This window comes from Acidobacteriota bacterium (genome assembly GCA_016716715.1).
Classification (GTDB): domain Bacteria; phylum Acidobacteriota; class Thermoanaerobaculia; order UBA5066; family UBA5066; genus Fen-183.
Genome location: JADJVE010000009.1, coordinates 1 through 57,311 on the forward strand (window position 1 = coordinate 1; position 57,311 = coordinate 57,311).

The 57,311-nt window shown below is 70.5% G+C and carries 48 protein-coding genes and 3 pseudogenes (1 of these 51 running past the window's edge); 18 read left to right on the top strand and 33 right to left on the bottom strand.

The window, feature by feature from the left end; translation table 11 throughout:
- Nucleotides 1-96 precede the first annotated feature (96 nt).
- A complete protein-coding gene (locus IPL89_14655) occupies nt 97-768 on the top strand; it encodes a methyltransferase domain-containing protein (protein ID MBK9064413.1) in 672 nt (223 codons plus the stop codon).
- A gap of 1,118 nt (nt 769-1,886) precedes the next feature.
- On the opposite strand, the gene IPL89_14660 is transcribed toward IPL89_14655, so the two are convergent.
- From IPL89_14660 to moaA, 14 genes and pseudogenes are all read right to left on the bottom strand, one after another.
- The gene (locus IPL89_14660; protein MBK9064414.1) at nt 1,887-2,378 is read right to left on the bottom strand and encodes a cytochrome c; all 492 of its coding nucleotides are present in this window, start codon (nt 2,376-2,378) and stop codon (nt 1,887-1,889) included.
- Nucleotides 2,379-2,476: 98 nt separating this feature from the next.
- Nucleotides 2,477-3,049 (bottom strand): DUF3341 domain-containing protein, encoded by a 573-nt coding sequence (locus IPL89_14665; GenBank protein ID MBK9064415.1) that lies wholly within the window; start codon nt 3,047-3,049, stop codon nt 2,477-2,479.
- Nucleotides 3,036-4,403 (bottom strand): polysulfide reductase NrfD, encoded by a 1,368-nt coding sequence (gene nrfD / locus IPL89_14670; GenBank protein MBK9064416.1) that lies wholly within the window; start codon nt 4,401-4,403, stop codon nt 3,036-3,038. The genes IPL89_14665 and nrfD overlap by 14 nt, the downstream gene beginning before the upstream one ends.
- Before the next feature lie 700 nt (nt 4,404-5,103).
- Entirely contained in the window at nt 5,104-6,987 is a 1,884-nt protein-coding gene (locus IPL89_14675) for a hypothetical protein (GenBank protein MBK9064417.1), read from the bottom strand.
- 8 nt (nt 6,988-6,995) lie between these two features.
- Nucleotides 6,996-8,615 (bottom strand): cytochrome c3 family protein, encoded by a 1,620-nt coding sequence (locus IPL89_14680; protein ID MBK9064418.1) that lies wholly within the window; start codon nt 8,613-8,615, stop codon nt 6,996-6,998.
- Nucleotides 8,616-8,625: 10 nt separating this feature from the next.
- Nucleotides 8,626-9,309, bottom strand: a complete 684-nt coding sequence (narI, locus tag IPL89_14685) for a respiratory nitrate reductase subunit gamma (protein ID MBK9064419.1) — start codon at nt 9,307-9,309, stop codon at nt 8,626-8,628.
- Entirely contained in the window at nt 9,302-9,904 is a 603-nt protein-coding gene (locus IPL89_14690; GenBank protein MBK9064420.1) for a hypothetical protein, read from the bottom strand. The genes narI and IPL89_14690 overlap by 8 nt, the downstream gene beginning before the upstream one ends.
- Nucleotides 9,901-11,394: a nitrate reductase subunit beta gene (narH, locus tag IPL89_14695; protein ID MBK9064421.1), complete on the bottom strand. Its 1,494-nt coding sequence runs from the start codon at nt 11,392-11,394 to the stop codon at nt 9,901-9,903. The genes IPL89_14690 and narH overlap by 4 nt, the downstream gene beginning before the upstream one ends.
- A gap of 10 nt (nt 11,395-11,404) precedes the next feature.
- Nucleotides 11,405-13,006, bottom strand: a complete 1,602-nt coding sequence (locus tag IPL89_14700; protein ID MBK9064422.1) for a nitrate reductase subunit alpha — start codon at nt 13,004-13,006, stop codon at nt 11,405-11,407.
- A 52-nt stretch (nt 13,007-13,058) separates the two neighbouring features.
- A pseudogene (locus IPL89_14705) lies at nt 13,059-15,008 on the bottom strand (molybdopterin-dependent oxidoreductase).
- Nucleotide 15,009: 1 nt separating this feature from the next.
- Complete coding sequence (locus IPL89_14710; GenBank protein ID MBK9064423.1) at nt 15,010-15,903, bottom strand: cytochrome c; 894 nt, start codon at nt 15,901-15,903, stop codon at nt 15,010-15,012.
- Between the two features lie 173 nt (nt 15,904-16,076).
- Nucleotides 16,077-17,450 (bottom strand): sigma-54-dependent Fis family transcriptional regulator, encoded by a 1,374-nt coding sequence (locus IPL89_14715; GenBank protein MBK9064424.1) that lies wholly within the window; start codon nt 17,448-17,450, stop codon nt 16,077-16,079.
- Nucleotides 17,447-18,769 carry a PAS domain-containing protein gene (locus IPL89_14720; GenBank protein ID MBK9064425.1) on the bottom strand — a complete coding sequence of 441 codons (1,323 nt, stop codon included), beginning with the start codon at nt 18,767-18,769 and terminating at the stop codon, nt 17,447-17,449. Before IPL89_14720 ends, IPL89_14715 begins: the two co-directional genes overlap by 4 nt.
- Complete coding sequence (moaA, locus tag IPL89_14725; GenBank protein MBK9064426.1) at nt 18,766-19,896, bottom strand: GTP 3',8-cyclase MoaA; 1,131 nt, start codon at nt 19,894-19,896, stop codon at nt 18,766-18,768. The genes IPL89_14720 and moaA overlap by 4 nt, the downstream gene beginning before the upstream one ends.
- Before the next feature lie 34 nt (nt 19,897-19,930).
- On the opposite strand from moaA, the gene IPL89_14730 reads away from it, so the two are divergent.
- Nucleotides 19,931-20,629 (top strand): hemerythrin domain-containing protein, encoded by a 699-nt coding sequence (locus IPL89_14730; protein MBK9064427.1) that lies wholly within the window; start codon nt 19,931-19,933, stop codon nt 20,627-20,629.
- Nucleotides 20,630-20,675: 46 nt separating this feature from the next.
- On the opposite strand, the gene IPL89_14735 is transcribed toward IPL89_14730, so the two are convergent.
- The 11 genes and pseudogenes from IPL89_14735 to IPL89_14785 form a co-directional block, all read right to left on the bottom strand.
- A complete protein-coding gene (locus tag IPL89_14735) occupies nt 20,676-21,338 on the bottom strand; it encodes a hemolysin III family protein (protein MBK9064428.1) in 663 nt (220 codons plus the stop codon).
- The gene (locus tag IPL89_14740) at nt 21,335-21,568 is read right to left on the bottom strand and encodes a hypothetical protein (GenBank protein MBK9064429.1); all 234 of its coding nucleotides are present in this window, start codon (nt 21,566-21,568) and stop codon (nt 21,335-21,337) included. The genes IPL89_14735 and IPL89_14740 overlap by 4 nt, the downstream gene beginning before the upstream one ends.
- Nucleotides 21,569-21,804: 236 nt before the next feature.
- Entirely contained in the window at nt 21,805-22,050 is a 246-nt protein-coding gene (locus tag IPL89_14745; protein MBK9064430.1) for a hypothetical protein, read from the bottom strand.
- A gap of 39 nt (nt 22,051-22,089) precedes the next feature.
- Nucleotides 22,090-23,205, bottom strand: coding sequence for an ABC transporter permease (locus IPL89_14750; protein ID MBK9064431.1), 1,116 nt, complete (start codon nt 23,203-23,205; stop codon nt 22,090-22,092).
- Between the two features lie 10 nt (nt 23,206-23,215).
- A pseudogene (locus IPL89_14755) lies at nt 23,216-24,407 on the bottom strand (ABC transporter ATP-binding protein).
- 6 nt (nt 24,408-24,413) lie between these two features.
- A pseudogene (locus IPL89_14760) lies at nt 24,414-24,713 on the bottom strand (ATP-binding cassette domain-containing protein).
- Nucleotides 24,714-24,941: 228 nt separating this feature from the next.
- Nucleotides 24,942-28,997, bottom strand: a complete 4,056-nt coding sequence (locus IPL89_14765; protein MBK9064432.1) for an efflux RND transporter permease subunit — start codon at nt 28,995-28,997, stop codon at nt 24,942-24,944.
- Nucleotides 28,998-29,006: 9 nt separating this feature from the next.
- The gene (locus IPL89_14770; GenBank protein MBK9064433.1) at nt 29,007-30,053 is read right to left on the bottom strand and encodes an efflux RND transporter periplasmic adaptor subunit; all 1,047 of its coding nucleotides are present in this window, start codon (nt 30,051-30,053) and stop codon (nt 29,007-29,009) included.
- A gap of 4 nt (nt 30,054-30,057) precedes the next feature.
- On the bottom strand, nt 30,058-31,674 hold the full coding sequence (locus IPL89_14775; protein ID MBK9064434.1) for a TolC family protein: 1,617 nt from the start codon (nt 31,672-31,674) through the stop codon (nt 30,058-30,060).
- Nucleotides 31,671-31,943, bottom strand: a complete 273-nt coding sequence (locus IPL89_14780; protein ID MBK9064435.1) for a hypothetical protein — start codon at nt 31,941-31,943, stop codon at nt 31,671-31,673. Before IPL89_14780 ends, IPL89_14775 begins: the two co-directional genes overlap by 4 nt.
- 241 nt (nt 31,944-32,184) lie before the next feature.
- On the bottom strand, nt 32,185-32,478 hold the full coding sequence (locus IPL89_14785) for a 4a-hydroxytetrahydrobiopterin dehydratase (protein MBK9064436.1): 294 nt from the start codon (nt 32,476-32,478) through the stop codon (nt 32,185-32,187).
- A 597-nt stretch (nt 32,479-33,075) separates the two neighbouring features.
- On the opposite strand from IPL89_14785, the gene IPL89_14790 reads away from it, so the two are divergent.
- From IPL89_14790 to IPL89_14810, 5 genes are all read left to right on the top strand, one after another.
- Nucleotides 33,076-33,858, top strand: coding sequence for a hypothetical protein (locus IPL89_14790; protein ID MBK9064437.1), 783 nt, complete (start codon nt 33,076-33,078; stop codon nt 33,856-33,858).
- 1,356 nt (nt 33,859-35,214) lie between these two features.
- Nucleotides 35,215-35,850: a hypothetical protein gene (locus IPL89_14795; protein MBK9064438.1), complete on the top strand. Its 636-nt coding sequence runs from the start codon at nt 35,215-35,217 to the stop codon at nt 35,848-35,850.
- Between the two features lie 54 nt (nt 35,851-35,904).
- A complete protein-coding gene (gene mnmA, locus IPL89_14800; protein ID MBK9064439.1) occupies nt 35,905-37,020 on the top strand; it encodes a tRNA 2-thiouridine(34) synthase MnmA in 1,116 nt (371 codons plus the stop codon).
- 91 nt (nt 37,021-37,111) lie between these two features.
- On the top strand, nt 37,112-37,735 hold the full coding sequence (locus tag IPL89_14805) for a hypothetical protein (protein ID MBK9064440.1): 624 nt from the start codon (nt 37,112-37,114) through the stop codon (nt 37,733-37,735).
- A gap of 84 nt (nt 37,736-37,819) precedes the next feature.
- Complete coding sequence (locus tag IPL89_14810) at nt 37,820-38,614, top strand: DNA alkylation repair protein (GenBank protein ID MBK9064441.1); 795 nt, start codon at nt 37,820-37,822, stop codon at nt 38,612-38,614.
- A gap of 19 nt (nt 38,615-38,633) precedes the next feature.
- Here IPL89_14810 and IPL89_14815 read toward each other — a convergent pair whose 3' ends face one another.
- From IPL89_14815 to IPL89_14830, 4 genes are read right to left on the bottom strand one after another with little or no spacing between them, the layout of a single operon-like run.
- Nucleotides 38,634-39,602, bottom strand: a complete 969-nt coding sequence (locus tag IPL89_14815) for a hypothetical protein (protein MBK9064442.1) — start codon at nt 39,600-39,602, stop codon at nt 38,634-38,636.
- Nucleotides 39,599-40,198, bottom strand: coding sequence for a sigma-70 family RNA polymerase sigma factor (locus tag IPL89_14820; protein ID MBK9064443.1), 600 nt, complete (start codon nt 40,196-40,198; stop codon nt 39,599-39,601). The genes IPL89_14815 and IPL89_14820 overlap by 4 nt, the downstream gene beginning before the upstream one ends.
- A 25-nt stretch (nt 40,199-40,223) precedes the next feature.
- Nucleotides 40,224-40,748 (bottom strand): thioredoxin family protein, encoded by a 525-nt coding sequence (locus IPL89_14825; GenBank protein ID MBK9064444.1) that lies wholly within the window; start codon nt 40,746-40,748, stop codon nt 40,224-40,226.
- Nucleotides 40,749-40,781: 33 nt separating this feature from the next.
- Nucleotides 40,782-41,213 carry a DUF3467 domain-containing protein gene (locus tag IPL89_14830; GenBank protein ID MBK9064445.1) on the bottom strand — a complete coding sequence of 144 codons (432 nt, stop codon included), beginning with the start codon at nt 41,211-41,213 and terminating at the stop codon, nt 40,782-40,784.
- On the opposite strand from IPL89_14830, the gene IPL89_14835 reads away from it, so the two are divergent.
- From IPL89_14835 to IPL89_14845, 3 genes are read left to right on the top strand one after another with little or no spacing between them, the layout of a single operon-like run.
- Entirely contained in the window at nt 41,173-42,042 is an 870-nt protein-coding gene (locus IPL89_14835) for a hypothetical protein (protein ID MBK9064446.1), read from the top strand. The two genes, IPL89_14830 and IPL89_14835, sit on opposite strands and share 41 nt — an antisense overlap.
- A gap of 13 nt (nt 42,043-42,055) precedes the next feature.
- Nucleotides 42,056-42,964, top strand: a complete 909-nt coding sequence (locus tag IPL89_14840; protein ID MBK9064447.1) for a serine acetyltransferase — start codon at nt 42,056-42,058, stop codon at nt 42,962-42,964.
- Entirely contained in the window at nt 42,961-44,220 is a 1,260-nt protein-coding gene (locus IPL89_14845; protein ID MBK9064448.1) for a tryptophan 7-halogenase, read from the top strand. The genes IPL89_14840 and IPL89_14845 overlap by 4 nt, the downstream gene beginning before the upstream one ends.
- On the opposite strand, the gene folK is transcribed toward IPL89_14845, so the two are convergent.
- Nucleotides 44,144-44,725, bottom strand: a complete 582-nt coding sequence (folK, locus tag IPL89_14850; protein ID MBK9064449.1) for a 2-amino-4-hydroxy-6-hydroxymethyldihydropteridine diphosphokinase — start codon at nt 44,723-44,725, stop codon at nt 44,144-44,146. The genes IPL89_14845 and folK overlap by 77 nt on opposite strands.
- Nucleotide 44,726: 1 nt before the next feature.
- Nucleotides 44,727-45,056: a TIGR02300 family protein gene (locus IPL89_14855; protein MBK9064450.1), complete on the bottom strand. Its 330-nt coding sequence runs from the start codon at nt 45,054-45,056 to the stop codon at nt 44,727-44,729.
- Nucleotides 45,057-45,137: 81 nt separating this feature from the next.
- On the opposite strand from IPL89_14855, the gene traF reads away from it, so the two are divergent.
- The 7 genes from traF (at nt 45,138) to secF (ending at nt 54,939) form a co-directional block, all read left to right on the top strand.
- The gene (gene traF, locus IPL89_14860) at nt 45,138-46,343 is read left to right on the top strand and encodes a conjugal transfer protein TraF (protein MBK9064451.1); all 1,206 of its coding nucleotides are present in this window, start codon (nt 45,138-45,140) and stop codon (nt 46,341-46,343) included.
- Nucleotides 46,344-46,347: 4 nt separating this feature from the next.
- Nucleotides 46,348-47,481: a tRNA guanosine(34) transglycosylase Tgt gene (gene tgt / locus IPL89_14865; protein MBK9064452.1), complete on the top strand. Its 1,134-nt coding sequence runs from the start codon at nt 46,348-46,350 to the stop codon at nt 47,479-47,481.
- On the top strand, nt 47,481-47,804 hold the full coding sequence (gene yajC, locus IPL89_14870) for a preprotein translocase subunit YajC (GenBank protein ID MBK9064453.1): 324 nt from the start codon (nt 47,481-47,483) through the stop codon (nt 47,802-47,804). Before tgt ends, yajC begins: the two co-directional genes overlap by 1 nt.
- Before the next feature lie 28 nt (nt 47,805-47,832).
- Complete coding sequence (locus IPL89_14875; protein ID MBK9064454.1) at nt 47,833-49,041, top strand: metallophosphoesterase; 1,209 nt, start codon at nt 47,833-47,835, stop codon at nt 49,039-49,041.
- Nucleotides 49,038-51,941 (top strand): AAA family ATPase, encoded by a 2,904-nt coding sequence (locus IPL89_14880; GenBank protein ID MBK9064455.1) that lies wholly within the window; start codon nt 49,038-49,040, stop codon nt 51,939-51,941. The genes IPL89_14875 and IPL89_14880 overlap by 4 nt, the downstream gene beginning before the upstream one ends.
- A gap of 123 nt (nt 51,942-52,064) precedes the next feature.
- Entirely contained in the window at nt 52,065-53,696 is a 1,632-nt protein-coding gene (gene secD / locus IPL89_14885; protein MBK9064456.1) for a protein translocase subunit SecD, read from the top strand.
- A 13-nt stretch (nt 53,697-53,709) separates the two neighbouring features.
- Complete coding sequence (secF, locus tag IPL89_14890; GenBank protein ID MBK9064457.1) at nt 53,710-54,939, top strand: protein translocase subunit SecF; 1,230 nt, start codon at nt 53,710-53,712, stop codon at nt 54,937-54,939.
- A 3-nt stretch (nt 54,940-54,942) separates the two neighbouring features.
- On the opposite strand, the gene IPL89_14895 is transcribed toward secF, so the two are convergent.
- Together IPL89_14895 and IPL89_14900 are read right to left on the bottom strand one after the other, a co-directional pair.
- Nucleotides 54,943-56,226, bottom strand: a complete 1,284-nt coding sequence (locus IPL89_14895) for a cation:dicarboxylase symporter family transporter (protein ID MBK9064458.1) — start codon at nt 56,224-56,226, stop codon at nt 54,943-54,945.
- Nucleotides 56,184-56,834, bottom strand: a complete 651-nt coding sequence (locus tag IPL89_14900) for a DedA family protein (GenBank protein ID MBK9064459.1) — start codon at nt 56,832-56,834, stop codon at nt 56,184-56,186. The genes IPL89_14895 and IPL89_14900 overlap by 43 nt, the downstream gene beginning before the upstream one ends.
- A 53-nt stretch (nt 56,835-56,887) precedes the next feature.
- Here IPL89_14900 and IPL89_14905 point away from each other — a divergent pair, with 53 nt between their 5' ends.
- Nucleotides 56,888-57,311: the 5' portion of a bifunctional (p)ppGpp synthetase/guanosine-3',5'-bis(diphosphate) 3'-pyrophosphohydrolase gene (locus IPL89_14905; GenBank protein MBK9064460.1), read on the top strand. 1,760 nt of this gene lie beyond the right edge of the window; only the first 424 of its 2,184 coding nucleotides appear in the window; it begins with the start codon at nt 56,888-56,890; its stop codon lies off the right edge, out of view.

Below are 57,311 nucleotides of genomic sequence, written 5' to 3' on the forward strand. Positions count from 1 at the left end.
CGTCCACCTCGAGAACAACGTCCTCTTCCCGAGGGTCGTCAGTCTGGACGCGCGCGCCGCATCGGATCGGGCATCGGCGGCGCGGGTCCGCTGACCGTGTCCGGCCGCTGGGGGGACGCCGCGGTCGTCCAGGGATTCTCCACGGCCGCCGCGAACCAGGTTCTCCTCGCGTTCGCCCGGGCCGAGCTCGCCGGACGACCGGGGATGCGCATCCTCGACCTCGGCTGCGGCGCCGCTCGCAACGCGGTGCCCATGGCGGCGGAGGGGGCTGCCGTGGTCGGGACCGACATCGTGTGGCCCATGCTGGCGGCGGCGCATCGGCGAGCAGAGGCCGCGGGCGTGGGTCGCCGGACGGTCTTCGTCCGTGCGCCAATGGACCGGCTCCCTGTGCGTGACGCAAGCGTCGACTTCGTCGTCGCGCACGGGATCTGGAACCTCGCGCGGTCGGCCGCCGAGTTCCGCCGCGCGGTCGCGGAAGCGGCGCGCGTCGCCCACCCGGGCGCCGGACTCTTTCTCTTCACGTTCTCGCGGGAGACGCTCGACCCCGGCGCCCAGCCGGTCCCGGGCGAACCGTTCGTGTTCACCCAGTTCGCGGGCGAACCCCAGTGTTTCCTGACCGAGGCCGAGCTTCGGGACGAACTCCTTCGCCACGGGTTCGAGAAGGATCCGCCAGGCCCGCTTACCGAGTACAACCGTCCCGGCGCCGGCCCCGCGCCCGCGCGGGGCGGCGGCCCCGTCATCTATGAGGGAACGTTCCGCCGGAGATAGGCGGGGCGAGTGCTGGGTGCCGGGGGGGCGGTCGAAGGCGAGCGCCATCCCCGCGAGGACGAGGAGCGAGGCCGCGACGGCGTAGATCGGGATAGCGGGGAGGGGACCCGCCGAGGGCGCGACCATCACGAACGCGTCGAGCCACCGCCCGAGGATGACGACGAGCGCCGCGTGGCCCAGGGCCGCCGGCCGCTTCTTGGCGCTCGCGCCGAGCAGCACCACGAACGGCACGAGGAAGCTCACGACGGGGTTGAGCCAGAAGAGCGCCGTCCAGCCGCCCTGGAAGCGAAGCGCGTAGTACGGGGTCTCCTCGGGGATGTTGCTGTACCAGATCAGGAGGTACTGGCAGAACCAGATGTAGGCCCAGAACGTGGCGAAGCCGAACAGGAGCTTGCCGAGGTCGTGGCGCGTCGCGGCCGACAGCGGCTGAGGCAGCCCACCGCGGGCGTCGAGGAAGAGCGCGACCGCGGTGACGGTCGCGATCCCTCCGAGGAAGGTCCCCGCGAAACCGTAGACCGCGAACATCGTGCTGTACCACTCCGGCTCGAGAGACATCACCCAGTCCCAGAAGGCCACGGAGATCGTGGGGCCGAGGACGAGGAGGAAGGCGACCGACGTCCGGGTGAAGCGCCTGGCCGCGCCCTGCTCTCCCGATCCGAGGGCGCGCAGCCGGTCCCGCAGGAGGCCGATGACCCCGGCCCAGACGAGCAGGATCAGGAGGGCCCTCGCGAGGAAGAGGGGGCGGTTGAGCCAGACGGCCTTGGCCGCGAGGAGATGGCTTCGAGGCCGCCTCGGGCGCGCCCAGGCGTAGAGCGTCGGCATCCCGAAGAGGAGCGTAGGCCCGAGGAGGACGGCGGGGACGGCGAAGGTCCCGGCGACCGACGCCGTGACCATGCGGACGGGCGCCCACCAGCGTGCTCCGGAAACCCCCTGGATCGCGGCGAAGACGGCCGCGCCGAGCGCGAGCATGAGCCCGAAGAGCGCGGCGGTCAGGAGGCCCGCGAACGCCTGCCGCGGATCCAGGACCGCTCCGGCCACGAGGAGCCCGGCGGCGACGACGCCGAGGGCGCCCGCCTCGAGCGGCCGGGTCCGGAGCAGCCGGGAGAGGGTCCGTTCGGTCATGGCGCCACCTCCGGCGGGACCGCCGGGACCCCCTGGAGCTGCCGCACGTACAGCACCGCCTTCCAACGGTCCTCGAGGAGGACCTGGGCGGCGTGGGACGGCATGATCCCCTGGCCCCGGGTGATGACGTGGACGATCTGCCCGTCCGGGAGCCCCTGCGCGTGCGGCGCCAGGAGGCTCGGCGGGTTCGGGAACCGGCCGATGATCGGACCGTCCCCCTCGCCCTTCGGACCGTGACAGACGGTGCAGACCGTGTCGTAGACCTGCTTGCCGCGCGCCAGCGACTCCGGCCCCGCGACGAACGGGTTGCGAAGCTCCGCCCCCGCCCGCCGCGCCTCCTCGGGCCCCGGGCCGTACTCGAACGGGAGCCGCTCGACGGGCACGGTCCCCGCGGGCGGGAGGAAGAGCGACGGGACGCTCTCTCTCATCGGGTTCCGGTCGTACGCGTGGACCACGCCCGAGTCGACCATCTCAGGAAGGAACGTCATCCCGGGCCGATCCCCCTCGGCGGAGCAGCCGGCCAGGCTGCCGACGGCGGCCAGGACGGCCAGGATCGGCGCGGGCGCGCCGCGGCTCTTCGAGCGGGTCACATCACCCTCCAGCCCTCGACGGTCTCGACCGGCCCCAGCTCCCGAGCCAGCTCGCGGAGGCGCGCCGGGCGGAAGCCGGCGTCGCGCTCGACGACGAGGACGACGAACCTGTCGTCGGTGACGCCCGGACCCGGCTGCGACGGCGGCGTCACGGCGATCCGCGGGAAGAGCCGGCGCCGCGCCAGGAACGTCCCCACCGTCGCGAACGCGGCGAACAGGATCGTCAGCTCGAAGCTGACCGGGACCTGGGCCGGCAGCGCGAGCGGCGACTTCCCGCCGATGACGAGCGGCCAGTCGACCGCGTGCGTCCAGAACTGGAAGCCGAAGGCGACGCCCGCACCGAGGAGCCCTCCGGCGAGCGTCGCCAGCCCCAGCCGCGTCTCGGGCAGCCCGAGCGCCTCGTCCATCCCGTGCACCGCGTACGGCGTGTGGACGTCGTCCACCTCGAACCCGTCGGCCCGCAGCGCCCGGACGGCGGCGAGGGCCCGCGAGGGGTCGTCGAAGGCCAGCGTGTGGATCCGCCTCCGGGAGCCCGGAGGCGAGGCGACGGCGCGGTCAGCGGACGGCATGGGGGGTCTCCCGTTGCTCGGCGAGCGTCAGCTTCACCTCGTGAAACGCCACGACCGGCGCGAAGCGCACGAAGAGGAGGAAGCAGGTGAAGAAGAGCCCGAAGCTCCCGAGGAGGATCCCCATCTCGACGAGCGTCGGCGTGTAGTAGCTCCACGAGGAGGGGAGGTAGTCGCGGTGAAGCGACGTCACGATGATGTTGAACCGCTCGAACCACATCCCGACGTTCACGAGGCACGCGGCGACGAAGAGGACGAGCGCCGAGCGCCGGGCGCGCGCCCACCAGAAGACCTGGGGCACGAGGACGTTGCAGGCGACCATCGTCCAGTAGGCCCACGCGTAGGGGCCGAACGCCCGGTTCTCGAAGGTGAAGCGCTCGTAGCGGTTGCCGCTGTAGAGGGCGATGCACAGCTCCGTGGCATAGGCGAAACCGACGATCATCCCGGTCGTCAGGAGCACCCTGGCCATCTTCTCGAAGTGGCTCGCCGTGATGTAGCGCTCGAGGCCGAGCACCTTCCGCGTGACGAGGAGGAGCGTGATCACCATCGCGAAGCCGCTGAAGACGGCGCCGGCGACGAAGTACGGCGGGAAGATCGTGGTGTGCCAGCCCGGGATGACGCTCGTCGCGAAGTCGAACGAGACGATCGTGTGGACCGAGACGACGAGCGGCGTGGCGAGCCCCGCGAGGAGGACGCAGGCCTTCTCGTAGCGCTGCCAGGTCCGCGTCCCCCCGTCCCAGCCGAGGGCCAGGAAGGCGTAGATCCGGCGCCTCCAGCCGGTGCTCCGGTCCCGCATCGTCGCGAGGTCGGGGATGAGGCCGACGTACCAGAAGAGGAGCGAGACGGTGAAGTACGTCGAGATCGCGAAGACGTCCCAGAGGAGCGGCGAGCGGAAGTTCACCGAGATCGGCCCGCGCGTGTTGGGATACGGGAAGACCCAGAACGCGAGCCAGGGACGGCCCATGTGGATGAGCGGGAAGATCGCCGCGCAGAGGACCGCGAAGATCGTCATCCCCTCGGCCGCGCGGGCGATCGAGGTGCGCCAGCGCTGCCGGAAGAGGAGGAGGATCGCGGAGATGAGGGTCCCGGCGTGCCCGATCCCGACCCAGAAGACGAAGTTGGTGATGTCGTAGCCCCAGCCCACGGTCCGGTTGAGACCCCAGACCCCGATGCCGGTCGACATGGTGTAGCCGATCAGGACCACCCCCAGCGTGAGGACCGAGGCCGCCGTCAGGAAGGCGCCCCACCAGGCGGGCCCCGGACGGCGCTCCATCGGGCTCGCGATCTCGTTCGTCACCTGCGAGAAGGTGGGGTTGCCGAGGATGAGCTCCTCGACACGCTCGGCGCCGGCGCTCATGCGGTCTCCTTCCCCGCCGCCGCGCCCTCTTTCGTCCTCACCTTCGCGAGGTACGTGACGGCGGGCCGCACGCCGAGCTCCGCCAGCACCTGGAAGGCGCGGGGGCTCTTCTTCATCGCCGCCACCTCGCCGCGCGGGTCGGTGGCGTCCCCGAACGTGATCGCCTTCGCGGGGCAGCTCTCCTGGCAGGCCGTCTTCCCGCCGAGACCGCGCCAGTCCTCGTGGCCGTCCCGCCGGGCCGCGATCCGGGTCGCCTGGATCCGCTGCACGCAGAACGTGCACTTCTCCATCACGCCGCGCGAGCGCACGACGACGTTCGGGTTCAGGACGAGCTTCTCCACCGGTGCGGCGACCGGGTAATCGAACCAGTTGAAGCGCCGCACCTTGTACGGGCAGTTGTTCGCGCAGTAGCGGGTCCCGACGCAGCGGTTGTAGACCTGCTGGTTCAGCCCGTCCTCGCTGTGGACTGTGGCCGCCACCGGGCAGACGGTCTCGCACGGCGCGTTCTCGCACTGCGAGCAGAGCATCGGCTCGAAGAGGACGTCCGGGCTCTCGGCGTCTCCCACGAAGTACCGGTCGATCCGCAGCCAGTACATGTCCCGGTTCTGACGCATCTCGTCCGGGCCGACGACCGGCAGGTTGTTCTCGGCCTGGCACGCGACGACGCACCCGCTGCACCCGGTGCAGGCGTCGAGGTCGATCACCATCTCCCACTTCGGGACGGTGGGCGGCCGGCCGGGCCAGAGGCTCTCGGCCTTGTGGTGCTCGTCGCTCTCGATCGCCTCGTCGAACCGGGAGAGCTGGTAGACGACCGGTCTCCCCTCCGTCGTCCCGTGAGGCTGCATGAGCGGCAGCGCTTCGCGCCCACCGGCCCTTCGCGCCGTGGCGGCGAGCCCCGCGTTCGACAGCCGCCCCTCGAGCCCGGCGAGGCGGTAGCCGGCGTTCCGCCCGACGCCGCCGTCGCCGTCCTTGCGCCCGAAGCCGACCGGCACGCCCAGGACCCGCGGGTCCTGGCCGGGGAGGATCCGCGCGGGAGAGTCACCGAGCGTCCCGCCACCTCCACCCTCACGTGATCGCCGTCCGCCACGCCGAGCGCCTCGGCACGCGACGGAGCGAGGCGCACGCAACCGGTCCAGGAGACGCGTGTGAGCGGGTCGGGCAGCTCGCGGAGCCACGGCACGTGCGCGCTCCGCCCGGCGCCGAGGCCGACCTGCGCCACGAGCTCCACCTCGAGCGCGGGGCGCCGCAGGCGGCCGCGGTGGCTGTCGGCCGGTCGGTGATCGCCACCGACAGCGGGAGGCCGGCGAGCGCCCGGCGAACCCTCGCCGCCGGGGAGCTGGTCGACCGGGTCAAGGTCCAGGATCACGACGGCCCCGGCGGCGCCCGAGTCGACGTCGGCGAGGAGCGCCGCGAGGTCCCGGTCGACGCCGCGTCTCACGAGTGACGGCCGGAGGACGTCCAGCGTCCTTTCCTCGTTTCCGAGGAGCCGGTTTGCGAGCGCGACCGCAAGCTGCTCGCCGAGGTCGTCGGAGGCGCTCAGGAGGAGTCCGCGCCCGCGGTGCGCGAGGAGCTCGGCCGCGAGCGCGGCGGCGCGGGCCGGCGCGGGGGGAGGCGGGACGGCGCGGAGCGCGGAGGCGACGGCCGTGGCGTCCGTCGCCTCGGCGACGCGCGAGGCGATCCAGAGCGCGAGTCGGCGCCGCTCGGCGGCGGTCGCGCTCCATCTCTCGTCGGCCGCCGCGCCCGTCAGGGACAGAGATCCCTCGACCTGGAAGAGACGCGGGGCGCCGCGCGTCCCGCTCTCTCGCCGGCGGGCCGCCCACGCGCTCGTCGCCGCGACAGGCTCCGGACCCGTCGCGAGGAAGTCGGCCCCGAGGGAGACGACGAGATCGGCCGCGAAGAAGTCCGGGGCGGGAATGAGCGCCCGGCCGGTCAAGAGCTCGTACGCCTCGAGCGCCGCCGAGGCCGGCGCCGCGCCGGCGTCGTGCTCGACGAGCGTGCCGCCGTGCGGCGCGAGGAAGGCCGCGACGGTCTCTCGCGCGGTCGGGCTGGCGAGCGTTGGCGAGAGAACGTACAGTTTCCGCCCCGCCTTCCGAATGGCGCCGAGACGTTCGGCCACACGGGTGTCGAGCGCGGCGAAGGTGACCGGCTTGCCTTCGAGCGTCGGTTCGCGGAGGCGCCCGGCGTCATAGAGGGCGCGCACGTCCGCCTGGCCGATCGCGCAGAGTCCGCCTTTCGAAAGCGGGTGGGACGCGTGGCCCTCCAGCTTCACGGGCCGGCCGTCGAGCACGGTCACCATGAGCCCGCACGCGGCCGGGCACGCGAGGCACGTCGACGCGTAGTGGACGGGGACCCCGGGGGTGACGTCTTCCGGCGGGACGAGGTAGGGGAGCGCGTGCCGCACGGGCGAGCGCTGGCAGGCGGACAGCGACGCGGCGGCCCCGATGCCGAGACCCTTCAGGAACGTGCGGCGGCTCGCCGCGGTGGCGGGCGGGCCGAGGGTCTCGCCGCGGTCGGGCGCGGCGCCGGCGGGGAGCGCGCGCCGGGGCTCGATCCAGGGGGCTGGATGCTGTTTCTGTCGGCTCATGGCTGCTTTCAGTGGTGGCACACGTCGCAGTCGGTCAGACGGTTGGCCCGCGTCATCGGGGCGGTCCCCGGCGGGAACGCCTCTTCGTGCGGCAGGTTCAGGGCGGCGACGGCGGCGCTCTCGGCGGCCTTCGGCCAGCTTCGCCTGTGGCACTCGATGCACCAGCCCATCGTGAGCGAGCTCTCCTGGGTCACCCGGCCCATCGTCTCGACGGGTCCGTGGCAGGTCTGGCAGGCGACGCCCTTTCTCACGTGGATCGAGTGGTTGAAGTACGCGAAATCGGGCAGGCGGTGGATCCTCACCCACTCGATCGGACGCCCCTCGGCGAGCGCCAGTTTCACCTTCAGGATCTCGGGGTGGTCCTTCCGCACCTGCGCGTGGCAGTTCATGCAGATCGACGCCGGCGGGATCCCGGCATAGCGGCCGCGCTCCGCTCCGAAATGGCAGTAGAGGCAGGGGATCCGCAGAGCGCCCGCGTGGACCGCGTGCGAGTAGACGATGGGCTGGTTCGGGGAGTAACCGCGATTCGTCGGCTCGCAGGCGGCGAGGAGGAGGAGCGAAGCCGCCGCCGCGAGACCGCGGCCGCGCGCGGCGTCACGCGGCCGCATGGGCCCCGGGCCTCGCCGCGCGCGAGAGGTGCCGCAGAAGACCGAAAAACGTGGCGCCCATGCGGCGAGCGCGACGAACAGGAAAATGCGCGGCAGGGAGAGGAGGAACGGCGCGTCCAGCACCTGCGCGAGGCGGAGCGTGCTGACGGCGTACATGCCCAGGGGAAAGACCGCGCCCCAGTAGAGCGGGTCGTACGTCATCTCGAACTTCCGGTACACGTGTCGCCAGAGGGCGAGGATGACGAGCATCGGGATCCACCAGGTCGCGGTCGCCCAGAAGAAAACCGTGAAGCCGAGGAGGAACGGGAGCATCCGCGAAAGGAGGGCGGATTGCTCGGCATTCGCGATCAGGGTCGTTCCCGCGAGGGTGGAGATCGCCATCGCACCCATGTTGATCCAGTACGGGGGCGTCAGCTCCGACGGCGAGAACTTGAAGAAGGTGTAGCGGTAGAAGATGAGCGAGATCGTCCAGATGTAGAGCATCCCGCCGAACAGCCAGAAGACGAGCGTGAAGAAGTGGAGGGCCTCCTGAGGCCCGGGCAGGCTGCGGGCGAGAAGCGCTCCGAGGTTGGAGACCGACTGCGTCGCCACGACCGCGACGAGCCAGCCCCCGTTGATCCCCTCGGCGAGAGTCGGTTTCGTCTCCTTCACGGTGTACGCCGTAAAGACGGCGTAGGTCAGGACGATCCACAGGGCGATTGCGAGGACGAAGAGCCCCATGGCCGCCGCGGGCATGCGGCGCACGAGAAGGCACTGCGCGCCGAGGACGCCCGTCCCCGCCACGATCGTGAAGAAACCGACCCCGCGCTGGTGGTCGACGAGGTCCTCGAGGACGCGCTTCGGGAAGCGGGCGACCCGAGCCCCCGTGAGCACCCAGAGGACGACGTACGTCACGACGTTGACGGCGAGGAGCGCGTCCGCCATGCGGGCGAGGCCGAGGAGCTCGCACGCCACCGAGACGATCCCGGTCGCCATCACCATCGCGAAGTACGCCGGGTGGAGACCCATGACGCCCTTCATGCCGCTCCCGTCAACGCTTCACGGCGCCACGCGCGCGATTCCAGATCACGAGCTGGTTCGGACGCCAGAGATACGGGACTGGCGCGACGAGCGCGTGGACGAGGCGCGTGAAGCTGAAGGCCGCGATGAGGACGAAGGCCCCGACGACGTGCATCTGCGCGGGCAGCTTCAGGTCGACCATCCGCTGGATGTCGGGCTGGAACCTCGCGAGGGACCAGAGATACGGGACGACCGTCTGCGTGTACCAGGCGCTGCCCCACCGGAGGGCGATCGCCACCCAGAGCCCCGTCACGATCTCGAAGAGGAGAAGGGTGTAGACGAGGACGTCCGTGGGAGAGGTCACGACGTGCAGGCGCGACGTGGCGGCGCGCCGCAGGATCAGCCCCGCGAGGCCGAAGAGCGTGAGGAGCGCGGCCGCGAGCGCCGTCGACTCGAGGACGAAGAGCCGGAGAGGGACGAGGTTCCAGAGCGTCATCCCGCGCGGGAAGAGGAAGCCCACGAGGTGCCCGAAGAAAAGAGTGAGGATCCCGAGGTGGAACGGCACGGAGCCCCAGAACAGCTCCTTCGACTCGAGGAACTGCGAGGAGAGGCTCGAGAAGGTGAACGGGTCGCGCCGGTAGCGCTGGATCGAGACGACGAGGAAGAGGACGACCGACACGTACGGGAACGCCGCGAAGAGGAGGACGTTAAGCATGGGTGTCGGCCTCCAGATCCACGTCGGTGACGCGCTCGGGCGGAGGGAGCGCGGCCCCGCCGCCGTGCGGCGCGAGGAGGGCCGGGAGCGCGCGCAGGATGTCGGCCCACGGGCTGTCGACGTCTTTCACCGCGTCCGTCATCCGCGTGAGCGCGGGCAGGAGAAGCGCGTCGACGAGCGTCTCGCGGTCCTCCCCGGGCGGCAGCGCCGCGAGGAGGCGCAGGACGGCCGGGAGGCAGTCCGGGAGATCGCCTTCCTGCGGGACGCCGGCCTTCCGCATCTCGGCAGCGAGCCCCGCGAGGAGCGCGCCGCGCTGGTACGCCTCGCCGAAGAGGTGGTAGCCGACGTGCAGCGTGCAGACCGGGCTCAGGTCGAAGAGGCCGGAGTAGCGTTCCTCGGCGGCGCCCGCGGGCGCCTGCGAGAGCCAGCCCGCCAGCCGCCCGAGGGCCGCGGCCATGTCCGGATCGACGCGGTCCATCTCCGCGGCGGCTTCGAGCGCGCGCCCCGCGGAAGAAGGGCCCGGGTACGCGAGCGCCGCCGCGACGTGCCCGAGCGTGCGGGGGACGTCGACCGTCTCGGCGGCGGCGGGACTCATGAGCCCCTCTCCGGCTTCTGGCGCATGCCCATCCCGGCGAAGCCCTTCGCCGCGAGCGGCTCGTCGAGCATCTCGATCGCCTCCTCGCGGTGCATCGGCGGGATCACGAAGCGGTCGTCCGCGGGCGCGATCGACGTCAGGTAGTAGATCGCCTCGGCCTGCTCGACGGTCGTGTCGGCTTCGGCGAGGAGCCGCTTCGCGTCCTCGAGCGGGATGTCGCCGACCGTGACGGCGCGGCGATAGTTGCGGACCGCGAGCTGCTTGCGGAGCGCGTACCGCACGACGCCCTCGTTTCCGGCCCCGAAGAGGCTCGCCATGTACGTCAGCGGCAGGCGGTACTTCTCGATCGCCCCGAAGAAGCCGCCCTCGATCCTCGTGTCGTAGCCCTGCTCGCCGTTCGCGGCCATCACGGGGAGGAGCGGCGGCACGTAGAAGAGCATCGGGAGCGTCCGGTGCTCGGCGTGGAGCGGCAGGGCCAGCCCCCAGTCGACGACCCACTTGTAGACGGGGGACTTCTGAGCGGAGGCGATCACGTCGTCGCCGATCCCGTTCTTCTTCGCGCCGGCGATCACCTCGGGGTCGTTCGGGTCGAGGATCATCCGGCGCTGCGCCGCGACGAGGTCCTCGTCGGCCGCCTGGAGCGTCGACTCGATCTTCTCCGCGTCGTAGAGGACGATCCCGAAGTAGCGGATCCGTCCGACGCACGAGTGGAAGCACGCGGGCGCCTGCCCCGTCTCGAGCCGCGGGTAGCAGAGGATGCACTTCTCGCTCTTGCCGGTCCCCCAGTTGAAGTACGTCTTCTTGTACGGGCACGCCGTGACGCAGAAACGCCACGCGCGGCACCGCTCCTGGCTCAGGAGGACGATCCCGTCCTCACCCCGCTTGTAGAGCGCGCCCGACGGGCAGGCCGCGACGCACGTGGGGTTGACGCAGTGGTTGCAGATCCGGGGGAGGTAGAAGAAGACGAGCTTCTCGACCTCGAAGAGCGCCGCGCGCTCCTCCGGCGAGACGTGCGCGAGGTTCGGGTCGTGCGCCGCGTAGACGGGCGATCCGCCGAGGTCGTCGTCCCAGTTCGGGCCGGCCTCGATCTCCATTTCCTTTCCCGTGATCATCGAGACGGGTTTCGCGATCGGCTGGTCCGCGCCCTCCTTGGCGTCGAAGAGGTCCTGGTAGCTGTACGTGAACGGCTCGTAGTAGTCGTCGATCGTCGGGAGGTTCGGGTTGTGGAAGACCGTCATCGCGCCCCGCACCTTCCCGACGGCGCGGACCTCGAGCTTGTCCCCGTGCTTCTCCCAGCCCCCCTTGTACTTCTCCTGGTCTTCCCACGCCGTCGGGTAGCCGGTCCCCGGCTTCGTCTCGACGTTGTTCCACCACATGTACTCGGCACCCTTGCGGTCCGTCCAGATGTTCTTGCAGGCGATCGAGCAGGTGTGGCAGCCGATGCACTTGTCGAGGTGGAAGACCATGGAGACCTGTACGCGCACGTCCATCGTCTTCTCCTTACAGCTCGACCCGGGACATCTTGCGGACACGGACGGCGGTGTCCCGGTTCACGCCGGTCGGGCCCCAGTAGTTGAAGTGGTACGTGAACTGTCCGTAGCCACCCACCATCAGGACCGGCTTCAGCCGGATCCGGGTCAGGCTGTTGTGGCCGCCCGCGCGCCGCCCGCCGCGGAGCGGCGACTTCGGGACGCCGATCGTCCGCTCCGGCGCGTGGTACTGGATGCAGATCCCGGGGGGAATGCGGGCCGAGACGATCGCACGCGTGCAGACGACGCCGTGGTCGTTGTGGATCTCGACCCAGTCGTTGTCGACGATCCCGATCTTCTCGGCGTCCCGGTCGCTGACCCAGAGCGGCTCGGTCCCGCGCGAGAGCGTCAGCATCCGGTGGTTCTCCGAGTACGTCGAGTGGATGTGCCACTTCCCGTGCGGCGTCAGGTAGTTCAGAAGGAGACCGTCGTCGACGCTCTCGCGGAGGTCGCCGTATTGCGCCATGCGCGGGACGGGCTTGTACGTCGGGAGGTGCTCGCCGAAGTCGAGGTAGCCGGGGTGATCGAGGTAGAGGTGCTGGCGCCCCGTGAGCGTCCGCCACGGGACGAGACGCTCGACCTGCGTCGTGAAGGCCGAGTACGGGCGGCCATCCGTGACGAGCCCCGACCAGCACGGGCTGTTCAGGATCCGCCGCGGCTGCGCCTGGAGCTCCTTGAACGTCGTCCGCGAGTCCCGCGCCCCCTCGGCGAGGTCCGTCAGCTTCAGACCCGTCCTCTTCTCGAGGTAACGGTAGCCGTCGTACGCGACCTCGCCGTTCGTCTCGGGCGCAAGGTGGAGGATCGCGTCCGCGGCCTGGCGGGCGTCGCGGATCGACGGCAGAGCCTGCCCGTCGACCGTCTCCGTAGCCCGCGTCTTCACGAGCTCGTCGTACTGGTCGGCCACGTTCAGCTTCACGCCGTGGGCCCCGATCCCGTCCCTCATCGCCGGCCCGAGCGCGGTGAAGCGCTCGTGGAGGCGCCGGTAGTCGCGCGTCACGATCTTCATCGGCGCCATGGAGCGGCCCGGCACGGGCTCGCACTCGCCCTTCGCCCAGTCCCTCACCTCCACCTGCGAGATCTCGGCGTTCGTGTCGTGCTGGAGCGACGTCATGACGAGGTCCTCGACGGGCTCCGGAAAGTGCCGCAGGGAGAGCTCGGACGTCTTGGCCGCGATTTCGCGGAAGAGGTCCCAGTCCGAGCGCGACTCCCACGCGGGCGGGACCGCCGCCGAGAGCGGGTGAATGAAGGAGTGCATGTCCGTGGAGTTGAGGTCGTCCTTTTCGTACCAGGTCGCGGCCGGCAGGACGATGTCCGAGTAGAGCGCCGAGGTGTCCATCCGGAAGTTGATGTCCACGACGAGGTCGAGCTTCCCCTCGGGCGCGTCGCGCCACACGACGTCGTTCACCTTCCCCTGCGCCTTCTCCTTCGCGATCAGGTTCGTGTGCGTGCCGAGGTAGTGCTTCAGAAAGTACTCGTGCCCCTTCGCGCTCGCCATGAGCGCATTGCCCCGCCAGATGAACCAGACGCGCGGCCAGTTCTCGGGCGCGTCCGGATCCTCCACGGCGAACTTCATTCGCCCGTCTTGAGCCGCTCGACGGTGTGGCGGATGACCTCGGCTTCCGTCTTCGCCCCGCGGACCGCGCCTTCTTCACGACCTCGAGCGAGCTCTCGTTCCACTGCGGGAAGAACGGGAGCCAGCCGTTCTTGACGGCCTTGACCTGCAGGTCCGCCGTGTGGCCCTTCGCGAGCGTCGTCGCCGACGGCTCGTCGGGGACCGGCTGGTACTCGGTGAACTCCGCCTCGTAGCGCCACTGGTCGCAATGCATGTAGTGCCACGACGGGGCGTTCTGGAGGCGCGGCGGGCTCGCCCAGTCACGCGCGAAGGCGAGGTACGACCACGGGGCGACGGGCGCGAGCTTCTCCTGCCCGACGTAGTGGTTCAGCCCGCCGCCGTTCTTGCCGACGCAGCCGGTCAGGATGAGCGCCGCGATCCCGGAGCGGTACATCAGGTTGTTGTGGTACCAGTGGTTGACGCCGGCGCCGATGATGATCGAGCACTTTCCGCCCGTCTTCTCCGCGGTGCTCGCCCACTCCCGCGCGAAGCTCGCGACGGTCTTCCGGTCGATCCCGGTCAGCTTCTCCTGCCACGCGGGCGTGTACGTGAGATCGGCATCGTCGTAGTCCCGCGGGTACTCGCCCGGCAGGCCGCGGCCCACGCCGTACCGGGCCATCAGGAGGTCGAAGATCGTCGTGACGCGGACTTTCCCGCCCTTCGTCTCGAGCGTGACGGAGGGCACCCCGCGCAGGACGACGTTCGAGGCTTCGTACTGTTCGAACTCCACCTGCAGGACCTCGCCCTTGCGGTCGAGGAGGGACAGGACCGGGTCGATCGCCTCGCCCGTCTTCGCGTCCTCGAGCTTCAGGTTCCACTTCCCGTCGGCCTCGCCCCAGCGGTGGCCGACCGCGCCGCCCGGCATCTTCGGGAGGCCCGTGTTCGCGTCGAGGACCACGTATTTCCAGTCGCCGTTCTCCTCGTCCGCATAGGCGCCGAGATCCTTCGCGTGGACGAGCCGTCCCGCGCGGTGGCCGCGGACCGTGGGCGTCAGCTCCACGAGGAAGGGACAGTCGCTGTACTGCTTCAGGTACGCCTGGAAGGCGGGAGTGTCGCGGTCGACGTAGAACTCCTTCAGGATGACGTGGGTGACGGCCATCCAGAACGCGCCGTCCTGTCCCGCGTGGAGCGGGATCCACTGGTCCGCGTACTTCGAGACCTGTGAGAAGTCCGGCGAGAGGACGACGAGCTTCGTCCCGTTGTGCCGCGCCTCGGGAGGAAATGGCAGTCCGGGGTCCGCGTCATGTTGGGGTTGGACCCCATCACCGCGATCATCTTTGAGTTGAACCAGTCCGCGCTCTCGGCGACGTCCGTCTGCTCGCCCCAGGTCTCCGGCGAAGCGGGCGGCAGGTCGCAGTACCAGTCGTAGAAGGAGAGGTTCACGCCCCCGAAGAGCTGGAGAAACCGCGAGCCGGCCGCGTAGGAGAGCTGGGACATCGCCGGGATCGGGGAGAAACCGACGACGCGGTCGGGCCCGTACGTCCGGGCCGTGTGAACGTTGGCGGCCGCGATGATTTCCATCGCCTCGTCGAGCGTGGCGCGCCGGAAGCCGCCCTTGCCGCGCGCGCGCTGGTAGCGGCTTCTCGTCTCGGGGTCCGACTGGAGCGACGCCCACGCGTCGACCGGGTCCTGGTGCTTCTTCCGCGCCTCGGCCCACAGGTCCAGGAGCGCGCCGCGGATGTACGGGTACTTCACGCGGATCGGCGAGTAGAGGTACCAGGAGTACGAGATCCCGCGCTGGCAGCCGCGCGGCTCGTACGGCGGGAGCGAGCGGTCGAGGAGGGGGTAGTCGAGCGCCTGCATCTCCCAGGTGACGATCCCTTCCTTGACGTAGATGTTCCAGGAGCAGCCGCCGGTGCAGTTCACGCCGTGCGTCGAGCGGACGACCTTGTCGTGCTGCCAGCGGTTCCGGTAGAACTCTTCCCACGAGCGGGTCTTCGGGCTGACGAGGTCCTTGATCCACTTCACGGCCGGTGTTCCTTTCCGTCCTCGCGGGGGTGTGTGAGCGGCTCCCTCACGCCGCGCAGCCGGCGGCCCCACGCGGCGTTGAGCCCGACGAGGACGCCGAAAGCCCCGAGGCTGCCGGCGAGGAAGACGCTCCACGCGTCGTCCCGCGCCGGCTCGCCGCCGAGGTTCGCCTTGTAGAGAAACGCCCGCAGCGTGAACGCTTCGCCGGCGTCGATCGGGTGGTCGGCGAAGACCTTGTTCATGAGCGGAAACGCGGGGCTCTTGAGGGCGTTGTCGAGCCCTTCGTCCCCGAGCCGCGCAAAGACGTTCGTGAGGTCCTTTGCGAGGCGTCCTCCGCCGAGCAGGCTCTTCGCTCCCCGCACCGTGTGGCAGGACACGCACGGCGCGCCGCCTGCCTTCATTGGCGTCAATCCGAGGAAGACCTCGCGGCCCAGGGCCATGTCGCGCTCGGTGGCGCTCGTCGCGGGGACGAACTTGCCCGCCAGGTTGCAGGGCTCCACCGAGCAGCGGATCACGAGGTCGACGAGCGCCTTGACGTCGCCGTCGTTCAGTCCGAGATCGGGCATCCTCACGCCTTTGAACTCGGCGAGGAGGTTCCGCGCGTCGGCGTCGCTATCGAGGAATGTGCTCGGCGTTTTCACGAACGAGTCGAGCCACGCCCGGCCCCGCCTCTTCGCGACGTCCTTGAGGTCGGGTCCGACGCGGACGCCCTTTCCTACCGTGTGGCAGGAACCGCACTTGCGGGCGAAGAGGTCCTCGGCCGGGGACTGCGCCGTTGCCGTTGCCGGCGCCTGCGCCGGGACCTGTACCGCCGCCCCGGCCGGCGCCTGCGCGGCGAGCGGGGTCGAGAGAAGAAGCGGAGGAAAGATCCAGAGGACCGCTCGTCTCACGCGTTTCCCTTCCTCTCGGCCCCGGCGTTTCTCGCCGGGCCGAGGCCAAGGAGAGCGCAAGCTGCGTACCACGGCCGAACCTCGCGCGGGGCTCGCTCAGCGGGCACGGGCGCTCTCATTCCTGAGAAAATGGGACCCCGGGACGCTCAGGACTGAGAGTCGTGAGGTCCGGCTCAGCCGCGAGAGCGGCCCGGCTCCGTACCCTTGAGGCCGAGCCGCTCGAGGCGCCGGTACAGCGTCGCCGGCGAGATGCCGAGGTCTTCGGCGGCCTTCTCGCGGTTTCCCCCCGACAGGCGCAGCGCCATCGCGATGTAGCCGCGCTCGAAGCGGTCGATCGCCGCGGTGAGGTCGAGGTCGGGCCCGCCCGCGTTGCGCACGTCGGCCGGAATCTGCTCGGCGTCGATCCGGCCCTCGTCCGCGAGGATGAGCGCGCGGTCGAGGACGTTTGCGAGCTCGCGGACGTTCCCCCGCCACGGGAACCGGCAGAGAGCGCGCATCGCGTCCGCGGTCACGACGGGGACGGGGACCCCGCCCCGCTCGGCGTGTCGCGCGAGGAGCTTCTGGACGAGGCCGGGGACGTCCTCGGGTCTTTCTCTCAGGGGCGGGACGTGGATCTGGAGCACCGCGAGCCGGTAGTAGAGGTCTTCCCGGAACGAGCCCGCTTCGACGAGGTCGGTGAGGCGTCTGTGGGTCGCCGCGACGAGGCGCGCCTCGAACGGGAACGTGCGGTCGCTCCCGAGCGGCTGCACCTCCCGCGCCTCGATGGCGCGCAGGAGCTTGGCCTGCCCGGAGGGGGAGAGCTCCGCGATCTCGTCGAGGAAGACGGTTCCCTTTCCCGCCGCGCGGAGAAGCCCCTCGCGCCGGCGCTCGGCCCCCGTGAACGCGCCCCGCTCGTATCCGAAGAGCTCGCTCTCGACGAGCGTGTCGGGGACCGCCGCGAGGTTGATCGCGAGGAACGGCTCTGCGTGCGAGGCGCTCGCCTCGTGGATGGCGCGCGCGACGATCTCCTTGCCCGTTCCGGTCTCGCCGCTCACGAGAACCGTCGAGCGCGAGGTTGCAGCCCGGCGCACCCAGGCGAGGACGTCCTGCATGGCCGCCGAGGTGGCGACGATCTCCGTCCCGGGACGCTGCTCCTGGAGCATCCGCCTGAGACGCGCGTTCTCCCGGACGAGCCTGCGCTGCGCGAGCAGGTTCGCCGCCTTCCGGGCGACCTCTTCGAAGATGAGGGGCTTCAGGAGGTAGTCGTGCGCGCCGAGGCGCAGCGCCTCGACCGCCGACTCGACCGACGCGAAGGCGGTGATCAGGAGGACGCCCATCTCCTCGTCGAGCTCCACGGCGCGCCGGACGACGGCGAGGCCGTCGATCCCGGGGAGACGGAGGTCCGTGACGAGAAGCGCGAAACTCTCCTTCGCGAGGCGCTCGAGGGCTTCCTCGCCCGTCGCGACGCTTTCGACGGAGTGTCCGTGCCGGGCGAGGTACTGCACGAGGGCGTCGCGCTGGGCGCGCTCGTCCTCGACGATCAGGACGCGCCCGGTCGGCGCGCTCACGACGCGGCACCCGGCGCGCGCACCGCCGCCTCGAGGCGCGCGGCTGGAAGCGAGACGACGGCCGTCGTGCCCTGGCCGGCCGTGCTGTGAAGCTCGAGCTCGCCACCGGCCTCGTGGACGATGTCACGGGAAATGCTGAGGCCGAGTCCCGTCCCCTTGCCCGGCGCCTTCGTCGTGAAGAGCGGCTCGAAGCAGCGCCCGAGAGTCGTCCGGTCCATGCCGGATCCGGTGTCGTGAACCCGCAGCGCGACGCCGTGCCCCGCCGGCCGCACCTCGATGCGGAGCGCTCCGCCGCCCGGCATCGCATCGAAGGCGTTCAACAGGAGATTCAGGACGACCTGCATGAGGTGATCCTCGACCATGAGCACGGGCGGGGTCTCGAGGTCGAAGTCGGTCGCGACGCGGACGTCCCGCGCGCGGGGGTCATGCCGGAGGAGGCGCAGGGCATCCTCGGTCACGGACTGGACGGAGACGAGGCTCGCCTCGTCCCGGCGGCGGCGGGCGAAGTCGACGAGCTCGCGGAGGATCCGCCCGAGGCGCCCGACCTCCTGCCGCACGGCCGTCATGATCGCCGCCGGCTCCTCTTCGAGGCGCGTGCCGCCGAGGAGTTGCATCTGCGATTCGATCGACGCGATCGGGTTGCCGAGGTCGTGCGCGATGCCGGCGGCCAGGAGACCGAACGCCGCCATCTTCTCCTGGTGAATGAGTCGGGCCTGGAGCTTGCGTTGCTCGGTGACGACCCGCTCGACGAGGAGGACGTGGCGGCGGCCGCCCGGGAGTTCGAGCGCATGGCTTTCCACCGCGAGAACCTCGCCCGTCCGCGGGTCGGTGTGAGGGCGCATGCACGTCTCCGCGGCGCCCGTGGCGAAACTCACGGCCGCGGGGCACTCGTCGCAGTGCGTCGCACAGGCCGCGAGGGCTTCATGGCAGGGGCGCCCCTCGAGGCCGGCGCCATGGACTCTCTCGGCGACACGGTTGGCGCGCACGACGCGGTACTCCGGGTCGAGGACGACGAGCGCGGCGGGCGTCGCGTCCGCGATGAAGCCGAGGAGCGCCCGCGCGTCGCGGGACTCGGCGGCGCGCGCCGCGGCCTCCTCGCGGAGGACGCGGGCTCTCGCCCGGTGCTGGCGATAGCCGAGGAGGCCCACGACGGCCGCCGTCAGGAGGCTCGCCGAGATGCCGCGGGCGTAGTGCACGGCGCGCCGCGCCCCCTCCGTCCTGACGAAGGACTGTTCGATCCCTTCGAAGGCGAGGAAAAGGAAAAGGACGGTGGCGGCTGCCGCGCCCGCGGAGAGCCGCAGGTCCCGTGTGGCGCTCATCCCCCCACCGCCCACATCGGAGTCGCGCTCGGGGGAGCTGCGTCGCTCGCGCTCTCGAATGGATGCCGCTCCGCCTTTCCGCAAAGGGCCTGCCGGACGAGCGCCGCGAGCTCCTCGTCGGAGGCGCCCCGGCGAATGGGTCCGAGAAGGTCCGCCTCGCCCCCGCCGAGAAGGCACAGGCGGAGCGCTCCCCGGGCCGTGACCCGAAGCCGGTTGCAATCGCTGCAGAAACGCACCGAGAACGGGGAGATGAGGCCGATTCGGCCGCGGAACCCGCCGACGGAAAACGTGCGTGCCGGGCCCGCGTCCGCTTCTTTCAGGATCTCCTCGAGCGCGAAGTGGAGCTTGAGGCGGCGCTCGATCTCGTCCGCCGCGAGCGTCCTCCCGGGTCGCTCCGGGCCGCCGGGCATCGGCATGTACTCGATGAAGCGCACGTCGACGGGGAGGTCGCGGGCCAGGAGCGCGAGGGGCAGGATCTCGCTCTCGTTCAGGCCTCCGAGGATCACGGCATTGATCTTCACACGCGCGATGCCGCTCGCGAGGGCCGCGTCGATCCCGGCTCTCACGGCGTCGAGCCGGTCCCGCCCCGTGAGGGCACGGAACGTCTCTCGGTTCGTCGCGTCGAGGCTCACGTTCACCTGGGCGACGCCTGCCTCCGCGAGGGGGCGGGCGAGGCGCGGCAGCAGCACGCCGTTCGTCGTGAGGGCGACGAGCGGCGGATGAGGAGCGAGCGCAGCGAGCGCGCGGACGATCGGCACGAGGCCGGGATGGAGCGTCGGCTCGCCCCCGGTGAGCCGGACCTTTCGCACGCCGAGCGAGACGAACAGCGCCGCGAGGCGGACGATCTCCTTCGTCTCCATCCTGGGTGCGAGCGCGGCGACTCCGGCCTCTCCTGCGGGCCGGCAGTAGGTGCAGCGGAGATTGCAGCTCTCGAGGATCGAGAGCCTGAGATACGTGATGCGCCGGCCGATGGGATCCGTGAGCCCGGCGGCCAGGGTCGGACCGAGTCGTTCGGTCCGCCGTTCCCCGGGGCGGGAACAGCCGGCTGCGGCCGGAAGCGGCGCCGCGGAGGGCTCCATCCCCGAACGGTAGGGTCCCGAGGTGCGGTCTCCTATGACGGCCGTCATAGCGGGATGCTGGGTCCGGGATCAGAGTTCGCCCATGACGAGTCCCCTCGCCCCTCCCGCGCACGACCCGACCGGCACGACGCCCCGCCCGGCCGATGTTCTGGCCCTCGTGGACGCCCTCGCAACGGGCGAGACGCTCACGCTGCGCCTGAGCCCTGCATCGGCGCGCGCGTTCCTCGCGACGCTCACCGCCGAGCGAAAGGGCCTGTTCGAGTGGAGCCCCGAAGCGGACGGCGACGCCTTGCGGGTCGACGTCGCGAGACGGGATGCCGCCCCGGGGTCGAGGCGAGGCGTCTTCGAGGCGCTGAGCTGGGACCACGACCGGATCGACGCGTTCGAGCAGGGCGCGTTCGCCGCGAGGGCGGCGGGCGACTTCGAGAGCGCGCGTGTGCTTTTCGAGCGGTTTGCCCGAGGACTCTTCCGGCACATAGGGTTCGAGGAAGACATCCTCTTCCCGGCCGTCGAATCGGCCGCCGGCTTCCCGCGCCACGCAGGGCCGACGGCGGTCATGCGCGCTGAGCACCTCGAGATCCGAGCGGCCGTCCAGCTGCTGCGCGACTCCATCGGTGATCCGTCGGCTGACGCCGCGTCCCTGCGCGGGCGTCTCCACGCCGCTCTCGGGCCCCACAACGAAAAGGAAGAAGGAATCCTGTATCCGATGGCCGACCGGGCTCTCTCCGGTGCGGGCTCGGACGAGCTGGTGGCCGCCATCCAGGCGTACGAGGAGCGATAGAGGGAAGCCCGGCCCCGTCCGCGGGACGGACGTGTAGGCCCGGACTTCAGGCCGACAGCGCCACGACCGCCCGCGCGACGACCGCGAAGTGGCAGACGGCCGCTGCGATCACGAGCGCGTGGAAGATCTCGTGGTAGCCGAAGACCTGCGGGAACGGGTCGGGCCGCTTGATCGCGTAGACGACCGCGCCGAGGCTGTAGACGACGCCGCCCGCGGCGAGGAGCACGACGGCGCCGGTCCCGAGCGCGGCCTTGAGCGCCGGCAGGAGCGGCACGGCGGCCCAGCCGAGGAGGACGCAGACGACGGCGACGAGCGCCTTCGGCGCCTTCACCCACGCGACGGACATCACGATTCCGAGGAGCGCCCCTCCCCAGACGATGCCGAGGAAGATCCAGCCGAGGCGGCTGCCGAGGAGAAAGCTGAGGGGCGTGTACGTCCCTGCGATCAGGAGAAAGATCGCGGAGTGGTCCAGCCGCCGCCAGATCGCGCGGGCCTTCTCCGGCCAGTTCCGGCGGTGGTACGCCGCGCTGACGGACAGCAGGGTGACGAGGGAAAACACGTAGACGAGCGCGCCCGCGCGGGCGCGCGCCCCGGAGGCGCGGAAAAAGAGAATCGCCCCCGCGACGGCCGCGACGAACGCGGCGACTTCGTGGAGAACGCCGCGGAGGAGGGGCTTGGCGGTGGGGCGGTCCGGAGAAGTCGAGGTCATAAAGCGAAGGAGATGGAGCCAGCCGGGCCGTTGAAAAAGACGGTGCAGTGCTGGAGTACGTCCCGGCCCAGCAGGGCGATGAGGCCTTGCGCAGCGAGAGGGGCGCCGATCGAGTTCAGTGCGTTGATCGCGATCGGAAGACCGATCACTTCGATCTGTGCCGGGTAGACGTTCCCCTGCGCCGCCGAATGTGAAGCGGATGCGACCGTCACGACGTTCGTAACGGGCAAGCCAAGGTTCCTCGGCCTCCTCGTCGATACAAGTCGTGCTGGCCCCGGTGTCTATGAGGGCGAGGCCCGAGACCGGTTGCGGCAGCGTCTTACCCTGTTGGAGAAGCTGGCGTGCGATCGGTTGCGCGACTCCGAGAAGAACCTGAACACATGGTCCGCGCTGCGCAAGCGCGAAGGCAGGGGGTAGGTCGAGGGCGAAACCATCCACCCTCTTCCCCTGGCCTCCGAACTGAATGTTAAGAACCGGCACGGAGGAGGCCCAGCGTCAAGGCCGGGACGTAGGCGGCAACCGGCGTTTCCTCGACGCGACGAACGAGGAAGGACTCGAGCCCGAAGGCGCGAGCGCCCGCTTCGAGAGCTTCTTCCTGCGTGTCAAAGGTCCCGACGAGGCGGGAACCCTTCACGACGGCGAACTTTCCCATGGACCTCGCAAGGAGATCCTTCAAGTGTTCCTCGAAGTAGCGGACCTCTTCGTCGAGCACGAGGGAAACGTTAGTCCTCTCGCCGAAGGAAATCCAGCCCTACGCCGTCGTCTTGTGGAAGCGCGAGACGGCGAGGCCGATGATCGCGAGCGTGTAGAAGGTCAGCCAGGCGACGGGCTCCCACAGCTCCGTCAGGCCCGCGCCGCGCAGGACGATGCCGCGGACGACCTGGATGAAGTACTTCGCCGGGATCGCGTACGTGACGTACTGGAAGAACTTCGGCATGCCGTCGATCGGGAAGACGTAGCCCGACAGGAAGACGAACGGCAGGAGGAAGAAGAACGACATCTGCATCGCCTGCATCTGCGTCTTCGCGAGCGTCGAGAGAAGCATCCCGAGCCCGAGGACCGCCGCGATGAACATGAGCCCGACGAGGTAGAGCTCGAAGACGCTGCCCGCGATCGGCACCTGGAACAGGAAGCGCATCAGGACGATGATGAGCGTGAGCTGGAAGACGCCGATCACGACGAACGGCGCGATCTTCCCGAGGATGAGCTCGACGCGCGTCACGGGCGTCACCTGCAGCTGCTCGAGCGTCCCGCGCTCGCGCTCGCGGACGATCGCCATCGCCGTGAACTGGATGAGCGTGAACGTGAGCAGGATCGCGATGAGGCCCGGGATGATGAACGTGGCCGTGCGGAGGTCGGGGTTGTACCAGGGCCTCACGCGCAGGTCGATGGGCGGCCCGGACTCCTTCCAGCCGGCCCTTGCCGCCAGAGTCCGGATGGACATCTGGTTCGAGATGCCGCCCGCGATCGCCATGGCCTGGCTCGCGGTCGTCGTGTCCGAGGCGTTCACGACGAGGAGGGCCTTCGCGGAAGCACCGCGGCGCCGGTCCTTGCCGAAGTCGTGGTCGATCACGAGGCCGACCGAGGCGTGGCCGGCGTCGATCTCGTGGCGCAGCGCGGCCTCGGAGCCGACGTATTTCACGACGTCGAAGTACTCGCTCGCCGTCATCTTGGCGACGAGCTCGCGGCTGTCGTAGGACCGGTCCTCGTCGAGGACGACCGTCTTCAGGTGCTTGACGTCGTAATTGATCGCGTAGCCGAAGATCATCGTCTGGAGGATCGGCACCATCACGATCATGCGCAGCGTGATCGTGTCCCGGCGCAGCTGGAGGAACTCCTTGCGGACGAGGGCGAGAAGGCGCTGCATCGTTCCTCCGTCAGGCCGCCACCGCGGCGCCCGGCCGGGCGGCGCTCCGGGCCAGCGACACGAACACGTCTTCGAGGGACGGCGCGGCGGCGGCCGGCGTCCCGTACCGGGAGAGGAGCCGCCCGGCGGCGTCGGCGGCGCCCGCGTGCGCGACGGCTCTCAGGCGCAGGCCGAAGAGGTAGGCGTCCTCGAGGCTCGGGTCGCCCTGCACGGACGCGAGCGCCGCGAACGGCTCGGAGGCGAGCGGCACCTCGAGGAGGCGGCCGCCGAGGGACGCCTTCAGCTCGGCCGGGCTGCCCGACGCGATGATCCTGCCGTCGAGGATGAAGGCGAGCCCGTCGCACTGCTCGGCCTCGTCCATGTAGTGCGTCGTGACGAGCACCGTCATCCCGCGCGCTGCCGCGAGCTCGTAGATCAGGTCCCAGAAGAGACGCCGGCCCTTCGGGTCGACGCCCCCCGGTCGGCTCGTCGAGGAACAGGAGCTCGGGCTCGTGGAGGAGCGCCGCGGCGAGCGCGACGCGCTGCCGCTGGCCCGTCGAGAGGTTCTCGGTCAGCTCGCCGAGGATCGACTCGAAGCGCAGGCGCGCGGCGAGCGCGCCGATGCGCTCGGCGAGCCGGGAGCGGGAGAGGCCGTAGATCGTGCCGAAGAACTCGAGGTTTTCCTTCACCGTGAGGTCGAGGTAGAGCGAGAACTTCTGGCTCATGTAGCCGAGGCGCTTCTTCCACTCCTCGGTGTCTTTCACGACGTCGAGGCCGCCGAAGGCCGTCGCCCTGCCGGACGTCGGGTGGAGGAGTCCCGTGAGCATCCGGATCGTCGTGGACTTGCCGGAGCCGTTCGGGCCGAGGAATCCGAACACTTTCCCGCGCGGGATCTCGAGCGACACGTCGTCCACCGCCGTGAACTTCCCGAACCTTCGCGTGAGGTTGTTGCAGCGGAGGAGAATCTCGGGAAAAGAGGAAGAAAGAAGAGAAGATTTCTTAGAAAGTGAAGAACCCTCGCCCTCTTTACCTTCTAAGAAGTCCCTGGTTTCCTTCGTCTCTTTCTCTTCGCTGAAGAAGACGAAGGCGTCGTCGAGCGTCGGCCCTCCGGTGCGGCTGCCGTCGGTCGGACAGGCCGCGAGGATCTCTTCGCGCGTCCCGGTGGCCACGATGCGCCCCTCGTCGAGAAACGCGAGGCGGGTGGCGTACTCGGCCTCGTCCATGTAGGGCGTCGAGACGACGATCGTGAGGCCCTCGTGGTGGAGCGCGTTCAGGACGTGCCAGAACTCGCGGCGCGAGACGGGGTCGACGCCGGTCGTCGGTTCGTCGAGGAGGAGGAGCGCCGGGCGCGTCAGCAGCGCCGCGACGAGCGCGAGCTTCTGCTTCATGCCGCCCGAGAGCGCGCCCGCGAGGCGCGAGCCGAAGCGGTCGAGTCCGACGCGGGCGAGGAGGTCCCGCGCGCGCGCGGGCCTCGGCGGGCGGCACGGAGTAGAGCCGGGCGCGCAGGTCGAGGTTCTCGTCGACGGTGAGGTCCTCGTAGAGCGAGAAGCGCTGCGGGACGAGGCCGAACGGGACGTCGTCGCGGACGGCGCGGCCCGACGTCGGCTCGAGGAGACCCGCGACGATCCGGAAGAACGTCGTCTTGCCCGCGCCGTCCGGTCCGATGAGCGCGAACATCTCGCCGCGCGCGATCGAGAGGTCGATCCCGCGGAGGGCCGGGCGGGCCCCGAAGCTCCGGACGAGCTTCTCGGCGCGAATCACTTCGGGGCGCTCTCGGCGGTCTTCACGCGCACGTCGGCGGGCTGGCCAGGGACGAGCGGCGCGTTCCAGCCCGCGTCGAGGTCCACCTTCGCGGCGTAGACCGTGTTCACGCGCTCGCGGGGGGTGTCGACCGGCTTCGGCGTGAACTCGGCGTCCGGCGAGATCTCCGTGACCTTCGCCGGGAACGTCCGCCCCTTGAACGCGTCGACGCTGACCTCGGCGGGACTCCCGATGCGCACGCGGCCGAGCTGCGTCTCGGGGATGTACGTGCGCACGTAGAGGCGGTCGAGGAACGCCATCGTCACGGCGGGCTGGCCGGCTCCGAGGAGGAGGCCCGGCTCGGCCATGCGGTGGAGGATGACGCCGTCGGCCGGCGCGCGGATCTCTGCTTCCCGGGCGACGGACTCGGCCTGCTTGAGCACGGTCTGCGCGCGGCCGACGTCCGCGCGCGCCTGCTCGGTCTGGTAGCGACGGAAGCCTTCGCGGGCCAGACGGAGTCGCTCCTCGCTCATCTTCAGGTTCGCGGCTGCGCGATCGACGTTTGTACGTGCAACGTCCACGTCGCGAGGAGTTCCGACTTTCTTAGAAAGTAATATCTGCTGGCGCTCGAGCTCCGGCTTCGCAAGGTCGACTGCGGCGCGGCGATCTGCCACCTCCTGCTCGGCTCCCTTGATCTCGGCCGCACGACTTCCGACTTTCAGGTCGTTGAAGCGCGCCTGGCTGGATTCGACCCCTCGCCGGTCCCGCTCGGGCGCCAGCGCCGTTTCCCCGAGGTCGAGACTCGCGATGAGGTCGCCTGCCTTCACGCGGTCACCCTCCTTCACCTTCACCTCGACGACGCGGCCCGCGACTTTCGGCGCGAGGTCGACCATGGGCGCCTCGAGCCGGCCGCTCAGGACGACGACGTTCGGATCGCCGCCGTTCCGGCAGGCGGAGACCAGGAACGCGACGACGAGGACCGCGACCCGGGGCGCGACGCGCCTCAGGCGCTTCGCGAGCCGCCCGGCGGCCTGCTGGGCGTCGTCGAAGAGCGAGTAGGCGACCGGCGTCGCGAGGAGCGTGAGGAGGAGGGCGAGCGTCTGGCCGCCCGCGATCACGGAGCCGATCGCGCGGTTCGTTCCGGCGCCGGGGCCCGACGAGACGAGGAGCGGCAGCATTCCCGCGACGAACGCCATCGTCGTCATCAGGATCGGGCGGAGGCGCTCGCGGCATGCGAGGACGACGGCGGCGTCGCGCTCCATCCCGCGCTCGCGCAGCTGGTTCGCGAATTCGACCTGGAGGATCCCGTTCTTCTTGACGACGCCGAAGAGGACGAGGATGCCGAGAGACGTGAAGATGTTGACGCTCTGCCCGAAGATGAGGATCGAAAGCAGCGCGAACGGGACGGTGAGTGGAAGGGCGAGGAGGATCGTCACGGGGTGGAGCCAGCTCTCGAACTGCGCCGCGAGGATGAGGTACATGAAGACTCCCGAGAGTGCGAACGCGAGCAGGAAGTTCTGCGCGGACCGGCCCTGCTCCTTCGAGCGCCCGACGAACCGGTAGGTGTAGGACGCGTCGAGATTGAGCGCCTTCGTTTCCTTCGTGAGGAGGTCGAGGGCGGTCTGCGAGGAGGATCCGGGCGTCATGTTCGCGAGGATCGTGACCTGCCGGCGCCGGTTCAGGCGGCGGATCTCCGACGGGCCGACGCCCCGGCGGAAGGACGTGACGTCCTCGAGCGGGACGGCGCCGAGACGGTAGGACGGGACGTTGAAGCGCTTGAGGCTCGCCTCGTCGGCGCGATCCTCCGGACGCGCGCGGAGATAGACGTCGTACTGCTCGCCGCCGTCGTCGAACGCCGAGACCTTCTCGCCGCCGACGAGGACGCGCAGCGTGTCGGCGACGTCCGCCACGGAGACGCCGAGGTCCGACGCCTTCGAGCGCGCGACCGTGACGCCGAGCTCGGGCTTGCCGAAGATCAGCGACGAATCGACGTCTACGATGCCGGGCACGGTTCGGAGCTTCGCCATGAGCGTGTCGGAGATTTTCGCGAGCTGGTCGAGGTCCGGGCCGTTGATGACGTACATGATCTCGGCGTTCTTCTGGCCGCTGGAGAACGCGTTGACGTAGGAGACGTCCGTCCGGAGCTTCGCGTCCGCGTAGCGGGGCAGGATCTCCTTTCGGACGCGGGCCATGACGTCCGTCTGCGAGTCTTTCCGCTTCCGGGCGTCGACGAGCTTCGCGTAGACGCTCGCGACGTTCGGAGTCTTCGCGTCGTCTGCGCCGACGGTCAGGAGCGCGTACTCGACTCCGGGGAGGGTCTTGACGTCCCTGCTGATCCGGTTTCCGATGAGGGCGGTCGCCTCGAGCGACGTCCCTTCCGGCGCCCGAAAGTTCACCTCGAACTGCGACTCGTCGTCGTAGGGGAGGAAGTTCTTCGGGACGAGCTTGAAGAGGATCGGGACCGTGAGGAGGACGAGGACGCAGATCAGGACGACGGCCCAGCGATGGCCGATCGACCAGTTCAGCATCGCCGTGTACGTCCGGTCGATGACCGCGTAGAAGCCGCGGGACTTGGACGCTTCCTTCTTCTCCTCTTTCCTCTTCAGGAAGCGCGCCGAGAGCATCGGCGTCAGGGAGAAGGAGACGAGGAGCGAGACGAGGATCGCGAACGCCATCGTGAGACCGAAGGAGTTCATGAACCGGCCGACGATGCCTCCCATGAAGGCGACGGGCAGGAAGACGGCCACGAGCGAGAGCGTCGTCGCGAGAACCGCGAGGCCGATCTCCTTCGTCGCGTCGATCGCCGCCTGGAACGGCATGACCTTCTTCTCCTCGATGAACCGGAAAATGTTCTCGAGGACGACGATGGCGTCGTCGATGACGATGCCGACGGCGAGCGTGAGCGCGAGGAGCGTCAGGACGTTCAGCGTGAAGCCCATCGCGTACATGAGGGCGTACGTCGAGATGATGGACGCCGGGATCGCGACCGCCGCGATGAGCGTGGAGCGGATATTGCCGAGAAAGAGGAGGACGACCATGGCCGCGAGGAAGCCGCCGAGGAGGAGGTGCTCCTGCACGGTGTCGACGGCAGCCTTGATGAATTGGGACTGGTCGCGGACGATTTCCGTCGAGTATCCCGGCGGGAGCTGCGGCGCGATCTCCGCGAGGCGCCCCTTGAGCGCGTCGATGACGGCGATCGTGTTCGTGCCGGACTGCTTGCGCACGGAGAGGACGACGGTCGGAACACCGTCCTTAGAGGCCGCGCGCTCGGCGTCCTCCTCGCTGTCCTCGACCTTCGCGACGTCGCCGACGCGCACGGGGAGCCCGTTGCGCTGCGTGATGAAGATCTGCTCGAACTCCTTCGCGTTCGCGACGCGTCCGTAGACGCGGACCGTCGCCTCGTTCGAGCCGGCCTTCAGGGTGCCGCCCGGGATCTTGACGTTCTGTGTCTGGAGGGCGCGCCGCACGTCCACGGCCGAGAGCCCGTAGGCCTTCATGCGCTCCGTGTCGAGGCGCACGTTGATGCGGCGGGAGCGGCCGCCGAGAATCGTGACCTGGCCGACGCCGTTCACGGATTCGATCTGCCGGCGGAGAACCTTGTCCGCGTACTCCGTGGTTTCACGAAGCGTTCTCTTGCCCGAGAGCGCGACCGAGAGAATCGGCGTCGCGTCCGGGTCGAGCTTCTCGACGACGGGCTGGTCGATGTCGCGCGGCAGCTCCGCGAGGACGCGGTTGACCTTGTCGCGCACCTCCTGCGCGCCGACGTCGGCGTTCTTTTCGAGGATGAACGTCACAAAGACCTGCGAGATGCCCTCGGCCGACACGGACTGCAGGTCGTCGATGCCCGCGATCGTGTTGATGGACTCCTCGATCTTGTCCGTGACCTCGGTCTCGACCTCCTCCGGCGCGGCGCCCGGGAGCCGCGTGATGACGGCCACGGTCGGGAAGTCGATGCGCGGGTACCGGTCGACGCCGAGCCGGGAGTACCCGACCCCGCCGACGACGACGAGGGCGATGATGAGGACCGACGCGAAGACGGGGCGGCGAACGCAGAGGCGCGCGAGTGCCTGCACGGCGATGCCTCAGCGGGCCGCGGCGTGGGCGACTTCGAGTCCGTCCACGAGCCTGCGGTCGGGGTTCACGACGACGCGCTCGCCGGCCACGACGCCGGTGCGGATCTCGACGGAGTCGCCGTAGCGGTCGCCGAGCGCGACGATCCGCTCGATCACGCGGTCCTTGCCGAGGACGAACACGTGCGACACGCCCGAGTCCGTCACGACGGCCGCGGACGGGACGAGGAGCGTCGGTTCCCTTTTCGGGAGCTCGACGCGGGCGGTCACGAAGAGGCCGGGTTTCAGGAGGCGCTCGGGATTCGGCACGACCGCCTCGACGACGAGCGTGCGCGCCTCGCTGCGGAGCGACGGGCCGATGTAACGGACGATGCCCTCGAACGCCCGGTCCGGGAAGGACTGGACGTTCAGCCTGGCTTTCTGGCCGACCTTGATCGCGGGCGTCGCGATCTCGGGAATCGCGAGCTCGGCGCGGAGCGGGTCGATCTTCACGAGACCGCAGATCGCCTGGCCGCGGCGCACGAACGCTCCGGCGGAGATCTTCTTCTCGGTCACGACGCCGGAGAACGGCGCGCGGATCGTGCAGTCCGAATAGCCCTTCTCGGCGAGCGCGAGCGCCGCCTTCGCGAGATCGAGGTCGGTGCCCTTGCGCTGGTCCTCGGCTTTCGCCACGACCTGCTTCTTGCGCAGCTCGGCGTAGCGCTCCACTTCGGACGTCGTCCACGCGACGTTCGCGCGGGCCTGGTCGAGCTGGGCCTTCGCCTCGCGCTCGTCGAGCGTCGCGAGGACGGCGCCCTTCTCGACGTAGGTGCCGCGTTCCACGCGAAGGCTCGCGACGTTTCCGTCCCGCTCGGAGGCGACGTCGGCGGACTCGTCGGCCGCGAGCGCGCCCGTGACCTCGAGGATGCGCGGCAGGACGCGGTTCTCGACGGGCGCCGCCACCGCGGCGATCGGGGGCGGAGCCGTGGACGCGGCGGCCTTCGACGCCGCGTTCGGCCGCGAGCAGGCCGCGAGGAGGAGCGTTCCGCACAGGAGGAGAGCGGCGTTCTTCGGGTTCATGAGGTCAGCGTCCTTCCGCGGCCCTGAGGGCCGGTGCGTCGCCCGCGATCTCGATCCGCCGCTCGTCGAGGAGCGTGCCGGCGGCGCGTGCGTAGTCGGTCAGGGCCTTGCGGTAGTCGGTCAGCGCCGCGATCTCCGTGAGGACCGCGGTCGCGAGTTCGTTCTGGCGGGTCAGGACGAAGAAGTTCGTCGAGAGGCCGACGTTGTAGCGCTCCTTCTCGGCGGCGAGCTGCGTCTCGGCGGCCGAGCGTCCGGCCTTCGCGGCGTCGATGCGCTGCGCGGCGGTGTCGAGCGTCAGGATCGCGTTCCGGACCTCCACGGCGACGCGCTGCCTCTGCCGCCCGAGGAGGATCTCGGCCTGGCTCTTCTGAGCCTTCGCGATCGCGGCGTCGCCCTGCGCCGTGCGGTTGAACACGGGCACCGTGAGCGCGAGGCCGATCGAGGCGTCGGGAAAGCGGCCCTCGCCGATCGTGCCGAGCGAGCGGCCGAAGCCGCCTTCGAGCGCGTCGGGCACGACGACGGGCTGGCCCGTGAACCCGATCGCGGGGGCGTTCGGGTTCAGCGTGCCCGCGAGCCCGCGCCGGGCGTAGCCCGCGACGAGGTCGAGCTGGGGCTTGAGGCGGTCGTTGAAGAATCCGACGTCGACGTCGCGCTGCGCGACGCGCGCGCGCGCCTCCGCGACCTCGGGGCGCTTCTCGTCGGCCACCTTGAGGGCGGTCGCGAGGTCGAACCGGACGACGGGAATCTCCGGCTTGTCGACGGGGTCGAGCGTCTGGTTCCAGAGCGCGTCGGATTCGTCGTTGAGGATCAGCAGCTTGAGGAGGAGCTCGGCGCGCCGCATGTTCTCCTGCGACGCGTAGAGGTCTCCGCGGCGGCGCTCGTACTCGGCGATCGGCTGCGCGATGTCGGACTCGGGCAGCGTCCCGACGTCGATTCTCGATTTCGTGTCTTCGCGCTGCTCGGCGGCGAGCCGCATGCTCGCCTCGCGGACGAGAACGTCGCGGCGTGCGGAAACGAGGTTCCAATACGCGCGCTCCACGGCCGCGACGACGTCCGAAACGGTCGACCGGAGGGAGGCCGTGCCGGCTTCCTTGCCGAGGGACGCGATCCGGATCGCGCGCCGTGCCGGGTCGATCGAGAGGTTCTGCAGGAGCGGCTGCCGGAGGTCGATTCCGAGGGAAGTCGAATACGCGGGCGAGAGGAGCGCGAAGAAGTTGTTCGAGAGGTCGCGCGACCCGTAGGCGGACACGCTGACGGTGCCGCCCGTCGGGAGCAGCGCGCCGATGCCGGCCGAGCCCGCGACGCCTTCGGCGGACGGCACGATCTCGCCGTAGGGCGCGCCCGAGAGGAGCGAGTTCGCGGGGTCCGTGTGGTTGCGGTAGCGGGCGTCGAGCCGGAACGTCGGGTCGTACGAGCCGTCGGCCCTGAGGAGAGAGGCATCCGCGATGCGGAACGACTCGCGCTCGAGGGCGATCTCGTTGTTGCGCGCGAGGGCGCGCACGGTCGCGTCGGTCAGCGTGAGAGGGACGCCCGCCGGCGCCGCGGACGGCGGCGCGGGGGCGGTCTGGGCCGCGAGCGTCGCCGTGCCGAGGAGCAGGGCGGCGAGAGCCGTACGGATCACGAGGGTCTCCTTTCTCCGGCGGACGGAGCGGGAACGGGCGGGTCCGGACGCAGGCTGGCCTTCTGGAGCCGCGGGTCGATCGCCTCGGAGAGGCGCGTGAACAGGTCGGATCTCGTGGCCGCGAGCGCCTCGCATTCGGCGCGCGTCAGCTCGAACCCGTGCTCGGCCAGCTGGCCGAGGGTTCCGAGGGGGTCCGCCTGGAAGCGGCGCCTGAGCTCCTCGTCCGTTGCGAGCTTCCCGAAAATCACCTCGACGCACTTTTGCGACATGGCGGCAGTATCTCCCGCACTGTCGCTTTACATACGCCGTGCCAGCCTCTTCGGGTTTGGTTCGAAGAGCACCCAAGATTCTCTTAGAAGGTAATTTAGACGGGGGAAAGGGCGGCGCGCAGCGAGTCGCGCCTGACCAGGCGGGCTGCTGAAAAATCGGCACATTGAGCCGGGCCCGTCGAATGAACTGCGGCTCGCCCCTCTTAACCTTCTAAGAAGTATCTTCCCCGGGTCTTCGTCTTCAGCTCCCGGCGATCCGATCCATCTCCGTCGCGAGGCGGAAGTCGAGGTCGGTGACGCCGCCGGAGTCGTGCGTCTGCAGGGTCACCGTCACGCGGTTCCAGACGTTCGACCAGTCGGGATGGTGGTCGAGCTTTTCGGCGGCGAGCGCGGCTCGCGTCATGAATCCGAACGCTTCCGAGAATCCCGCGAATTTGAACGTGCGATGGAGCTTCCCGCCTTTGTGCGTCCACGCGGGATGCGCCTTCAGCCTGGCCTTGACGTCTTTTGCGCCGAGAAGGGGAGGTCTTGACATGGATTGATTCTGGATCATCCCGGATGCTCTCAAGGACCTTTATCATCGGCGGTTCGGAGGCCCCATGAAAGTCTTGAAAGCCCTCGCGTTGACCGCACTCCTCGCCGCCGGCGCCGGCCTCGTCTGGTTCGCCGGAACTGCGGCCTGGGCGGCGCGGCGCGAGTCGCAGGCGCTCGGCGCGTGGAAGGCGCTGGGCTTCACGCTGAACGAGGCGGCGCCGTTCCCGAAGAAGGAAACGAACGCCGCGGCCCTCGCGCTCGAGAAGGCCGCCGAGCCGCTCGGGATCCACCTCAAGCCCGGCGGCGGGCCGGCGGAGGTCGAGCCGGAGCCGGTGGGAATGGTCCGGGAAGAGAAGTCGGAGTGGGGCCGCACGCGCGGCGCCCTCACGAAATGGGCGACGAACGAGGCGGAGCGCCCCGAGGCGAACGTCCAGGCGCCTCCGCCCGAAGTGGCGGCCTGGCTGACGGGCCACGCCGCCGAGCTCGGCGCCATCGAGAACACGCTCGTCGCCGGCCCCGCACCCGAGTGGGCCGCGGATTCCAGCCTCCTCTTCGCCGCGCCCGTGCCGGCATGTCCGGGCACCTCCAGCTCCACATCGTGCTTCTCGGGCGCGCCCTCGCGCGCGCCGGCGGCGATGCGGCGGGCGCGGAGCGCAGCCTCCTGGCTTCGTGGAACTTCGCGGCGCCCCAGCGCCTGCGCGCCGACGTGCCGAGCCGTTCGATCGCGGCTCTCGCGACGCATCTCGAGCTCGGCGTCCTGCGCAAGCTGGCCGTGAATCCCGAGCCCTGGCGAGCGCGGATCGCCGCCTGGGATCCGCGCGACTCCGTCAAGCGCACCTGGGCGAGCGAGGCGTGGACGACGTGGAAGGCCGGAAAGCAGGCGCCGGGCCCGACCCGGAGCTCGTTCGCGCGGTTCGTCGCGCGCCCCGGGCAGCGTCTCGAGGCGGCCGCGTTCCTCGACGGCTGGCGCTCCATGACCGAAGCGGGCGCCAAGAGCCCCGTCTCGGACGGCGACGGCAAGGAGCTCGCGGCCGCGTTCCGCACGGGCATGGGCCGCTGGGCGGACGCCGCGCCGGCGGTCCCGAACCTCGCGAGCGCGTGGAAGCGCGCCGACCGGCTCGTCCTCGAAGCCGAGCTCACGAACAAGGTCTTCGACATCCGCGCGGCGCGCGCCGCCTCCGGCGCGTGGCCGGCGGCGATGAAGGACATCGAGGCGTCGAAGGCGAAGGACGTCGCGTGGGTGTACGCGGTCACGCCCGAGGGCCGCGCGTCGATCGTGACGAAGCGCTCGCTGACGTGGCCCGACCGCGCGTCCTCGCCGATGGGGTGGGTCTCCGAGCCGCCAGCGGCGCAGAAGGCGCCGGCGGCCAAGCGCAAGTAGGCCGCCCGCCGCCCTGATTTGATTCCGAAGGATCATGGCGGCGGAACTGATTCCGCCCCAACCTGGTCTCAGGAATGACGAGGCCAGGAAGATGAAATGTCCCTGGAGAATCTGGGTCGTTCTCGGAGGGCTCTTCCTCGTGACGCGCTTCAACCTGCGCGCCACTTCGGTGATCTACGAAGCGCCCCCGTGCGGCGACAAGACCGAAAGCCTCTGCCGGGCACTCCGGAATTCCGATCCTGCCCGACGCATCACCGAAACCCGGACTGTGTTGAACGAGGCCTTCAAGAGCGAGGACCCGGCGGTCCTTCCGGTCGTTGCGTACGCGATCGAGAAGCTGAAATACCGCATCGACCTCCGCCCCTTCGCCGACCTCTTGAGCGCGGATTGCGAAAAAAAAGCGCCTCGGTGCCTGTGGCAGCCGGTGGACGCCGACTGGGCGCTCCTGCACAACGGGAGGCGCGCCGAACGCCTCGACGCTCTCGAGCGTGCGATTCGAGACGGCGTCGTGAAGATGGGCGCCGGTACGACCGTGCAGCGGAAGTGGGCCGTGAAGATGGCTGCGGAGCAGGGCCTCGAGGAACTGCGCCCTCTCGCCGAAGAGTACCTGCGACACTCACCGAACCGCGCATCCGGAAGCTCGAGCTCACGAACGTCGCGGCGCTCTTCGAGCTGTGCGCCGGCTGGCGTCGCGCCAGGCGCGCGATGGGCGGCCCGGCGGATTCATGCGATGCGCCCCGAGGATTTCGAGAGGCGGATGGCCGAGGACGAGGGATTCCGGGGAGCCGCCCTCGACATGGCGGCGAAGGTGTGTGCCTCCGACCCGCTCCTGGAAGGTGTGGCGCCGGAATGCGCGCTCGTCGCCGAGGTCGCAAGCCGACACCCGAAGGCGCCCCTGCCCTCGGGGGTGATCTCCACGGGCGACGAGTGCTGGCTCGGACGGGATGCCGACTGGCACGACAGGTTTTGGTGCGCGTCGCGCCCTCGGGCCGGGAGCTTTCGGCGGCCGCCGCCCGCCTTCGAGCCCTTGGGTGAGGCGTCCGCTCCGAGAAGAGGAGACTTCCGAAGCGCGCGGCTGAACCCCTGCAGCATCCCGGAGCTTCCCGAGCGGCGGGGAAACGCTTTCGTGGGCGATGTCTGGGTCACGCTCACCGATCTCTCGGCGATTCCTCCCCGCGTCGTCGACCCTTCCGTCGGCATCGTCGGCCATCGGGCGGGGGAGAGCGTTCGGGTCGGCGTCGAGGTGACGGACCGGGGCGGCATACAGAAGTCACGCCCCTCCTCGTCGCGATTCGGATCGAGGGCGACGGGGCCGGCAGCCTCGCGCCGGCGGAGACGAAATCGGCCTGCACGTCCATGCTCCTTCCCTTCAGCGACCCGGAGAAGGCGGGCTTCCGACTGCCGGCGCGCCGCGACTTCGTCGTCGCGCTGGGAGGGCGGGCCACGGCCGCCGGCCTTGCGCCCGGGGCGACCGACGGCGCGCGCGCCGTTCCCTGGTGGCGGGAGAACGGCCGTCTTCACGTGAGTGTGAATTCGGTCGACGGTGACCTGGGCCTCGTCATCCCGTATCTCGACGAGACGTTCTCACTGCGTCCAGAGGCGAGCCCGGAAACCGCCCTGGCGGCGTTTCGCCGGCTGGAGACCGACTTCTCCGGGAAGGACCGCGGCGCAATCCTCGACGGCAACATGGAGGAGAAGCAGGTCGTCGTCCATGGACCGCTCCGGCAATTCCTCGTCTTCAGCCAGCAGGATGCAAAGGAAGACCGGATCGACGTGGTGTGCCGATCGGTGACCGAGGGCTCCCCGATGGGCCGGGCGAACGTCACGGCTCGCCGGATCGGCGATTCCCACGTTTTTATCGGCGCGTTCACGCTGTTCCCGGACGGACATCCAGAACCGGACACGCCTCCTGGCCGAAGCATCACCGCTCCCATCCTGAAGATCACTGTCGGAGAGTCGGACACTTCGTGCCGCACCGAGGAGAGTCCTTAGGCTCTGCGGGTCGCATTCGCCTCTAGAATCGTCTCCGTGCGGATCGCCGTCGCCATGTCGGGAGGAGTCGACTCCTCCGTCGCCGCGCTTCTCCTGAAGCGCGAGGGGGCGGAGCTCGTCGGCCTCTCGATGCACCTCTGGGACCACGACCGCGACGGCACGGGCTCGGCGGCGGGCCGGTGCTGCACGCTGGACGACCTCACCGTCGCGCGGCGCGCCGCGGACACGATCGGGATCCCGCACTACGTCCTCGACCTCACGGAGCGTTTCGAGGAGGCCGTCGTGCGTCCCTTCGTGACGAGCTACCTCGAGGGCAGAACGCCGATCCCGTGCACGGCCTGCAACACCGAGGTGAAGTTCAAGACGCTGCTCGGACGCGCGGAAGCGCTCGGGTGCGACGCCGTGGCGACGGGCCACTACGCGCGTGTCGAGACGGATGCGGTGTCCGGAGAGAGTCGTCTCCTCAAGGCGAAGGACCTCGGCCGCGACCAGTCTTACTTCCTCTACGACCTCACGAGCGAGCAGCTCTCCCGCGTGCGCTTCCCGCTCGGGGAGCTCGAGAAGACGGCCGTGCGCGAGATCGCGCGAGAGGCGGGACTGCCGAACTGGGACAAACCGGACTCGCAGGAGATCTGTTTCGTTCCGAACGGCACGACGCCGGCGGACTTCATCCGGCGCGAGGCCCCGCGTCTCGGTCTGGACCTTCCGGCGATCGGGGGCGCGCGGGCAGGGGAAATTTTCTTAGAAGGTGGAGAGAGAGTTGGAGCGCACGAGGGAACGTTCGGCTACACGATCGGCCAGCGCCGGGGGCTGAAGATTTCTTCGAATGACCCTCTCTACGTTCTTTCGACCTCTCCCGAAAACTCACGCGTCGTCGTGGGGCCAGCCCCTTCTCTTCTTTCTAAGAAAATCTTCCTTGAGGCCGTGAGTGTGCGCATGGCTGGAGGCGCGAGGTCGCGCGTGCCCGTGCCCGTGCTGGCCCGCATCCGCTCGCGCCACCCCGAGCAGCCCGCCTCGCTGACGCTCGAGGAGGGCGGCCGCGGCCGGCTGGAGTTCGAGGAGCCGGTTCGCGCAGCCGCCCCCGGGCAGTCGGCGGTCTTCTACGACCCGGCCCGGCCCGACCTCGTGCTGGGCGGCGGAACGATTTCCCGGCCGGTTTCTCCCGCCTGATGCCGTTTTCGTTGGCGTTTTTGCTTTTTTTCACCCGGCCCTTGACTTGCGCGTAACTTACGCCTACATTGCGTCCGTGGTGAGGTGAGACATGGTCTCCGTGAAGCGGGCGATCGAAGTCGAGGAACAAGTCGGGATCCTCAGCGAGCTCATCGTCCCCGGGCTCGGGAACCGGCGCATTTTTCGGATCCTGCTCGCGAACGCGTGCCGATATTCCTGCGACGACTGCCCGGCGCGCGCCGAGCGCGACCTGCCGCGGCACGCGCTCGAGCCGGCGCGTCTCGCGCGCCTCTTCATGACCGCGTTCCGGCGCGGCTTGTGCGACGGCCTCTTCGTCACGAGCGGGATTCCGAAGGACGCCGTGCGGGCGATGGACCGGATGCTCGAGCTCGTCGAGCTCCTCCGCGTCACGCACGGCTACCGCGGCTACCTGCACGTCAAGGCGCTCTCCGGTGCGCTGCCGGGCCAGATCGAGAAGCTCGTGCGTCTCGTCGACCGCGTGTCGTACAGCCTCGAGGCTCCCTGCCGAAGCGCCCTCGACAGCCAGGTGCCGCCGTTCGTCGCCTCCTTTGGGAAAGACGCCGGGCGCGCGGCTGGCAGTTTGATGCCGAGGCGCAAACCGGTCGGTCCGGAGGTCCGGCAAGGATCGCTGTTTGCGCCGGCAAGCCAATCGGTATCAATGACCTACGGGTCTGCCCCCGGCGTGTTCCGCTGACGCCGAACCCGCTGAGACTCAGTCCAGTACCAGTTCCGCGACCTCGGAAGTGGTCACCCTGTGTGCTAGAATCAGAGTTTGCTTATGGCCAAGTCTGCCGCTGCCGCCGCCTCAATTCTCAAGGACGTTCGAGCCCTTCTGGAGGCCCGTGCCGACGAGAAAGAGGCCGCAAAAGAGGGCAAGGCCAACGGAAAGTCGAAGGGCGGCGCCCTTCAGCCGAGGAGCCCTCTCAAGGCGCTCGGCGTGAAGCCGTCGTTCGTGCGCTCGATCGCGCGTGAGATCCAGACCAGGAACAAGCCCGCGATGGACTACGGCGCCGCGGTCGCCCTGATGGACGCCGCCGTGAGCCGCAAGGTGCGCGAGGAAATCCTCGTGGCGCTCGACGTCCTCGAGCGCCACCGGAAGGACTTCGCGGCCGGTCTCTTCTCGCATGTCGAGAAGTGGAGCTCGGTCGCCGAGGATCTCGAGGTGGCCGAGGCGCTCGGCGCCCGCGTCGCCGCGCCCGCGCTCGCCCTCGAGCCCGCGAAGATCAACGTTCTGCGCAAGTGGGCGCGCCTCCGCAGCGTCGGGAAGCGCCGCCTCGCCGTTCTCGCCGCCGTCGGCCTCGTGAGCGACGGGCGCCGCGAGGCGCCGGCCGTTCTCGAGCTGGCCGAGCTTCTCCTGCACGAGGACCACCCGGCGATGGTTTCCGCCGTCGCGAGCCTGCTGCGCGAGACGACGAAGGTCGACGCGAAGGCCGTTCAGGACTTCCTGTTCCGCCGCTCCGTGGACGGCAACCCGGACATCCTCCGCGCCGGCTCCGAGAACCTCGACGCCGCGCGCCGCGCCGCGCTCATCGCGAAGCTCGAGGCCCAGGCCGCCCTCGTCTCCACGACCTGAGGTTTTCGGGTTCGCTGATTCAGCGCGACAGAAGAAGGCGCTCGGCGCTCTCGAGCTCCTGTCCCGTGAGCGGCTTCGCGAACGGGAGGCCGCGCCAGCGCGCCACGCGCTGGGGCATCGGGAGCCGGCCGATGAGCCGGATCTCGGACTCGAGCCGGTCGTGGGAACGCGCGTCCGCCTCGTCGAGGCGGCTCGCGAGGCGGCGCAACCCGACCTGCTGCTCTTCCGTGAAGTCCTTCACGAGGGTCCAGCGGTCCTCGAGCAGCGCGCGCTCCTCCTCGGGTCTGTTCTTGAACGACGCTTCGAGCGCGACGAGCCGGGCGCGTTCCTTCGCGCTCGCCCGTTGCCAGTCGAGGAAGCGTCCCGTGAGGCCGTCGGGCGTGTCCGGCGGGCGTGACGGAAAGCCTCCCGCGGGCACCGGCACCGGCGCACGCGGGCCGACCGGCTCCGGGAAGAACGCGTCGAGGCGCGCGAGCGTCTCGAACGTGTTCAGGAAGTCGAACTGATGGAGAGCCGCCGCCTGCGCCTTCTCCTCGTTCGTGAGAGGCGGGCGGTCGAGGTTGATGGGGGTCGAGCGCACCGCGACGATGTCGGGCGGGCGCTCGGACGGCGCGGGGCGTGTGCTCGGGGCGGCGGGGAGCTCGGGCGCCGGCTCGGCGGCGGGACCGTCGGCCGCCGGCGCGCGGCGGAGAGCGCGGGTCCCGAAGAAGGCGAGGATGAGCACCGCGGCCGCCGCGGCGAGGAGCGCCGCGGGCTGCGTCCACGGGTTCCGGGGCGGCGTCGCGAGCCTCTGGAGCAGCCGGGCGTCGAGGTCGGCCGGCGGCTCGGGGGCCGCGGCGGGTTTCAGGAGACGGTCGATCGCCGCGAAGTCGCGGGCGGAGGCGCGGCAGGCCGCGCACTCCTCGAGGTGCTCGACGACGGGTGCGTGACCGCCCTGCCCGGCGGATGCGGGATCGACGATGCGCTCGCGCAGCTCGTCGCAGGTCACGGCGCGTCTCCGAACGGCGGCGGCTCCGTCGTCGCCGCGTCGGGCGACGGATCGGCGCCGCCGACGCCGAGGTCGAGAAGGGGCCGAAGGGACGTGCGGAGCGTCTCGAGCGCGCGCACGAGGCGCCGGCGGACGTCGCCTTCGGACGTGCCGAGAGCGGCCGCGGCCGTGGCCAGCGGGAGCCGCGCGACGCGGGTGAGAAGAAAGGCGGCGCGCTCGGCCGGCTGGAGGGCCGCGAGCGCGGAGCGCTGCAGCGCGGTGCGCGCGGCGGCGGATTCGGCCAGGCGCGCGGGCGAGACGGAGACGGGCTGAACCTGGGGGAGTTCCTGCGCAACGCGCGCGGCGTGTTCCCAGAGCGTCGCGGGGAACGACGCGCCGGGCTCGAAGCGTCCGGCCGAGCGCACGAGGCGCTCGAACGTCTGGATCGTCGCCTCGGCCGCCGCGGACGGCTCGCGGAGGCGCTCGAAGGCGGCGTAGACCGGCTGCTTCCAGCGCGAGAGGATGCGCCTCAGCGCAGCGTCGTCCCCTGTCGCCACGAGGAGGAGGTCGCCCGGATCCGGCCCGTACGCGGCCGCGGAGTGCGCGGAGACGGCCACCGGGTCATTGTGCCAGAAGCTCCGCCTACTGTTTCGCGAACCGCTTGAGGAGCCACTCCTGGACCGCGGGCTCGCCCTTCTTCGCGATCGCCGCCATCTCGCCGTGCGCGAGCGCCTCGATGAGGCGTCCGTCGGGCATGAGGATGATGATCGCGGGCAGCTCCGCCTTCGGGTTGATGTGGTACCTGTCGATCAGCGCGGCGTTCGGCATGTTCGACACGTCGACGTACTCGGCCACGAACTGCTGGCTGAAGACCTCAAAGAAGTTGTTCTTGTGGAGCGCGCGGTTGACGACGGCGCACGGCCGGCAGTCGTTCGTGCCGAGGTTGACGAGGAGGCGCCGGCCCGAATCGCTCGCGACCTTCTGCGCGACCGCGATCGCCTTGTCGCCGATGAGGTCCGGGTCGTAGATCGGCGCATCGGCGGCGGGCGTGGCGGCGGCGGCTGGCGGTGGAGTCTTCTTCGCGGGCTGCTCGGCGGAAACCGGCGCGGCGCAGGCGAGCGCGAGGAGGGCGAGAGCCGGGAGGGCGGGGCGGAGCGGGAGCGGCATCGGGGTTCAGTCTCCTTGGGTGGTCTTCGGTCTTCAGTTCGGCCGAGTGGGGTCGGTCGAGGGCGGCGCGGAGGCCGCTTCGAAATCGGTGCGGATCGGGCCGAACGTCTTCTCGTAGAGCGCGACGTTCTGGGAGAGGGCGTTCAGAAGCTGCTTGGCGTGGACGGGGGAGGTCAGGACGCGCGAGAGGACACGCACGTCCGTGCGCCCGGGGACGACGCGGCCGAAGTCGAGGACGAACTCGGCCGGGTTGTGGATGATGTTCGCGAAGTTCACGTAGACGCCGTTCGCGACGGTGTCGTCGATCGAGAACTGCAGGGTGGGGGGCTGGGGTCCTTCGGTCTTCGGTTCGTCGGCCACGGCGGCACCTCGCAGGTCGATTCGGGAGCCTCTTCGCAAAAGGCGCGCCAGTATAGTGTCACGGATGAGAGCCGCTCTCCTGGTCCTCGCGCTCCCTCTCGCCATTCTCGCGCCCGTTTCCGCCGACGACGCGACGCCCCTCGCCGAGGCCGACCGCCTCTGGGCGCTCCGCGCCGAGGGCTCGACGGGCGGGCGTGCCCGCGCCGAGGCGATCGACCCGGTGATCGCCGCGAGCCGCGCCGCGCTCGCGAAGGAGCCCGACTCCATCGCCGCACGCGGCCGGCTGATGCGCGCGCTGTACTTCAAGGGCGAGCACGCCCTGGACGACGTGACGGCCAAGAGGGACGTCTTCGACGAAGGCCGCAAGGTCGCCGAGGAGGCGCTCGGCCTGCTGCGGCGCGACGCGGCAAAGGCGACCGGCAAGGACCTCTCGAAGGCGTCGCCCGTCGAGCTCGCGCCTCACCTCGGCGGCCGCTCCGACGCGGTCGACGCGTTCTACTGGGCGGCCGCCGACTGGGGCAAGTGGTCGCTCGCATTCGGGAAGATGGCCGCCGTCAAGCAGGGCGCCGCGGCGAAGATCCGCGACTACGCGCAGGCGGTCATCCTCCTCGACCCCTCGTTCAACGGCGGCGGCGGCTACCGGATCCTCGGCCGTCTCCATCACCAGACGCCCTCCGTCCCGTTCCTCACGGGCTGGGCGTCCCGCACGGAGGCGCTGAAGAACCTGAGGCTCGCGGTCGCGACGGGGCCGAAGGACTTTCTCGGGCGCCAGTTCCTCGCCGAGGCGATCTGGGACTACGAGCCGGAGAGGCGCGGCGAGGCGCGCGCCCTGATGCAGGCGCTCGGAGACGAGGCACCGCAGCCGGAATGGCTCGTCGAGGGCCGGCGGTCCCAGGAGGACGCGGCGGCGAAGCTCCGGGAGTGGGGCCGATGAGAGAATGAGTCGCATGAACGATTCCCGCCTCCGGGAGGCGATCAGCCGCGTGGTTGCCGGCGCCGAGAGCCGGACGCTGCTGTCCGCGGTCGACGCGCCTCCGCGGCCGCGCAGCAGCGAGCTCGTCGAGATCCTCCGGATGCTCCAGGAGGTCGTGTACCCGGGCTTCTACGGCGATGCCCCGCTCATCCGCGCGAACCTCGGCGACCGCCTCGCGTACGTCCTGCACCAGGTCCACGAGAAGCTCTCGAACCAGATCGAGAAGGCGCTCATGCCGGACGACCCTTCGGGCGCCGCCGCGCGCGCGCCGGAGCTCGCCACGGGGCTCCTCGAGACGCTGCCCGCGATCGCGGACATGGTCGCCGACGACGTGCGCGCCGCGTTCGACGGCGATCCCGCCGCGACGGGCTTCGACGAGATCATCCTCGCCTATCCCGGGATCATGGCCATCTTCACGTACCGCGTCGCCCATGCCCTGCACGAGGCGGGCGTGCCGCTCGTCCCGCGCATGCTGACGGAGTTTGCCCACCTCGAGACGGGCATCGACATCCACCCCGGCGCGCGCATCGGGCGCTCGTTCTTCATCGACCACGGCACCGGCATCGTCATCGGCGAGACGACGGACATCGGGCACAGCGTCAAGCTCTACCAGGGAGTCACGCTCGGCGCGCTCTCGTTCCCGAAGAACGAGCGCGGCGAGCTCATCCGCGGGACGAAGCGCCACCCGACGGTCGAGGACGAAGTCGTGATCTACGCGGGAGCGACGATCCTCGGCGGCAAGACCGTCGTCGGGCGAGGGTCCGTGATCGGCGGCAGCGTTTGGCTCACGGCGTCGGTTCCGCCCGGGACGCGCGTCACGCTCCAGGGCGACCAGCTGAAGCGCGAGCCGCGTATCGCGGCCGTCGCGCCGGTCCGGCGATGACCTGGGACGCCGTGGTCCTCGGCGCCGGTCCCTCCGGCTGCTCCGCGGCGACGGCGCTCGCGCGCCGCGGACGCTCCGTTCTCCTCCTCGACCGCGACCCGGAGCCGCGCTTCAAGATCGGCGAGTCGCTCCTCCCGTGGAACACGCCGATCTTCGAGGAGCTCGGGCTGCTCGAGAAGATCGAAGGCGCGGGCTTCCAGAGGAAGTTTGGCGCGTTCTTCACCAACGAGCGTACGGGCGGCACGCGCCAGGTCGACTTTCGCCGCGCCTGGGACGCGGCCAGGCCTTCCGCGTGGCAGGTCAAGCGGAAGGACTTCGACGGAATCCTCGCGGCACACGCCGCCGAGTCCGGCGCGACGGTGCGCCGCGGCGCCGCGGTGGAGGACGTCCGCTTCGACGGCGCGCGCGCGACGGGCGTCCGCGTCGCGGGCCCCGGCGGGCCGGAGGAAATCGCCGCGAAGGTCGTCGTGGACGCAACCGGCCAGGCCGCCTTCCTCGCCTCGCGTCTGAAGATCCGGCGCCAGGACACGAAGCTCCGGCGCGCGGCGCTCTACGCGCACTACACCGGCGTCTGGCGCGGCGAGGGAGAGCGCGCCGGAGACATCCTGCTGCCCTTCCGGCCGGACGTCTGGTACTGGGTGATTCCCTTCGCCGACGGCAGCGCCTCGGTTGGGGCTGTTTTCGACCCCTCGCTTCTCGGCTCGCTCGCCGGGAAGACGAATGTCGAGAGGCTCGAAGAGATCCTCGCGCTCTCGGCGACGATGCGCGGCTACCTCGCGGGCGCGGCGCGCACGAGCGACGTCGGGTCCGTCTCGGACTACTCGTTCACCGCGACGCCTCACGGCGGCGACGGCTGGGTCCTCGCCGGCGACGCCGCAACGTTCCTCGACCCCGTGTTTTCGACGGGCGTCTTCCTCGGCATGTCGGCCGGGCTCCGGGCGGCGAAGGCGATCGACGCGGCGCTGGCGGCGAAGGGCCGCGTCGACGCGGCGGACCTGAAGGCCTACGGGCGGACGAACGAGCGGATGGTCGCGCGGTTCCGGCCGTTCGTGTACGGCTACTACGACCCGGTCTTCACGCGGATGTTCTGCGAGGAGGCTCCGCTCGATGCGCTGCGGGCGGCGGTGACCTCCACGCTCGCGGGCGACGTCGAGAGCCCGTCCCTCGGCGTGAGGGTCTTCAACCGCCTGACGCTGATGGCGTTCGCGTTCTCGCGCCTCGTCGAGAAGGACGACGGCGTGGCGACCACGGCCTGACGGCGTCGGTCGAGACGCGCCGGGCTTCCGCGAGGAGGCGGGCGACGGTCTTCGCCGTGCCGGGGACGACGCGCCGCGGCGCGAGATCGGCGAGGGGGACGAGGACGAAGAGGCGCGACACCATGCGCGGGTGGGGAACGGTCAGGCTGCGACTCGCGATCCTCTGGTTTCCGTAGAGGAGGATGTCGAGGTCCAACGTGCGAGGACCATCCTTCGCGGCACGGGCTCGCTTCCTGCCAGCGGAGGATTCGGATTTTCTTAGAAGGGTGAGAAGGGCCGGAGCGGACAGCCTCGTCCGCCCCGTGATGACGGCGTTGAGGTAATCGGGCTGACGGGGGAGTGGAGGGACCGGAGAAGATTCATAGAAAGGTGAAACGCGCATCCGCGTGAGATGCGGCGCGACGGCCTCTACACCCTTTCTAAGAAAATCTTCTCTTCTTCCGAGATTCGATCCGAGGCCGATGGCGACGAAGACGGGCCGGGGGCGCGCGGGGCGCGCCCGCACGTCAGTACTCGTCGTCCGACTCTTCGGCGCCTTCCAGCGTGGGAGCCTCGCCGAGCGGGAGCTCCTCGTCGTCGTCGACGCGCTTGGCCGCGGGATCCTCGGGCTCGGTGACGACGTCCTCTTCCTCGCGATTACGGTCGAAGACGTCCGGATCGGCGAATTCGTCGCGCTTGGCGCGCCGCGCCGCGTGCAGCACGACGGGAGACGTCGGCTGCGGTGGCGCGTCCTTCTGATCCGCTCCGCACTTCGGGCACAGGACGGGGTTCTTCTTGAGATCGTAGAACTTCGTCCCGCATTTGAAGCACGTGTGTTTCGTTCCCAGTTCGGCCATGAGCCTCCCGAAAAGACGCCGGAACATAGCATCCGTGTTTTTTTGGGTCAACGCGCCCCGCCACGTACACTCGGCCGGACGATGGGCGAGCCCTCCCGAACCTCCCTCCGGCGAGCCGGGGCCGCCCTCGGGGCCGCGGCGTTTTTCGCCGCCGCAGCCCTTCCCGCCCGCGCGCAGATGCCCTTCGGCGCCGTGACCGCCCGCGCGACCGCCCTCGGCGGCGCGGCCGTGGGCCTGGGGCCCGACGTCGCGGGCGCCGTGGACAACCCCGCGCTCGCTCCCGACAAGAACTTCGCGTTTGCGCTCTCGGCGGGCCTCGTCACGCGCGAGAGCGGCGACTACTTCGCGCCGCTGAAGATCATCGCCGGGAACGACCCCGTGAAGCTCGCGACCGGCGCCCAGCCGCAGAGCTACGCGGACGTCGTCGCGGCGCTCCGCACGCTCGCGGACCCGGGCAACGGGATGCTCGGGAACGGAAACGTCTCGCTCGCGGCCGCGCACGGGGGCTGGGAGCTGTCGTTCACGGATCGCGCGTTCAGCGGCACGTTCGTGCGGGCAGACCTCGTCCACACGGCGCTCGGGGCGAACCCCGCGACGTCGATCGCCTTCAACAAGTCTGCCGCCGTCTTCCGCGGCCTGGAGCTGAAGGACCTCGCGCTCGCGAAGTCCATGTCGTTTCTCGAGGGCACGATCACGGTCGGCGCGGCCGTCCACGCGCTCTGGGGCACGACGTACGTCTCACAGGAGTCCGCCTTCACGACGGACGCGGGCGCCGGGCCCTTGAGCTTCGCCCAGACGTCCCTCGACGGACTCGCCCAGTCCCACACCGACTGGTCCGCCGACCTCGGCGCCCTCGCGTCGTTCGGCCCGGTCCACGTCGGCGCGGTCTGGCGGGGCATCAACAAGCCGTCGTTCCCGTACGCGGACGGCGCGCCCGCGGCCGAGCGGGGGCAGTCCGTGACGTGGGGCCAGCAGCTGCGCGTCGGCGCGTCCGTGCACGTTCCGCTCATCGGCCTCACGTTTGCGGCGGACGCCGACCTGACGGCGAACGACACGCTCGTCGAGGGGCTGAAGAGCCGGGAGATCGGCGGCGGCGTCGAGTGGACGATCGTCGCCCTCGTCGTCCGCGCCGGGGCGTCGGTCAACCTCGAGTCGCCCGACAAGAAGCCGGCGCTCACCGGCGGCGCGGGCGTCGTGATCGGCCCCGCGAAGGTCGACCTCAGCGGCGTGTATCGCACGGCCGACGGGGCGCTCGGCCTCGTGGCGACCGCGCGCTTCGGCATCTGACCCGATGCTCCGTTTCGAACGGCTCACGGCCCCCGGCCCGGGCCCGCGCCGGGGACGCCTGACGCTGGACCACGGCACGGTCGAGACGCCGGCGTTCATGCCCGTCGGGACCGCGGGCACCGTCAAGGCGGCGCGCTGGAGCGACCTCGAAGCGGCCGGCGCGGAGATCGTCCTCGCGAACACGTACCACCTCATGCTTCGGCCCGGCGGCGACACGGTGCGGCGGCTCGGAGGACTGCACCGTTTCACCGGATGGGACCGGCCGATTCTCACGGACTCGGGCGGATACCAGGTGATGTCGCTTGCGGGCAGCCGGACGCTCTCGGAGGACGGCGTCCTCTTCCGCAGCCACGTCGACGGGTCCGCGCACGCGCTCACGCCCGAACGCGCCGTCGAGCTGCAGCTCGGGGACTTCGGCGTCGACGTCGCGATGGTCCTCGACGAGTGCACGCCGTGGCCGGCGACGAAGGACGAGGCGCGGACGTCGATGGAGCTCACCCACCGCTGGGCGGCGCGCGCGGCTGTCCGGCGCGAGGCGCTCGCCTCGCCGCGCGGCGCGCTGTTCGGGATCGTGCAGGGCGGCATGCACCCGGACCTGCGCGCGGAGAGCGCCGCCGCGATCGCCGCGCTCCCGTTCGACGGCGTCGCGTGCGGCGGGCTCTCGGTGGGGGAGCCGAAGGACGAGATGCGCGCGATGGTCGCGGCGACGGCGCCTCTCCTCCCGGAAGACCGGCCGCGCTACCTCATGGGCGTCGGGCGGCCCGACGACCTCATCGACGCCGTCGCGCGGGGGTTCGACCTCTTCGACTGCGTGCTCCCGACGCGCGCCGCACGGCACGGCCTGCTCTACACCTCCGAGGGGACGCTCGCGATCAAGCACGCGCGCTACCGCGAGGACGCCGCGCCCCCGGACCCCGCGTGCGGCTGCCCGACGTGCCGCCGCCACTCGCGCGCGTACCTCAGGCACCTGTTCGTCGCCGGCGAGCCCACGGCGGCGACGCTCCTCACCGTCCACAACCTCACGGCGATCCTTGACTTGATGCGGGGAATCCGTGAGGCTCTCGCCTCGAATCGGTTCACGGCGTGGGCGGCGGAGGCGCTTCCCCGCTGGTCGCGAGCCGTCGGAAAGGACTCCTGATGAACCCGTCCCTGCTGCAGGCCGCCCCCGCGGGCATCGCGGCCAACCCGATCGTGCAGATGGTCCCGTACCTGCTCATGTTCGTGATCTTCTACTTCGTGCTCCTCGCGCCGATGCGCAAGCAGCAGAAGAAGCAGAAGGAGCTGATCTCGGCCCTGAAGAAGGGCGACCGCGTCGTCACGTCGGGCGGGATCCACGGGACGATCGCGCAGGTCGAGGACCAGATCGTGTGGCTCAAGATCTCCGACACGACGAAGATCAAGATCAACCGCAGCGCGATCGCGGGCCTCTCGGCCGACACGGACACGAAGGAACCCGCCTGACCTCCGGACTTCCGTGAGAAAATAAGGGGTGCCCCCCCGGCGACCTCTCACGCTCCTCCAGTCCTCGGACTGGCATGTGGGTTCCGCGCTCACGGGCGGGGGGCTCGGAATGCCCCCGGAGGTGCGCGCCGTCCGGCGCGAGGAAGTCGACGGCGCCGCCGAGCGCGCCGTCGAGGCCGCGAGGGCCCGCGGCGTCGACGCCCTCGTCGTCCCCGGGGACCTCTGGGACGCCGAGAACGTTCCTGCCGCCGCCGTCCACCGACTGCTGGAGGCGTTCGCCTCGTTCGCGCCGCGGCCCGTCTTCGTCGCGCCCGGCAACCACGACTTCGCCGGCGCCGGCGGCTGGTACGACCCGTCTGTGCTCGCGGCGCTCGGCATGCGGGCGTGGCCGGAGAACGTCGTGGTCTTCCGCGCCCCGGCGTGGGCCACGGTTCCGTTCCCGGGACGGGACGACGCGACCGTCACGGGCCGCGCGTTCCTGTCGCCCGCGGTCGTCGTCGACCGTCCGCTTTCGCCGCCGCCCCCGCGGCCCGCTTCGGAACACGCCCTGCTCCTTCTCCACGGCTCGCTCGAGAGCTATCCGGGCGCGGACTCGCCGCGCGGGGCCAAGCGCACGGCGCCGTTCTCGCGGCGCGAGGTCGTCGACGCCGGCTTCTCCTGGGCGGCGCTCGGCCACCACCACCACGTCCATTTCGTCGAGGACGACTCGGGCGTGCGCCGCGGGGCGTATTCGGGCTGCCCGACCGGACGGGGTCTCGACGAGACGGGAGCCCGCGTGTTCCTCGAGGTCACGCTCGTCCCGGGCGAGCCGCCGCGCGTCGAGACGCTGCCGGCGGACTCCCGCGTCGTCCACGACCTGACGGTCGACGCGACGGATCTCGAGGGGGCGGCGCTCGCCGAGAGGGTCGAGACCGTGTGGGCCGTCGCGGCCGTGGGCCCGGCCGACCTCGTGCGCCTCACGCTCACCGGGACGCAGCCGTTCGGCGCGCGGCCCGCGGAAACGGCGCGCGCGTTCGCCGCGCGCGCCCGGCACCTCGCGGTGCGCGACCTCACGACGCCTCCCGTCGAGGACGCCGGCTTGCGCTCGGCGGAGGGCCGGTTCGCGGCGGATCTCCGGGCGCGGCGCGACCTGGCCGTCGAGGAAGGCCCGCGCCGCCTCGCGGACCTGGCCCTGCGCCTCGGGCGCGACGCGCTCGCGGGGCGTCCCGTCCTGCCCCCCGAGCCGGAGGACGCGTGAGGATCGAGCGCATCCGGGTGGAGGGCTTCGGCGCGCTGCGCGACCTCGACCTCGCGTGGCCGGAGGGCAGCGTCCTCCTCGCCGTCGACCCGAACGAGACGGGCAAGACCACGCTCTGCGAGGCGATTGTGACGGCGCTCTACGGGCTGCCGAAACTGCGCGGCGTCGCGACGCGCGTCCGCGAGCTGCGCCGCCCGCGCAGCGGCGCTCCGATGCGCGTCGGACTCGACGTCTCGGCGGACGGCCGGAAGTGGTCCGTCGACCGCGACCTCGACGCGGGGACGCTCCGCATCGTGGACCGCGAGCGCGGCGCCGACGCCACGGCCGAATTCCTGCGCGCGGGCGGCCGGGACGTGTTCGGCGAGACGGTCACCGGCGGCCTCGGGGAGCCCCTCTTCCGCGCGACGGCGTACGTGAAGCAGAACGTGCTGGACACGGACCGTCTCGAGGCCGGCCTCACGGTGGAGCTCGCCCGGATCGCCGACTCGGGCGGCGGGGAAGCCTCGGTCGTGCGCGCGCTCGCGGCGCTCGAGCAGGCCCGCCGGGAGATGCCGGGCGCGACGACGGGCGGCGCCGTCTCGGTCGACACGGAGATCTCCCGCCTCACGAAGAAGATCGAAGCGGCGAAGGCCCGGCGCGACACCCTTGCGCAGAAGCGGCGTGAGGCCGCCCAGGCGTCCGCCGCCCTCGCGTACCGCACACGCGTGCGGGACGACGTCCGTCGCCGCGCGAATCTCGCGGAGCTTCTCGCCGTCGCCGCGGAGCGGCGCGCCCTCTCGGAGCGGCTCGACGTCGCGCTCGCCGCGGAACGGAAGCGCCGCGAGACCGAAAACGAGGTCCGCTCGCTCGCGCCGGAGGCCGCGCTCTTCTCGGACGCCGCGCTCCGGGACGTGGACCGGCTGCGCGAGGAGCGTGGCGCGCGCCCGCAGGCCCTCGACGCCGCGCGCGCAGCTCTGGAGTCCAGCCTGCGCGAGGCCTTGCGAGACGCCGGGGATCTGTCGCGCCGGTTCGGCGCCGCTTCGCGCCTCGAGGACGAGCCCCGGGCGCGGTTCGAGGCGCTCCTGCGCGCCCTCGCCGGCCTCAGGAAGGAGCTCGAGGATGCCGAGCGGGCGCTCGAGGCGCACTGGGACGTGCTGCGCGCGGACGGGCTCGCGGAGGAGTTCGTGCGGCTGGATGCGATCGCCGCCGAGGACCGCGAGTTCGTGCTCGGGGCCGAGGAAGAGCGCGGAACGCTCGAGCTCGAGGGCGTCAAGCTGGACCGGAAGGTCGCGGACGCCTCGGCGATCGCGGCGATCGTCGCGGGCGAACGCGCGCAGAGGGTGAGGCTCGGCCGGGGGACGGTCGCCGCAGCGGGCGCTCTCGTGCCGGTCGTCGCGTGGCTCGCGTGGCCCTCGGCCGGCGCCCCGCTCCATGTGACCGTCGCCGTCGCCGTCTTCGCGCTGACGCTCGGCCTCCTCGGCGCGATCGGCTGGACGCGTGCGGCGACGCACCGCGTCGCGGACGAGGCCCGGGCCCGCGAGGAGGAGGCCGCCGCGCGCCGGCGCGCGGCGGAGCTCCGGCGCCAGCTCTCGGAGCTGCGCCTCCGGCTGGACAAGGTGGCCCGGAGCGCCGGCTTCCGCGACGCGGCTTCGCTCCTCAAGGCCCATCGCCGCGTCCGTGCCGCCGACGACCGCCGCCGCGCTCTCGCCGCCGCGACGACGCGCCGCGACGACGCGAAGCGGCGCCTCGACGCGCTCGACGCCGACCTCGCGCCGTTCCGCGAAACGCAGGGCCTTCCGCCCGGGATCCCCGGGGAGGACGACGCGGCGCGCCTCCTCGACGTCCTCGTCGAGCTCGGCCGCGTCCGGCAGGAGTCCCGAACGCGTGAGGAAGTCCTCGCCAAGGAGAGCGAGCGCCTCGCGCGCGAGGACGCGGACCTCCGCGACCTCGAGCGGCGCCTGCGCGACGCGCTCGCCGCGACCGGCGTGCCTCAGGGTCTCCCGATCGCCGAGGCGCTTCTCGCGGTGGAGGCGGGGCGGCGCAAGGCCGCGAAGCTCCGCCAGCTCCAGGAGCACGAGCTGCCCGCGCGCCGCGAGGCGGAGACCGCCGGCGATCCGGAGGATCTCGCGGCCCGGATCGAGGCGCTCGACGCGGAGATCGCGCGACGCACCGCCGAGGCCGGGGGCGAGGCCGCGGCGGCGGGCGCGTCCGGCACGCCCGAGGAGGCGCGTCGCGCCGCCGAGGAGGCTCGCGCGGCCCTGGCGCGCGCCGAGGACGAGCGGTCGGCGGCCGAGAGGGCGCTCGCGGCGGCGGCGCGCGCGGGAGGAGACACGGCGCGGGACGTCGAGGAGGATCTCGAGACCTCCACGGCGCTCCTCGCGCGCGCGATCGTCTTTCGCGACGCCGTCGACCTCGCGCGCGAATCCCTCGGCGGGGCCGCGGCGTCCGTCTATTCGGACTTTCGGCGCGGCCTGAACGAGGCTTCGCGCGCGATCCTCGCCACGTGGAGGACCCCGTACGAGGCGCTCGAATTCTCGGACGACCTCACGCTCTCGGCGCGCGTGAAGGGCGGCCGGGTCGCGACGAAGACGGAGATCGAGGCGGGCCTCTCGACCGGCGCCCGCGAGCAGCTGCACCTCACGGCGCGGCTCGCCGCGCTCCGCTACCTGGGGACCGGCGCGGCCGGCGTCCCGCTCCTCCTCGACGACCCGCTCGTCGGCGCCGACGACGAGCGGTTCGTCGCCGTCATGAGGTTCCTCGCGACCGAAGTCCTGGGCGAGCGGCCGGTCCTCGTCGTGTCGTGCCACGCATGGCGGCACGAGCGTCTCCTCGCGGCGCTCGGAGACGCGGCGCCGCGCCTGGCGCGGGTGTCCCTCGCGCCGTTCTCGTCCCGGCCGGCGGGCGTCGCCGCGCCGGACTGACCCTCCCGGGTTCTGCTAGACTCCGCCGGTTCGCCCGGAGAAGCCGGGTGTATCCCGCGGGTTTCCCGTCGCTCCGGTGGCCTCGGCCGCCCCCGGCCGGGCCCGCTCCCGGAGGTTGCGTTCGTGAACAAGCCCATCGGATGGCGCGTCGGCGTGACGTTGGCCGTCCTCATCGGTTCGCTCGGCGCTTATTGGTGGCGCGGCCACGAGGCGCTCAAGAAGTCGCCCACTGCCCCGCCGAATCCCTCGATGTCCGAGGTCCTCCGCAACGGCATCAAGCTCGGCCTCGACCTCAAGGGAGGGATCCACCTCGTCCTGCAGGTCAAGACGACCGACGCGCTGAGGGTCGAGGCGCAGGACACGCTCGAGCACCTCAAGGACGAGGGCACGAAGCGCGGCGTTGCGGTGACCCCGGCGGGCCCCGCCGACGGCACGGGCTTCACGCTGAAGCTCGACGAGAAGACGGACCAGGCCAAGCTCAAGGACCTCGTCAAGTCGATCCTCCCCGCGAATTCCTGGTCCGTGGACGAGCGCGGCCGCGAGTGGAAAATCGGCTTCAAGGACGTCGAGAAGAGCGCGATCGAGGACCAGGCCACCCGCCAGGCCGTCGAGACGATCCGCAACCGCGTGGACGCGCTCGGCGTCGCCGAGCCCGTCATCCAGCGCCAGGGCACCGACCGCATCGTGGTCGAGATCCCCGGCGTCGACGACCCGAGCCGCGTGAAGGAGATCATCGGAACGACCGGCCTCCTCGAGCTCACGCTCGTGGACGACCGCGGCGGCCCGTACCCGACCGCCGAGGGCGCGAGAGCGGCCTACGGCGGGACGATCCCGGAAGACCTCCGCCTCGTCGAGGGCTTCAGCGAGGACGCCGACGCGCGCACGCGCACGCCGGTCTTCTACGTCCTGAAGCGCGCCGCCGCCGTCACGGGACGCGACATGAAGAACGCGCGGGTGGACCGCGACAAGTTCAACCAGCCCGCCGTCATGTTCTTCCTGAACGCGCCGGGCGCGGTGAAGTTCGCGAAGGTCACGGGCGAGAACATCAACAAGCGCCTCGCGATCGTCCTCGACAACCGCGTGATGTCCGCTCCGAACATCAACAGCCAGATCAAGGAGAGCGGCATCATCGAGGGCAACTTCACGGCCGAGAAGGCGGACGCGCTCGCGCTCGTCCTGCGCTCGGGCGCGCTGCCCGCCGAGATGATCGTCCTCGAAGAGCGCACCGTCGGGCCGTCGCTCGGCCTCGACTCGATCAAAAAGGGCGTCACCGCCTCGATCGTCGGGATGCTCTGCTGCTTCATCGTTGTCGTCCTCTACTACAGGCTCGCGGGCGTCAACGCCGTCGTCGCGCTCCTCTTGAACGCGATCATCCTTCTCGGCGCAATGGCGTACATCAACGCGACGCTCACGCTGCCCGGCATCGCGGGCTTCATCCTCACGATCGGCATGGCCGTGGACTCGAACGTCCTTGTCTTCGAGCGCATCCGCGAGGAGATGGACAACGGCAAGGCCCCGAAGAACGCCATCGACCTCGGGTTCAAGCGCGCCTGGGGCACGATCGTCGACACCCACGTCACGACGATCTCGGCCGCGCTCTTCCTCTTCCAGTTCGGCACCGGCCCGATCAAGGGCTTTGCCGTCACCCTCGTCATCGGCCTAACCGCGTCGGTCTTCACCGCGGTCTTCGTTTCGCACCTCCTGTTCGACCTGATCTACGGGCCGAAGGAGCGTGTCGAGACCCTGTCCATCTGAATCGGAGCATCGCGTGCGTCTCTTCCACAACACGAACATCGACTTCCTGAAGATCAAGTGGATCTGCATCTCGCTGTCGATCCTCGCGATCGTCATCGGGACGATCTCCCTCGTCGCCAAGGGCGGCCCGAACCTCGGGATCGACTTCACGGGCGGCGCGCAGATCGTCTACGCGTTCTCGAAGACCCCCGACGAGGACCAGATCCGCAAGATCGTCGAGGCCGCGAACGTCAAGGTCGTCTCCGTCCAGCGGTACGACAAGGCCGAGCGCAACCAGGTGCTCCTGCGCGTGCCCATGGAGAAGAAGGAAGGGCGTGACGTCTCGAAGGAAGTCACGGCGGCCCTCACGAAGGCGCTCCACCCGGCCGGCGCGGGCCCGGACGCCTTCGACCTCAACCTGAACGGCGCCGACCTGCTTCTCAAGAAGCTCATCGCCGACGACCCGGAGCACGCCGCGCAGCGCCCGAGCGTCGACCCCAAGGTCGAGTACGGCCGGGTCACGCAGGCGATCATCGCCGCGCGGTCCGAGAAGGGACTCTTTGCGTCCGTGGCCGACGCCGCAAAGACGCCCGGCGTCTCGCCGACGCTGGCGGAGTGGCTCAAGGCAAAGACGATTGCCGGCCCCTTCACGCTGATGTCGGCCGAGAACGTCGGCCCGCAGGTCGGGAAGGACCTCCGCGAGAAGGGCACGTGGGCGATCCTGTTCTCGTGGCTCGCGATGCTGCTCTACATCGCCTTCCGATTCCGCTCGGCGTCCTTCGGGACCGCGGCGGTCGTCGCGCTGATCCACGACACCTGGATCACGCTCGGCCTCTGCTCGATCCTGAACCTCGAGATCTCGCTTACGGTCGTCGCCGCGTTTCTGACCCTCATCGGCTACTCGGTCAACGACACCGTCGTCGTTTTCGACCGGATCCGCGAGAACCGCGAGAAGAACCGGCGCGCCCCGCTCGCCGAGCTCGTGAACCACTCCGTCAACCAGACGCTCTCGCGCACGGTGCTCACGTCGCTCCTGACGTTCGTCGTCGTGGTCGTCCTGTTCCTCCTCGGCGGCGAGGTCCTGCGCGGATTCTCGTTCGTCATGCTGGTCGGGATCATCGTCGGAACGTACTCGTCGATCTTCATCGCGGCCCCGCTCGTGGTCGTCTGGGAAGAGTGGCGGCAGAAGCGCGCGGCGGCGAAGTCCACGGGCGCTCCCGCCCCGACGAAGCCCGGCAAGGCCGCCGCGGCGAAGTCCCGCTAGCGTTCAGGCGGCGTCCGAGGCCTCGGGGCCGAGGACGCCCTCCCATTTCGCGACGACGACGGCCGCGACGCAGTTGCCCGCGAGGTTGATCGACGTGCGGGCCATGTCCATGAGCTCGTCCACCGCGAGGATCATCGCGACGCCCGCCTCTCCCGGCAGGTTGAAGCTCGCGCAGCCGGCCGCGATGATCACGAGCGAGGCCCGCGGCACGGCGGCGACGCCCTTGGACGTGAGCATGAACACGAGGCACATCGTGATCTGCTCGGCGATCGACAGGTGGCGCCCGGCGGCCTGCGCGATCGTCATCGTGGCGAGGACGATGTAGAGCGTCGAGCCGTCGAGGTTGAAGCTGTAGCCCGCGGGCAGGACGAAGCCCGCGACGCCCTTCGGGACGCCGAACTCGACGATCCGCTCGAGCGCGCGGGGAAGGGCGGCCTCGGATGACGCCGTGGAGAACGCGATGAGGAACGGCTCGCGGATCTTCGCGAAGAACCGCCGGATCGACACCCCGCAGAGCTTCAGGGCCGGCACGAGGACGATGAGCGCGAACACGATCAGCGCCGCGTAGAGGGAGCCGACGAGCTTCGCGTAGCTCCCGAGGACCGTGATCCCGTGGTGCGAGACCGCGCCCGCCATCGCGCCGAAGACGCCGAGCGGCGTGAGCGCCATGACGTAGTCCGTGAGCTTGAAGAGCACGGCGACGGCGGACTCGAAGAAGTCGACGAACGGCTTCGCCCGCTCGTGGCCCACGTGGGCCGCGGCGACGCCGAGGAGCGTCGCGAAGATGACGATCTGCAGGATGTCCTGCTTCGCCATCGCGTCGACCACGTTGGAGGGGAAGAGGTGGAGGAGCGTCTCGACGGCCGTCTTCGGCTTCGCGAGGATCTCGCCCGTGGCCGGGAGCTTCAGGTCGAGACCGGGCTTCACGAGGTTCGCGAAGACGAGGCCGATCACGAGGGCGATCGTCGTGGCGATCTCGAAATAGATGAGCGCCTTGACGCCCATCCGCCCGACGGCCTTCACGTCGCCCGTCTTCCCGATCCCGAGGACGATCGTCGAGAAGATGAGCGGGACGACGAGCATCTTGATGAGGTTGATGAAGGCCTTCGAGAGGAACCGGAACGATTCGTAGGCCCAGGGGTACGTCTCGGCCGGGAGGAAGTGGCCGAGGACGACCCCGAGGATCAGCGCGTAGAAGATGAGCGCCGTCGGGGATAGCCAGCGGCTCCGCGCGCGGCCGCCGCTCACGCCGCGGCGCCCCCGCGGGCCTTGCGCGCCTTCCACCATTCCCAGGCGAGCGGCAGGACCGAGATCCCGATGATCGCGAGGACGACGAGGGAGAAGTTCTTCTTCACGATCGGGATGTTCCCGAAAAAGTAGCCCGAGAAGACGCAGATCGCGACCCAGGCGACGCCGCCGATCACGTTGTAGGCGATGAACGTCCCGTACGTCATCGAGCCGACGCCCGCGACGAACGGCGCGAACGTCCGCACGATCGGGACGAACCGCGCCAGGATGATCGTCTTCTTGCCGTGCTTCTCGTAGAAGGCTTCCGTCTTCTTCAGGTGTTCCTGCTTGAGGAACTTCACGGTCCCGTCGAAGGCGCGCGGGCCGATCTTCTTTCCGATCCAGTAGTTGACCGTGTCGCCGAGGATGGCGGCGAGGGAGAGGAGCAGGAAGAGGGCCCAGACGTTCAGGGTGCCGAGCGAGGCGAGGGCGCCGGCGGTGAAGAGGAGCGAATCGCCCGGGAGGAACGGCGTGACGACGAGGCCGGTCTCGCAGAAGACGATCGCGAACAGGATCGCGTTCGTCCAGGCCCCGTAGTCCCGCGTGACCTCGGCAAGGTGCTTGTCGATGTGCAGGAAGACGTCGATCAGCTGCTTCAACAGATCCATTTCGGCCCTCGTTGGGTGCGGAGGATAGCCGGAAAGGACGATAATGGGCGGCCGTGCTGCGCTTCGAGGACATCCTCGAGAAGGTCGAGTCCTACCACCCCCACGTGGACGAGGACCTGCTGAGGCGCGCCTACGTCGTCTCCGCGCACGAGCACCGGAATCAGCTCCGCTCCTCGGGCGAGCCCTATCTCGTCCACCCGCTCAACGTCGCGATGATCCTCGCGGAGATGAAGCTCGACGAGGCGTCGATCGCGGCGGGCCTGCTCCACGACGTCCTCGAGGACTCGTCGATGACGAAGGAGCGGGTCGCGGAGCTTTTCGGCCCCGACGTCGCCCACCTCGTCGACGGCGTCACGAAGATCGGCAAGTACGCCTTCACGTCCAAGGAGGCGCAGCAGGCCGAGACGTTCCGGAAGATGCTGCTCGCGATGACGGACGACCTGAGGGTCATCCTCGTCAAGCTCGCGGACCGCCTCC

Excerpts from the sequence above, each read along its gene's own strand:
- mnmA (MBK9064439.1), top strand. The coding sequence starts at position 35,905 with ATGTCGGGAGGAGTCGACTCCTCCGTCGCCGCGCTTCTCCTGAAGCGC.
- IPL89_14835 (MBK9064446.1), top strand. The coding sequence starts at position 41,173 with ATGAGAGCCGCTCTCCTGGTCCTCGCGCTCCCTCTCGCCATTCTCGCG.
- IPL89_14805 (MBK9064440.1), top strand. The coding sequence starts at position 37,112 with ATGGTCTCCGTGAAGCGGGCGATCGAAGTCGAGGAACAAGTCGGGATC.
- IPL89_14780 (MBK9064435.1), bottom strand. The coding sequence starts at position 31,943 with ATGTCGCAAAAGTGCGTCGAGGTGATTTTCGGGAAGCTCGCAACGGAC.
- IPL89_14810 (MBK9064441.1), top strand. The coding sequence starts at position 37,820 with ATGGCCAAGTCTGCCGCTGCCGCCGCCTCAATTCTCAAGGACGTTCGA.
- narI (MBK9064419.1), bottom strand. The coding sequence starts at position 9,309 with ATGCTTAACGTCCTCCTCTTCGCGGCGTTCCCGTACGTGTCGGTCGTC.
- IPL89_14700 (MBK9064422.1), bottom strand. The coding sequence starts at position 13,006 with ATGAAGTTCGCCGTGGAGGATCCGGACGCGCCCGAGAACTGGCCGCGC.
- nrfD (MBK9064416.1), bottom strand. The coding sequence starts at position 4,403 with ATGAGCGCCGGCGCCGAGCGTGTCGAGGAGCTCATCCTCGGCAACCCC.
- IPL89_14895 (MBK9064458.1), bottom strand. The coding sequence starts at position 56,226 with ATGGTGGAAGGCGCGCAAGGCCCGCGGGGGCGCCGCGGCGTGAGCGGC.
- IPL89_14730 (MBK9064427.1), top strand. The coding sequence starts at position 19,931 with ATGACGAGTCCCCTCGCCCCTCCCGCGCACGACCCGACCGGCACGACG.
- IPL89_14825 (MBK9064444.1), bottom strand. The coding sequence starts at position 40,748 with ATGCCGCTCCCGCTCCGCCCCGCCCTCCCGGCTCTCGCCCTCCTCGCG.
- IPL89_14675 (MBK9064417.1), bottom strand. The coding sequence starts at position 6,987 with ATGAGCCGACAGAAACAGCATCCAGCCCCCTGGATCGAGCCCCGGCGC.
- yajC (MBK9064453.1), top strand. The coding sequence starts at position 47,481 with ATGAACCCGTCCCTGCTGCAGGCCGCCCCCGCGGGCATCGCGGCCAAC.
- IPL89_14830 (MBK9064445.1), bottom strand. The coding sequence starts at position 41,213 with ATGGCGAGAGGGAGCGCGAGGACCAGGAGAGCGGCTCTCATCCGTGAC.
- IPL89_14900 (MBK9064459.1), bottom strand. The coding sequence starts at position 56,834 with ATGGATCTGTTGAAGCAGCTGATCGACGTCTTCCTGCACATCGACAAG.
- IPL89_14855 (MBK9064450.1), bottom strand. The coding sequence starts at position 45,056 with ATGGCCGAACTGGGAACGAAACACACGTGCTTCAAATGCGGGACGAAG.
- IPL89_14680 (MBK9064418.1), bottom strand. The coding sequence starts at position 8,615 with ATGAAGGGCGTCATGGGTCTCCACCCGGCGTACTTCGCGATGGTGATG.
- IPL89_14785 (MBK9064436.1), bottom strand. The coding sequence starts at position 32,478 with ATGTCAAGACCTCCCCTTCTCGGCGCAAAAGACGTCAAGGCCAGGCTG.
- IPL89_14750 (MBK9064431.1), bottom strand. The coding sequence starts at position 23,205 with ATGCAGCGCCTTCTCGCCCTCGTCCGCAAGGAGTTCCTCCAGCTGCGC.
- IPL89_14720 (MBK9064425.1), bottom strand. The coding sequence starts at position 18,769 with ATGAGCGCCACACGGGACCTGCGGCTCTCCGCGGGCGCGGCAGCCGCC.
- IPL89_14840 (MBK9064447.1), top strand. The coding sequence starts at position 42,056 with ATGAACGATTCCCGCCTCCGGGAGGCGATCAGCCGCGTGGTTGCCGGC.
- IPL89_14845 (MBK9064448.1), top strand. The coding sequence starts at position 42,961 with ATGACCTGGGACGCCGTGGTCCTCGGCGCCGGTCCCTCCGGCTGCTCC.
- IPL89_14735 (MBK9064428.1), bottom strand. The coding sequence starts at position 21,338 with ATGACCTCGACTTCTCCGGACCGCCCCACCGCCAAGCCCCTCCTCCGC.
- IPL89_14795 (MBK9064438.1), top strand. The coding sequence starts at position 35,215 with ATGCTCCTTCCCTTCAGCGACCCGGAGAAGGCGGGCTTCCGACTGCCG.
- narH (MBK9064421.1), bottom strand. The coding sequence starts at position 11,394 with ATGGACGTGCGCGTACAGGTCTCCATGGTCTTCCACCTCGACAAGTGC.
- IPL89_14660 (MBK9064414.1), bottom strand. The coding sequence starts at position 2,378 with ATGACGTTCCTTCCTGAGATGGTCGACTCGGGCGTGGTCCACGCGTAC.
- traF (MBK9064451.1), top strand. The coding sequence starts at position 45,138 with ATGGGCGAGCCCTCCCGAACCTCCCTCCGGCGAGCCGGGGCCGCCCTC.
- tgt (MBK9064452.1), top strand. The coding sequence starts at position 46,348 with ATGCTCCGTTTCGAACGGCTCACGGCCCCCGGCCCGGGCCCGCGCCGG.
- IPL89_14665 (MBK9064415.1), bottom strand. The coding sequence starts at position 3,049 with ATGCCGTCCGCTGACCGCGCCGTCGCCTCGCCTCCGGGCTCCCGGAGG.
- moaA (MBK9064426.1), bottom strand. The coding sequence starts at position 19,896 with ATGACGGCCGTCATAGGAGACCGCACCTCGGGACCCTACCGTTCGGGG.
- IPL89_14770 (MBK9064433.1), bottom strand. The coding sequence starts at position 30,053 with ATGAACCCGAAGAACGCCGCTCTCCTCCTGTGCGGAACGCTCCTCCTC.
- IPL89_14690 (MBK9064420.1), bottom strand. The coding sequence starts at position 9,904 with ATGAGTCCCGCCGCCGCCGAGACGGTCGACGTCCCCCGCACGCTCGGG.